The 56,488-nt window shown below is 62.1% G+C and carries 52 protein-coding genes (2 of these 52 running past the window's edge); 30 read left to right on the forward strand and 22 right to left on the reverse strand.

What is annotated here, in order from left to right; all coding sequences use genetic code 11:
- The 8 genes from thrC to BDD18_RS13135 all read left to right on the forward strand — a co-directional run.
- Window positions 1-491, forward strand: the end of a protein-coding gene (gene thrC, locus BDD18_RS13100) for a threonine synthase (protein ID WP_044397961.1). Its footprint begins 955 nt before the window's first position; the window shows 491 of its 1,446 coding nt (coding positions 956-1,446); its start codon lies beyond the left edge, outside the window; the stop codon is at window positions 489-491.
- 192 nt (window positions 492-683) lie between these two features.
- The gene (gene mobB / locus BDD18_RS13105) at window positions 684-1,241 is read left to right on the forward strand and encodes a molybdopterin-guanine dinucleotide biosynthesis protein B (RefSeq protein ID WP_066691965.1); all 558 of its coding nucleotides are present in this window, start codon (window positions 684-686) and stop codon (window positions 1,239-1,241) included.
- Window positions 1,238-2,488, forward strand: coding sequence for a molybdopterin molybdotransferase MoeA (locus BDD18_RS13110; protein ID WP_142083645.1), 1,251 nt, complete (start codon window positions 1,238-1,240; stop codon window positions 2,486-2,488). The genes mobB and BDD18_RS13110 overlap by 4 nt, the downstream gene beginning before the upstream one ends.
- Window positions 2,485-2,736, forward strand: a complete 252-nt coding sequence (gene moaD / locus BDD18_RS13115; protein WP_142083647.1) for a molybdopterin converting factor subunit 1 — start codon at window positions 2,485-2,487, stop codon at window positions 2,734-2,736. The genes BDD18_RS13110 and moaD overlap by 4 nt, the downstream gene beginning before the upstream one ends.
- A gap of 265 nt (window positions 2,737-3,001) precedes the next feature.
- Window positions 3,002-5,884, forward strand: a complete 2,883-nt coding sequence (locus BDD18_RS13120) for an SNF2-related protein (RefSeq protein WP_142083648.1) — start codon at window positions 3,002-3,004, stop codon at window positions 5,882-5,884.
- 134 nt (window positions 5,885-6,018) lie between these two features.
- On the forward strand, window positions 6,019-8,016 hold the full coding sequence (locus BDD18_RS13125) for a site-specific DNA-methyltransferase (protein WP_142083650.1): 1,998 nt from the start codon (window positions 6,019-6,021) through the stop codon (window positions 8,014-8,016).
- A 20-nt stretch (window positions 8,017-8,036) separates the two neighbouring features.
- Complete coding sequence (locus BDD18_RS13130) at window positions 8,037-9,095, forward strand: PDDEXK nuclease domain-containing protein (RefSeq protein WP_244939084.1); 1,059 nt, start codon at window positions 8,037-8,039, stop codon at window positions 9,093-9,095.
- Window positions 9,092-11,860, forward strand: coding sequence for a restriction endonuclease (locus tag BDD18_RS13135; protein WP_198846699.1), 2,769 nt, complete (start codon window positions 9,092-9,094; stop codon window positions 11,858-11,860). The genes BDD18_RS13130 and BDD18_RS13135 overlap by 4 nt, the downstream gene beginning before the upstream one ends.
- A gap of 83 nt (window positions 11,861-11,943) precedes the next feature.
- Here BDD18_RS13135 and BDD18_RS13140 read toward each other — a convergent pair whose 3' ends face one another.
- From BDD18_RS13140 to kefC, 11 genes are all read right to left on the reverse strand, one after another.
- Window positions 11,944-12,897, reverse strand: a complete 954-nt coding sequence (locus BDD18_RS13140) for a C13 family peptidase (protein WP_244939085.1) — start codon at window positions 12,895-12,897, stop codon at window positions 11,944-11,946.
- Window positions 12,898-13,085: 188 nt separating this feature from the next.
- Complete coding sequence (gene mdoH / locus BDD18_RS13145; protein WP_142083654.1) at window positions 13,086-15,095, reverse strand: glucans biosynthesis glucosyltransferase MdoH; 2,010 nt, start codon at window positions 15,093-15,095, stop codon at window positions 13,086-13,088.
- A gap of 38 nt (window positions 15,096-15,133) precedes the next feature.
- Entirely contained in the window at window positions 15,134-16,702 is a 1,569-nt protein-coding gene (locus BDD18_RS13150) for a glucan biosynthesis protein G (protein WP_211360762.1), read from the reverse strand.
- A 192-nt stretch (window positions 16,703-16,894) separates the two neighbouring features.
- A complete protein-coding gene (locus tag BDD18_RS13155; protein WP_142083655.1) occupies window positions 16,895-18,307 on the reverse strand; it encodes a sigma 54-interacting transcriptional regulator in 1,413 nt (470 codons plus the stop codon).
- A 10-nt stretch (window positions 18,308-18,317) separates the two neighbouring features.
- The gene (locus BDD18_RS13160; RefSeq protein WP_244939086.1) at window positions 18,318-19,013 is read right to left on the reverse strand and encodes a hypothetical protein; all 696 of its coding nucleotides are present in this window, start codon (window positions 19,011-19,013) and stop codon (window positions 18,318-18,320) included.
- Window positions 19,003-20,451: a sensor histidine kinase gene (locus tag BDD18_RS13165; RefSeq protein ID WP_142083657.1), complete on the reverse strand. Its 1,449-nt coding sequence runs from the start codon at window positions 20,449-20,451 to the stop codon at window positions 19,003-19,005. The genes BDD18_RS13160 and BDD18_RS13165 overlap by 11 nt, the downstream gene beginning before the upstream one ends.
- A gap of 25 nt (window positions 20,452-20,476) precedes the next feature.
- Entirely contained in the window at window positions 20,477-21,823 is a 1,347-nt protein-coding gene (miaB, locus tag BDD18_RS13170; protein WP_066694981.1) for a tRNA (N6-isopentenyl adenosine(37)-C2)-methylthiotransferase MiaB, read from the reverse strand.
- A gap of 119 nt (window positions 21,824-21,942) precedes the next feature.
- Window positions 21,943-22,410: a hypothetical protein gene (locus BDD18_RS13175; protein ID WP_338071818.1), complete on the reverse strand. Its 468-nt coding sequence runs from the start codon at window positions 22,408-22,410 to the stop codon at window positions 21,943-21,945.
- A gap of 64 nt (window positions 22,411-22,474) precedes the next feature.
- A complete protein-coding gene (locus tag BDD18_RS13180) occupies window positions 22,475-23,116 on the reverse strand; it encodes a trimeric intracellular cation channel family protein (RefSeq protein ID WP_142083659.1) in 642 nt (213 codons plus the stop codon).
- A 150-nt stretch (window positions 23,117-23,266) separates the two neighbouring features.
- A complete protein-coding gene (locus BDD18_RS13185; protein ID WP_142083661.1) occupies window positions 23,267-24,673 on the reverse strand; it encodes a Fic family protein in 1,407 nt (468 codons plus the stop codon).
- Window positions 24,674-24,882: 209 nt separating this feature from the next.
- Window positions 24,883-26,793, reverse strand: a complete 1,911-nt coding sequence (gene kefC, locus BDD18_RS13190; protein ID WP_142083663.1) for a glutathione-regulated potassium-efflux system protein KefC — start codon at window positions 26,791-26,793, stop codon at window positions 24,883-24,885.
- A gap of 186 nt (window positions 26,794-26,979) precedes the next feature.
- Here kefC and BDD18_RS13195 point away from each other — a divergent pair, with 186 nt between their 5' ends.
- The 3 genes from BDD18_RS13195 to BDD18_RS13205 all read left to right on the forward strand — a co-directional run bounded on the left by BDD18_RS13195 (window position 26,980) and on the right by BDD18_RS13205 (window position 28,936).
- On the forward strand, window positions 26,980-27,618 hold the full coding sequence (locus tag BDD18_RS13195) for a LysE family transporter (RefSeq protein WP_066694987.1): 639 nt from the start codon (window positions 26,980-26,982) through the stop codon (window positions 27,616-27,618).
- Window positions 27,619-27,749: 131 nt separating this feature from the next.
- Window positions 27,750-28,370 carry a ParA family protein gene (locus BDD18_RS13200; RefSeq protein ID WP_066694989.1) on the forward strand — a complete coding sequence of 207 codons (621 nt, stop codon included), beginning with the start codon at window positions 27,750-27,752 and terminating at the stop codon, window positions 28,368-28,370.
- A 101-nt stretch (window positions 28,371-28,471) separates the two neighbouring features.
- Complete coding sequence (locus BDD18_RS13205; RefSeq protein WP_044397993.1) at window positions 28,472-28,936, forward strand: MaoC family dehydratase; 465 nt, start codon at window positions 28,472-28,474, stop codon at window positions 28,934-28,936.
- Window positions 28,937-29,020: 84 nt separating this feature from the next.
- Here BDD18_RS13205 and BDD18_RS13210 read toward each other — a convergent pair whose 3' ends face one another.
- Entirely contained in the window at window positions 29,021-29,338 is a 318-nt protein-coding gene (locus BDD18_RS13210) for a DUF4148 domain-containing protein (RefSeq protein ID WP_066785528.1), read from the reverse strand.
- 213 nt (window positions 29,339-29,551) lie between these two features.
- Here BDD18_RS13210 and BDD18_RS13215 point away from each other — a divergent pair, with 213 nt between their 5' ends.
- A complete protein-coding gene (locus tag BDD18_RS13215) occupies window positions 29,552-30,517 on the forward strand; it encodes a LysR family transcriptional regulator (RefSeq protein WP_044397997.1) in 966 nt (321 codons plus the stop codon).
- Between the two features lie 6 nt (window positions 30,518-30,523).
- Here the strand turns inward: BDD18_RS13215 and BDD18_RS13220 are convergent, their stop codons facing one another.
- Window positions 30,524-31,018 (reverse strand): tRNA (cytidine(34)-2'-O)-methyltransferase, encoded by a 495-nt coding sequence (locus tag BDD18_RS13220; RefSeq protein WP_066785534.1) that lies wholly within the window; start codon window positions 31,016-31,018, stop codon window positions 30,524-30,526.
- A 37-nt stretch (window positions 31,019-31,055) separates the two neighbouring features.
- Window positions 31,056-32,876, reverse strand: a complete 1,821-nt coding sequence (locus BDD18_RS13225) for an ABC transporter transmembrane domain-containing protein (RefSeq protein WP_142083664.1) — start codon at window positions 32,874-32,876, stop codon at window positions 31,056-31,058.
- Between the two features lie 278 nt (window positions 32,877-33,154).
- Here BDD18_RS13225 and BDD18_RS13230 point away from each other — a divergent pair, with 278 nt between their 5' ends.
- The 5 genes from BDD18_RS13230 (at window position 33,155) to BDD18_RS13250 (ending at window position 37,856) form a co-directional block, all read left to right on the forward strand.
- The gene (locus tag BDD18_RS13230; RefSeq protein ID WP_066693352.1) at window positions 33,155-33,925 is read left to right on the forward strand and encodes an ABC transporter ATP-binding protein; all 771 of its coding nucleotides are present in this window, start codon (window positions 33,155-33,157) and stop codon (window positions 33,923-33,925) included.
- A 1-nt stretch (window position 33,926) separates the two neighbouring features.
- Complete coding sequence (locus BDD18_RS13235) at window positions 33,927-34,652, forward strand: ABC transporter ATP-binding protein (RefSeq protein WP_044398005.1); 726 nt, start codon at window positions 33,927-33,929, stop codon at window positions 34,650-34,652.
- Window positions 34,653-34,708: 56 nt separating this feature from the next.
- On the forward strand, window positions 34,709-35,905 hold the full coding sequence (locus tag BDD18_RS13240) for an ABC transporter substrate-binding protein (protein ID WP_044398007.1): 1,197 nt from the start codon (window positions 34,709-34,711) through the stop codon (window positions 35,903-35,905).
- A gap of 65 nt (window positions 35,906-35,970) precedes the next feature.
- Window positions 35,971-36,855 (forward strand): branched-chain amino acid ABC transporter permease, encoded by an 885-nt coding sequence (locus BDD18_RS13245; protein ID WP_066693355.1) that lies wholly within the window; start codon window positions 35,971-35,973, stop codon window positions 36,853-36,855.
- A gap of 11 nt (window positions 36,856-36,866) precedes the next feature.
- On the forward strand, window positions 36,867-37,856 hold the full coding sequence (locus tag BDD18_RS13250) for a branched-chain amino acid ABC transporter permease (protein ID WP_066693358.1): 990 nt from the start codon (window positions 36,867-36,869) through the stop codon (window positions 37,854-37,856).
- Window positions 37,857-37,894: 38 nt separating this feature from the next.
- Here BDD18_RS13250 and BDD18_RS13255 read toward each other — a convergent pair whose 3' ends face one another.
- Window positions 37,895-38,386: a ComF family protein gene (locus BDD18_RS13255; RefSeq protein WP_338071819.1), complete on the reverse strand. Its 492-nt coding sequence runs from the start codon at window positions 38,384-38,386 to the stop codon at window positions 37,895-37,897.
- Between the two features lie 277 nt (window positions 38,387-38,663).
- Between BDD18_RS13255 and BDD18_RS13260 the strand changes: the two genes are divergently transcribed.
- The 7 genes from BDD18_RS13260 to BDD18_RS13285 all read left to right on the forward strand — a co-directional run bounded on the left by BDD18_RS13260 (window position 38,664) and on the right by BDD18_RS13285 (window position 44,941).
- The gene (locus BDD18_RS13260; RefSeq protein WP_142083666.1) at window positions 38,664-39,560 is read left to right on the forward strand and encodes a methyltransferase domain-containing protein; all 897 of its coding nucleotides are present in this window, start codon (window positions 38,664-38,666) and stop codon (window positions 39,558-39,560) included.
- A 650-nt stretch (window positions 39,561-40,210) separates the two neighbouring features.
- Window positions 40,211-41,380 carry a cytochrome c oxidase subunit II gene (gene coxB, locus BDD18_RS13265; protein WP_142083668.1) on the forward strand — a complete coding sequence of 390 codons (1,170 nt, stop codon included), beginning with the start codon at window positions 40,211-40,213 and terminating at the stop codon, window positions 41,378-41,380.
- Window positions 41,381-41,410: 30 nt separating this feature from the next.
- Window positions 41,411-43,045, forward strand: coding sequence for a cytochrome c oxidase subunit I (gene ctaD, locus BDD18_RS13270; protein WP_044398020.1), 1,635 nt, complete (start codon window positions 41,411-41,413; stop codon window positions 43,043-43,045).
- A 10-nt stretch (window positions 43,046-43,055) separates the two neighbouring features.
- A complete protein-coding gene (locus BDD18_RS22285) occupies window positions 43,056-43,166 on the forward strand; it encodes a cytochrome oxidase small assembly protein (protein ID WP_211360764.1) in 111 nt (36 codons plus the stop codon).
- A gap of 10 nt (window positions 43,167-43,176) precedes the next feature.
- Complete coding sequence (locus BDD18_RS13275; protein ID WP_066693375.1) at window positions 43,177-43,794, forward strand: cytochrome c oxidase assembly protein; 618 nt, start codon at window positions 43,177-43,179, stop codon at window positions 43,792-43,794.
- Window positions 43,791-44,003: a DUF2970 domain-containing protein gene (locus tag BDD18_RS13280; protein ID WP_044398023.1), complete on the forward strand. Its 213-nt coding sequence runs from the start codon at window positions 43,791-43,793 to the stop codon at window positions 44,001-44,003. Before BDD18_RS13275 ends, BDD18_RS13280 begins: the two co-directional genes overlap by 4 nt.
- A 56-nt stretch (window positions 44,004-44,059) precedes the next feature.
- Window positions 44,060-44,941, forward strand: coding sequence for a cytochrome c oxidase subunit 3 (locus tag BDD18_RS13285; protein ID WP_044398025.1), 882 nt, complete (start codon window positions 44,060-44,062; stop codon window positions 44,939-44,941).
- Between the two features lie 114 nt (window positions 44,942-45,055).
- Here BDD18_RS13285 and BDD18_RS13290 read toward each other — a convergent pair whose 3' ends face one another.
- A complete protein-coding gene (locus tag BDD18_RS13290; protein ID WP_044398027.1) occupies window positions 45,056-45,277 on the reverse strand; it encodes a twin transmembrane helix small protein in 222 nt (73 codons plus the stop codon).
- A 15-nt stretch (window positions 45,278-45,292) separates the two neighbouring features.
- On the opposite strand from BDD18_RS13290, the gene BDD18_RS13295 reads away from it, so the two are divergent.
- Genes BDD18_RS13295 through BDD18_RS13315 form a run of 5 tightly spaced genes read left to right on the forward strand, consistent with a single transcriptional unit; the run spans window position 45,293 to window position 49,450 of the window.
- A complete protein-coding gene (locus tag BDD18_RS13295) occupies window positions 45,293-46,060 on the forward strand; it encodes an SURF1 family protein (protein ID WP_244939087.1) in 768 nt (255 codons plus the stop codon).
- Entirely contained in the window at window positions 46,002-46,745 is a 744-nt protein-coding gene (locus BDD18_RS13300) for a hypothetical protein (RefSeq protein WP_066693391.1), read from the forward strand. The genes BDD18_RS13295 and BDD18_RS13300 overlap by 59 nt, the downstream gene beginning before the upstream one ends.
- A 1-nt stretch (window position 46,746) precedes the next feature.
- Window positions 46,747-47,946 (forward strand): COX15/CtaA family protein, encoded by a 1,200-nt coding sequence (locus BDD18_RS13305; protein WP_142083669.1) that lies wholly within the window; start codon window positions 46,747-46,749, stop codon window positions 47,944-47,946.
- Complete coding sequence (gene cyoE / locus BDD18_RS13310) at window positions 47,943-48,836, forward strand: heme o synthase (protein WP_066785554.1); 894 nt, start codon at window positions 47,943-47,945, stop codon at window positions 48,834-48,836. The genes BDD18_RS13305 and cyoE overlap by 4 nt, the downstream gene beginning before the upstream one ends.
- A 2-nt stretch (window positions 48,837-48,838) precedes the next feature.
- Entirely contained in the window at window positions 48,839-49,450 is a 612-nt protein-coding gene (locus BDD18_RS13315) for an SCO family protein (protein ID WP_044398036.1), read from the forward strand.
- 75 nt (window positions 49,451-49,525) lie between these two features.
- Here the strand turns inward: BDD18_RS13315 and BDD18_RS13320 are convergent, their stop codons facing one another.
- The 3 genes from BDD18_RS13320 to BDD18_RS13330 all read right to left on the reverse strand — a co-directional run bounded on the left by BDD18_RS13320 (window position 49,526) and on the right by BDD18_RS13330 (window position 52,167).
- Entirely contained in the window at window positions 49,526-50,533 is a 1,008-nt protein-coding gene (locus tag BDD18_RS13320) for a Bug family tripartite tricarboxylate transporter substrate binding protein (RefSeq protein ID WP_066693397.1), read from the reverse strand.
- 187 nt (window positions 50,534-50,720) lie between these two features.
- Window positions 50,721-51,662, reverse strand: coding sequence for an RNA polymerase sigma factor RpoH (rpoH, locus tag BDD18_RS13325; protein WP_142083671.1), 942 nt, complete (start codon window positions 51,660-51,662; stop codon window positions 50,721-50,723).
- An 85-nt stretch (window positions 51,663-51,747) separates the two neighbouring features.
- Window positions 51,748-52,167, reverse strand: a complete 420-nt coding sequence (locus BDD18_RS13330) for an Lrp/AsnC family transcriptional regulator (RefSeq protein WP_066692852.1) — start codon at window positions 52,165-52,167, stop codon at window positions 51,748-51,750.
- Window positions 52,168-52,291: 124 nt separating this feature from the next.
- Here BDD18_RS13330 and BDD18_RS13335 point away from each other — a divergent pair, with 124 nt between their 5' ends.
- Window positions 52,292-53,386 (forward strand): ornithine cyclodeaminase, encoded by a 1,095-nt coding sequence (locus BDD18_RS13335; RefSeq protein ID WP_142083673.1) that lies wholly within the window; start codon window positions 52,292-52,294, stop codon window positions 53,384-53,386.
- A gap of 39 nt (window positions 53,387-53,425) precedes the next feature.
- On the opposite strand, the gene BDD18_RS22525 is transcribed toward BDD18_RS13335, so the two are convergent.
- The 3 genes from BDD18_RS22525 to ftsY all read right to left on the reverse strand — a co-directional run.
- Window positions 53,426-54,118, reverse strand: a complete 693-nt coding sequence (locus BDD18_RS22525) for a putative bifunctional diguanylate cyclase/phosphodiesterase (RefSeq protein WP_244939109.1) — start codon at window positions 54,116-54,118, stop codon at window positions 53,426-53,428.
- Entirely contained in the window at window positions 54,036-56,057 is a 2,022-nt protein-coding gene (locus BDD18_RS13340; protein WP_244939088.1) for a diguanylate cyclase domain-containing protein, read from the reverse strand. The genes BDD18_RS22525 and BDD18_RS13340 overlap by 83 nt, the downstream gene beginning before the upstream one ends.
- Before the next feature lie 140 nt (window positions 56,058-56,197).
- A protein-coding gene (gene ftsY / locus BDD18_RS13345) for a signal recognition particle-docking protein FtsY (protein WP_142083675.1) crosses the window boundary here: on the reverse strand, window positions 56,198-56,488 show its final stretch. Its footprint extends 999 nt past the window's final position; only the last 291 of its 1,290 coding nucleotides appear in the window; its start codon lies off the right edge, out of view; the stop codon is at window positions 56,198-56,200.

A 56,488-nucleotide genomic window follows, 5' to 3' on the forward strand; every position in this document is an offset into this window, starting at 1 on the left:
TCAGCAAGGCCAGCAACTTCGAGCGCTTTGTGTTCGACCTGCTCGGCCGCGACGGTGCCAAGACCAAGGCGCTGTTTGGCGATGCGCTGTCGCAATCGGGCCAGTTCGACCTGAGCCAGGACCCCCGCTTTGCCGACGCCGCCGCCAAATACGGCTTTGAAAGCGGCAAGAGCACCCATGCGGACCGCCTCGCCACCATCAAGGACAACTACCAGCGCCACGGCGTCACCATCGACACCCACACCGCCGACGGTGTGAAGGTGGCGCTGGAACACCACAGCGACGCCAGCGTGCCCATGATCGTGCTGGAGACGGCGCTGCCCATCAAGTTCGCGGCCACCATCGAGGAAGCCCTGGGCCATTCGCCCGAGCGGCCCGCGAAGTTTGAAGGCATTGAAGCCCTGCCCAAGCGCGTGCAGGTGATGCCTGCTGATGTCACCCTGATCAAGGCCTACATCGAGCGCCATTGCGCCCCGGCCGTGTTGGGCTGAAGGCGGTTTTTTGGAGCGCCCCGGCCATCAGCCCCGGCGGGCTGCTGGCATGTGTGGGCAGTGATATGAGTGAAAAATGCCCCTGGCGCTTACTGGATAAGCGCTAGCAGCTATAAATAGCATAGCGGTGTCTGTTTGCGTTGCGGTGCCACTGGTTGCCCGTACGGACAGGTGCCCACCAAGGAGCATGGGATGAAGGTTGTAGGCTTTGCCGGGTTCTCCGGCAGTGGCAAAACCACGTTGGTAGAGCAATTGATTCCCGAGCTGCGCCTGCGCGGCCTGCGGGTGTCGGTGGTCAAGCATGCCCACCACAGCTTCGATATGGACCACCCCGGCAAGGACACCTACCGCCACCGCGAGGCCGGAGCCTTTGAGGTGGTGGCGGCGTCGGACAAGCGCCTGATGCTGGTGCGCGAGTTTGAACAGCCCGCCGTGCTCAGCGTGCACCACCTGCTGGCAGAGTTGTACCAAGGGGTGGACTGGGTGCTGGTGGAAGGCTTCAAGGAAAGCGACCTGCTCAAGATCGAAGTCTGGCGCGCGCCAGAGCCCGGCAAATCTGAGCGGCCCGTGCGCTACCCGGAAGACGGCTTTGTCGTGGCCATTGCCACCGACGCTCCTGACCAATTGCCCGAGCCCACCCTGCGGCCGGTGCTGGATTTGAACGCTCCCGCCCAAGTGGTCGATTGGATGTTGCAGAACGCCGATCGCTTTGAATACGACTGGGAAATGCACGGAGAAACCCTGCGATGAACGCCCCCCAGAAACCCCGCTCGCCCCTCAAGCCCCTGGATGAAGCACTGGCCGACCTGCTGGCCCACGCGCAGCCGCTGCCGGGGCTGGAGACTGTAGACACCTTCAACGCCGACGGGCGTGTGCTGGCGCAAGACTGCGTGTCGGCCCTGCACGTGCCGCCGCAAGACAACAGCTCGATGGACGGCTACGCCGTGCGCCTTACCGATGTGGCCGCTGTTGGCGTGGTGCTGCCCGTGTCGCAACGCATTGCTGCGGGCAGCGCTGGCGAGCCGCTGGCTGCTGGCACGGCCGCCCGCATCTTCACCGGCGCGCCGGTGCCCGAGGGGGCTGACGCCATCCTGATGCAGGAAGACTGCGAAGCACTGGCCGCGGCTGAAGGCCTGGGCCAGGTGCGCATCAATGCCGTGCCGGCTGCCGGGCAGTGGATTCGCCGTGCGGGCGAAGACATCACCCAGGGCGCGGTGGTGCTGCAGGCAGGCACGCGCCTGTCGCCCGCCGAACTGGGCCTGGCCGCCAGCATTGGCATGCACCAGCTCCAGGTGGCGCGCCGCCCGCGCGTGGCCTTGTTCTCCACCGGCGATGAACTCGTCATGCCCGGTGAAGTGCCGCCCGAGCAAATGCGCCCCGGTGCCATCTACAACAGCAACCGCTTCTTCTTGCGCGCCATGCTGCTGCGCCTGGGCTGCGAGGTGACGGACTTCGGCATCGTGCCCGACCGGCGCGAGGCCACCATCGAAGCCCTGCGCCAGGCAAGTTGCGACCACGACCTGATCCTGACCAGCGGTGGCGTGAGTGTGGGCGAGGAAGACCACATCAAGCCCGCCGTGGAATCGCTGGGCCGCCTGGACTTGTGGCAAATCGCCATGAAGCCCGGCAAACCCTTCGCTTACGGCACTGTGGGCAAGGCGCATTTCATGGGCCTGCCGGGCAACCCGGTGTCCAGCTTCGTGACCTTTGCCGTGCTGGTGCGGCCCTTTGTGCTGCGGCTGCAAGGCGTGCGCGATATTGCTCCTAAAAAAATAGCTGCTACCGCCCGATTTGATTGGCCCAAGGCCGATAAACGCCGTGAATTTCTGCGGGTGCGCCAGCACCCCGATGGCGGGCTGGAGCTGTTCCACAACCAAAGCTCGGGCGTGCTCACCTCGGCGGCCTGGGGCGATGGCCTGGTGGACAACCCCGCAGGCCAGACCATTGCGGTGGGCGACACCGTGCAATACCTCGCTTTTTCGGAGCTGCTGCAATGAAGATCACCGTCCGCTACTTCGCCTCCATCCGCGAGGCCATCGGCCACGGCAGTGAGTCGGTGGACACCACGGCCACTACTCTGGGCGCGCTGCGTGATGAACTCATCGCCCGGGGCGGCGCCCACGCCAGCAGCCTGGCCCGCGGCCGCGCGGTGCGCATGGCGCTGAACCAGAACCTGAGCGACGAAGCCGCCGCGCTGGCCGACGGTGCCGAGGTAGCTTTTTTCCCGCCCGTGACGGGCGGGTGAGGGGGGGATGCGCGGGCGGGTGCCAGTGGGTATCGTCGCAGGTTGACTCAACACCCCCGGCTACAAAGGCGGCTTGGCGGATAGATTCAGGCACTCGCGCCATGTGGTGGATCAGGCACGAACCGCATTGAACCGCTCACTGAGGGTCGTCGATGCGCTGTGCAAGGCGCCGATAAGCTCAACCCGAGCGGATATTTCAAGGTCAAAGCGGCCTGCGCAGTGGCGACCCCTCCGATCTGCTTGGGCACCACCAAAGAGACGTTGCATGACATATTCCGGCGAACACGACATCCAGGTTCCGCACACCACAGCGCATCACGCCAAGTACTTTGCGTGGGAGCTGACGCGCCGTCGTGCTGCATCTGAAGAAGACCGCCTGGCCCAATCGCTTTTCGATGCCAGTGTGGACCTAAACCCCCACCAGATTGACGCAGCCCTTTTTGCCCTCAACAACCCCCTGAGCAAAGGCGTGGTGCTGGCCGACGAAGTGGGGCTGGGCAAGACCATTGAAGCCGCGCTGGTGTTGTGCCAGTTGTGGGCCGAGCGCAGGCGCCGCCTGCTGGTGATTTGCCCAGCAGCCTTGCGCAAGCAGTGGGCGCAAGAGCTGTCAGATAAATTCAACCTACCCGCAGAGGTGCTGGATGCACGCACCTGGCACCGGCTTCGTGAAGGCGGTATTTACGACCCGTTGGACCGCGACGTCATCAGCGTCATGTCCATCCACTTCGCCGCCCGCATGGAAGCCCAGTTGGCCGCCGTGCCGTGGGATGTGGTCGTCATCGACGAAGCCCACAAACTGCGCAACGCCCACCGCAAGAGCCATGAAACCGGGCAAGCGCTCAAGCGTGCATTGGGCGGCCGCAAAAAATTGCTGTTGACAGCGACACCTTTGCAAAACTCCTTGATGGAGTTGTACGGCCTTACCTCGCTCATTGACGAAGAAATCTTTGGCGACGAGCGCAGCTTTCGCTCGCAATACAGCAGTATCGATGGCGACATCCAGTCTTTGCGCCGCCGCCTGCAGCCCTTCATCAAGCGCACCCTGCGCCGCGACGTGCTGGAGTACGTGCCGTACACCCAGCGCCATGCACTCACCACGCCGTTCTCCCCCTCAGAGGAGGAAGTCCGGTTTTACGAGCTGATCTCCGCCTACCTGCAGCGCGACTTCAGCTACGGCTTCCCAACCCGACAAAAACACTTGGTCGGCCTCATCTTGCGCAAGCTGCTGGCTTCTTCCACCGAAGCCGTAGTGGCCACGCTGGATGCCATTCGCACCCGGCTGCAGCGCCTGCTCGACAAACAGACCATCGACGAAGAGTGGATTCAACAACTCATTGAAAACGAAGACCTCGACGAAGATTTGTTGGAGGAAGATGACCCGGTTGCCTCGCAAGCCGACGGCACACCGCCCGTGGACTACGCCCTGGTGCGCGAAGAGCTGGCCGAGCTGGACGAATACCTACGCCTTGCCCGCAACATCCGCGAAGACCAAAAGTCACACGCGCTGTTGTCCGCGCTGCAACAGGGCTTTGAGCGCATGGGTGCCATGGGCGCGGCCCGCAAGGCAGTCATCTTTACCGAGTCCCGCCGCACCCAAGACTACCTGGCCCGCTACTTGGAGGCCCATGGCTATGCGGGCAAAGTTACCCAGTTCAGCGGTGGCAACCAAGGCCCCGCATCCACCGGCATCTACCAGCGCTGGCTGGCCCAATACACTGGCAGTGACCGGGTGACCGGTTCCCCCGCCATTGACCGCCGCACCGCGCTCATCGACCACTTCCGCCAAGAGTCAGAAATCCTTATCGCCACCGAAGCTGCGGCCGAGGGCGTGAACCTGCAGTTCTGTTCGCTCGTCGTCAACTACGACCTGCCCTGGAACCCCCAGCGTGTGGAGCAGCGCATTGGCCGTTGCCACCGCTACGGCCAGCGGTTCGATGTAGTGGTCATCAACTTCTTGAACCAGCGCAATGCGGCTGATCAGCGCGTGCTGGAGCTGCTGCAAGACAAGTTCCACCTGTTCGACGGCGTGTTTGGCGCGTCGGACCAAGTGCTCGGCCAAATTGAGGGCGGCATCGACTTTGAAAAGCGCATTGCTGAAATTTACGACCGCTGCCGCACCCCTGCCGACATCGACGCCGCCTTTGCGCAGCTCCGCACCGAGCTGGACGCTGATATCCAAGCCCGCATGCAAGAGACCGAAAAACTCTTGCTGGAGCACTTTGACGCCGACATCCACGACCTTCTGCGCAGCCAGAAAGAGCGCGCCGAGAGCCAGCTCGACCGCGTGACCCGCTTCTTCTGGTGGCTCACGCAGTACGTGCTGGCAGGGCAGGCGCGGTTTGACACCGCAAAGCTGGGCTTCGAGCTGCAAACCCCGCCCGTAGTGCAAGCGCCCGCAGGGGTTTACCAGCTCATCCGCAAGGGCGAAACCCCGCCCGAGCACGCCCGCATCTACCGCCTGACCCACCCGCTGGGCCAATACGTGCTCGACACCGGGCGCAACCTGCCAGCGCCCCTGCAAAGCCTTACCTTCCACTACGGCAGCCACAAACCCCGCATCAGCATGGTGGAGCGCCTGGTGGGTCAAAGCGGCTGGATGCAGCTCAGCCTGCTGGAGCTGGACAGCTTTCAGCACGAAGAGCACCTGGTGTTCACCGGCATGACCGACACCGGCGAAGTGCTGGATCAGGAAAGCTGCGAAAAGCTTTTCTACCTGCTGGCCACCACCACCGACCTGCAAGCCAGCCCACCCATGGAGCTGCAGGCCAATGCCCAGCGCCAGCTTGAGGCCACCCTCAGCCGCGCGTTGGAGCTCAACGACCAGTTCTTCCAGCAAGAGCGCGACAAGCTCGAAGCCTGGGCCGACGACCGCATCGCCTCTGCCGAGCAGGCCCTGAAAGACACCAAGCTCAAGCTCAAAGGCCTGAAACGCCAGGCCCGCATGGCCCTAAGCATGGAAGACGCAGAGCGCCTCCAACGAGACATTGGTAGGACCGAATCCGAGCAGCGCCGCCAGCGGCAAGAGATATTTGCTGTGGAAGACGAAATCGAAGCCCGGCGCGACGCGCTCATTGCCGCTCTGCAAAAGCGCCTGCACCGCGCCAGCCGCAACCAAAGCCTGTTTGTGCTGCGCTGGAGCGTGGTGTGACGTGTCGCCAAAACCCGAAAATATCGACACGTTTTCGCCATATGTCGATGCCGCGTACATGTACCGCACACCCCATTAGCCACGCCAGACTTGCGCCACATCCCGAATACACCTGCCAGCACCCATAAGAAGCTATGACCAACACCGCCCACCTCACCGAACTCGGCCACAGCCCCGACGCACTGGCCCAGCGCCAGGCCGACCTGCTGGCCCTGCTGCGCCAGACTGCCCCCGAAGTGTTGAGCGACAACCAAATCAATATTGAAAAACTCAAAGAGCTGCTGGGCCAAGAGCGCATAGCGCCAGCGGAGCACTACGAGCTGAACTGGGCCGGCAAAACCGAAGCCCGCCGTGAAATACAAAAAACCAGCAGCCACACCCTGCGGCCAGACGCCAACAACCCGGCCCACGCCCAGCACATGCTCATAGAGGGTGAAAACCTGGAAGTGCTGCGCGTGCTGCAAAAAAGCTACTACGGCAAGGTCAAGATGATCTACATCGACCCACCGTACAACACCGGCAACGACAGCTTTGTGTACCCCGACGACTATTCAGAAACGCTGGACGAATACCAAAAACGCACGGGCGAGAAAAGCGCCGAAGGGTATTTGAACAAGCAAAGCCTGTGGAAGAAAAACAGCAAGGAAAGCGGCCAGTACCACAGCGCGTGGCTGAGCATGATGTACCCGCGCCTGTATTTGGCGCGGAATTTATTGCGCGATGACGGGGTTATTTTTATTTCGATTGATGACAATGAAGCGGCGAATTTGAAGTTGCTTTGCGATGAGATTTTTGGGGCGGAGAATTTTGTTGGGTGCATTATTTGGAAGAATGTTACTGACAACAATCCAACTAATGTGACGACAGAGCATGAATATGTGCTGGTCTTTTCTAAGAATAAAAGTCAGTTGGCCGGGCAGTGGAAGAGCAGCTTGTCGGACGCGAAGAGCAAATTAATTGAAGTTGGAAAAGAGCTCATTGCTAAGCATTCAAACCAGAAGGACTTGCAGACCGAATACACAACTTGGTTTAGAGAAAACAAGAGTTTTCTGGGTCAGTTGGATAGATACAAATACATTGACGTTGATGGCGTCTACACCGGAAGTCAAAGTGTCCACAACCCCGGCCGGGAGGGGTATAGATATGATGTTTTGCACCCGACTACAAAAAAGCCTTGCAAGCAACCATTGCTCGGATACAGGTTTCCACAGGAGACCATGCAAAAACTTCTCGACGAAAAAAAGATCTTGTTTGGTGATGATGAATCCAAAATCATTGAGCTAAAAGTTTACGCGCATGAATTTCAAGATAAGTTGTCAAGTCTGATTGATTTTGATGGTCGTGTTGGTGCTTACGATCTACGGGAGCTTTTTAGCGAAGCCATAAAGGTTTTCAATAATCCAAAGCCTGTTGAGTTTCTTTCGAGATTCTTTTCTTACATTACCAAAGATGACGACATCATTCTCGATTTTTTCGTCGGTAGTGGTACTACTACACAGGCAGTGATTGAGCTCAACCTCGAAGACGGCGGCAAGCGCCAAAGTATTTGCGTTCAAATGCCCGAAGTTCTGGAGGAAAGCACCGAAGCCTACAAAGCGGGCTACCGCACCATTGCCGACATTACCCGCGCCCGCATCGACAAGGTGATTGCCAAACTCAAAGCCGAGCACCCCGATAAAACCGCTGATTTGGCCTGCGCCCATTTCACGCTGGCCCCGTCCAACTTCAAGGTATGGCGTGGCGATGTGGGCAGTGCCGATGCGCTGCGCGAGCAGTTGGCCTTGTTCCAAAGCGCCGAAAAGGCCGGGCAGCCCCAAGCCACCGACGCGCAGACCGCCATGCTGACCGAGCTGTTGCTCAAGCATGGCTTGGGCGCACTGGGGGTGCATGCAGTCAGCGCACCTAAGCAGGTGGCGGGCGTGACGGTGCACCGCGTGCTGCTGCCCGACGACAAGCACTTGTGGCTGTGCTTTGAGCCCTACACCGACGCGCTGAAAGACGAGTTGGTGAAAGCCCGCCCGGCGCAGGTGGTGCTGCTCAATTCCTGCTTTGTGGGTGACAAAGCGGACGAGCAGCTGGCCAACCTGCAACTGGAGCTGGCGGGGCTGGATATTGGCCTGACGGTGATTTGAACGGGGCCATGATGAAGCCCATGCATGCATCCGGTGACGCCGCCCCTGCTTTGTTGAACGATGTGCGCCAGCTCATTGAGCAGGCGCGCGCGCATGTGGCCAGCGCGGCCAACAGTGCGCAGACCTTGCTGTATTGGCAGGTGGGTGAGCGCATCCGCCGTGAAGTGTTGGGCGAGGCCCGCGCCGACTATGGTGAACAGATTGTGTCGACGCTGTCGACACAATTGGTGCAGGCGTATGGCAGAGGGTTTTCTGAAAAAAGCCTTCGGCGCATGATTCAGTTCGCAGAGGTGTTTGCTGATGCACAAATTGTCGCGACACTGTCGCGACAATTGAGCTGGAGCCATTTCATTGAAATCCTGCCTCTTAAGCAGCCGCTTGAGCGGGAGTTTTATGCCGAGATGTGCCGACTGGAGCGCTGGAGCGTGCGCACCCTGCGCGAGCGCATTGGCAGCCAGTTGTACCTGCGCTCGGCCGTTGCCAAAAAGCCAGAGGGCGTGATTGCCAAAGAGCTAAGCCATCTGCGCGAAGGCGGGCAGATGACGCCCGACCTGGTGTTTCGCGACCCCTACATGCTGGACTTTTTGGGCCTGCCCGACGGCTACAGCGAGCGCGACCTGGAGAGCGCCATCCTGCGTGAGATGGAGCGCTTTTTGCTGGAGCTGGGGGCAGGTTTTACGTTTGTGGCGCGGCAAAAGCGCATCAGCGTGGGGGCGGACGACTTTTATCTGGACTTGCTGTTCTACCACCGGCACCTGCGCCGCTTGGTGGCGGTGGAGCTGAAGCTGGAGAAGTTTTCCCCTGCGCACAAGGGGCAGATGGAGCTGTACTTGCGCTGGCTGGACCAGAACGACCGTGCCGAGGGCGAGGCTTCGCCCATTGGTTTGATTTTGTGCGCCAGCGCCGACCGCGAGCAGGTGGAGCTGATGGATTTGGACAGCGCCAACATCCGCGTGGCGCAGTACCTGCACGCCTTGCCCGATGTGCAGGTACTGCAAGCGCAGCTGCACCGCGTGGTGCAACTGGCGCGCGAGCGGCAGGCCCGGCTGGCCCCGCCCGATAACAAGGATGAGACATGACGATGAAGTTGCAATTTGCCCACCAGGACTACCAAAAGAAGGCAGTCGATGCGGTGGTGAAAGTGTTTGATGGCCAGCCACTAGCCAAAGGCGACTTTGCTCTGGCTGTGCAGCAAGGCAGCGTGGCCTATGCGGGGGACGGCAGCATTGGCAACGCGCTGAAGCTCTCGGACGAGCAACTGCTGGCCAATGTGCAGGCGGTGCAAAAGGACAATGGCTTGGAGCCATCTGCCACTTTGGCCGAGTCTCGCTCAGACAATGGCAAAGAGGTGTTTTGCCCGCTGAATTTCACCATTGAGATGGAAACCGGCACGGGCAAGACCTACAGCTTCATCAAGACGATGTATGAGCTGAACAAGGTGTACGGGTTCAAGAAGTTTGTGGTGGTGGTGCCCAGTGTGGCCATACGCGAAGGCACCATGAAGAACCTGCAGATCACCCGCAGCCACTTTGCAGCGGACTATGCCAATGTACCCTGCGTGCCGATTTTGTACGACAGTACCAAGCTGACAGACTTGCGCCACTTTGCGCAGAGCGATGCGCTGAGCGTGCTGGTCATCAACATTGACAGCTTTACCAAAGACAACAATAAGATCAACCAGAAGGGCGAAAAGGCGTTTGCGCCCATTGAATACATCCGGGCGGTGAACCCCATCGTCATCGTGGACGAACCGCAAAACTTTGAGACCGATGTACGCCGCCGCGCGCTGTTTGACTTGAACCCGCTGTGCACGCTGCGCTACTCGGCTACGCACAAGAACCCCTACAACCTGCTGTATTCGCTCAACCCCGTGCAGGCGTATGACCTGGGGCTGGTGAAGCAGATTGAGGTGGACGGCGTGCTGGCCGATGAAGACCACAACCAGGCCTTTGTGGAGCTGGTGGGCATTGAGGCTCGCCCTGCTTCTGTCAAGGTCAAGGTCATTATTGATGTGAATGGCAAGACGGGCCCCAAGCGTTCCGAGTTGACCCTGAAGCTGGGCGATGACCTGTATGCCAAGTCTAAGCAGCGCGATGTTTATGAGGACGGTTACATCCTGAACGAAATCCGGGCAGACGACGGGGAGATTGAGTTCTCTGGTGGGCGGGTGATTCGCATCCACCAAGCCCACGGGGGGCTGGCTGACGATGTGATGCGCTTCCAGATTGAGCGCACGGTGGCGGCGCACTTTTCCAAGCTCAAGAACGTGCAGCCCATTGGTGTGAAGGTGTTGAGCCTGTTTTTTATCGACAAGGTAGCCAACTACCGGGCGTATGACGAGGATGGCAATGCCACCTTGGGCAAGTTTGGTGTGTGGTTTGAAGAGGCGTTCAACAAGTACGCCAGCATGCCCAAATACCGTGGGCTCATTGCGCACAGTGCCAGCGAGGTACACAACGGCTATTTTTCGGGCGACAAGAAGGGCAAGGGTGTGAAGGCCAAAACGGTGTGGGTGGATACATCGGGCACGGTAGCCAAGGACGACAGCACCTACCAGCTCATCATGAAAGACAAAGAGCGCCTGCTGAGCGCGGATGTGCCCTTGCAGTTCATCTTCAGCCACTCGGCGCTGCGCGAGGGCTGGGACAACCCCAATGTGTTCCAGATTTGCACGCTGAACGAGACCAAGAGCGCCATGAAGAAGCGCCAGGAAATCGGGCGTGGTCTGCGCCTGTGTGTGAACAAGGATGGTGAACGTGTGCAGGACAAGCGGGTGAACGTGTTGACGGTCATACCCAACGAGAGCTACGAAGCCTTCGCCAAGGCGCTGCAGCAGGAGATTGAGGACGAAACTGGCGTGAGCTTTAGCGGGCGGGTGAAAAATGCCCGCGCCAAGGCGCGCATCAAGCGCAAAGCCTTGTCCGCCGAGGAGGAAGCGCTGTTTCAGGCCATTTGGAAAAAGATCAACTACCAGACCTCCTATAGCGTGACGCTGGATACCCCAGCGCTGATTGCGGAGTGCGTCAAAGCCCTGGGTGACTTGAAGCAATACCCCAAAGTGCGGCCGCCCAAGATACGTGCTGACAAAGCAAAGATCATCATGCGCAGCGAAGGGGTGGAGGGGCTGCACATTGGTACCGGCGACACCGACGCCAAGGTGTATGGCACCACGGTGCCTGATGTGTACGCGTACATCCAGAACCGGGTGCACCTGTCGCGGTCCAGCATCTTTGCCATTTTGGACGGCTCAGGGCGCTTGGGTGAATTGCTGGTCAACCCACAGGCATTTCTGGATACTGCCATTGCGGCCATGACCACTTGTTTGCAGGCGCTGATGGTCAAGGGCATCAAGTACAAAACTATCAACGGGCGCCAGTATGAAATGAGCCTGTTTGACGAAGAGTTGGAAACGTACTTGAGCAGCGTGTACCCGCCCGCCAATGACGACCTGACCACGCCAGTGGATAAAACCTTGTTGCAGGCTCAGCCCGTGGATGAACAAAAAGCACCTGTGGGTGATGCATTTACCTGTGTGCTGAGCGAGAGCGACACCGAAAGCCAGTTCGCCCATGACTGCACGGTGGATGAACGTGTGAAGTTCTTCTTCAAGCTGCCCAGCCGCTTCAAGGTTGCTACCCCTTTGGGCAGCTACAACCCCGATTGGGCGGTGGTGCTGGAGAACGACGAGCGGGTGTACTTCGTGGCAGAAACCAAATCCACCACCGTGCGCGCTAACCGGCGACCGGCGGAGAATCTGAAAATCGACTGCGCGCGGGAGCACTTCGCGCTGGCAAACGACTTGCAGTTCAAGGATGTGACGAGCTTGAATGAGTTGATGGGCTGATGGGCAGGCGCGCAGGGCTATTGCGCATTGAGCAAAGCCCTGTCAGTTTGTGCGCCGACCGTTGGGGCTGTTTCGACCCCGGCTCAGCGGGCTTGCAGCCAGCTCTTGAGCGGCTGGCTGGCCCAGGCCTTGGCTTCGTCCCCCACAAACATCTTGGGCGCCGATGACGCCAGGCGCTTGCGCTTTTCCTGCGCCTGGATGGACTTCTGGGCTGCGCCCATCCAGTCCGTGATCGACAACTGCTCGGCGCCTGCCTGGTTGAACAGCGCGTCGGCAAAGAAGGTGTATTCGCCGGGGTACTGGCATTTGAAAGATGCCTTGTGCACATCGGTGGCCGTCAGCACCACGCGGTTGGGCGCGCGCAGGGGCTCCAGAAAGGCGCCGCTGTAGCAGGCAGACAGCACGACCAGCGTGGGCGTCTTGGCCAGCGGGGCCAGCGCATCGCTCAAGCCCCGGGCGGTGATGGGCGCGGCGTTTTTGCCTGCGACGTTGATGTTCAGCGTACCGGGGTTGGAGTGGGTGGAGATCAGCAGCATCACCCGGTCTTGCGGCCGGGCCACTTCGGCCATCTTGGTCATCACCAGTTCAAAGTTTTCCAGCGTGGCCTGGGGCCAGTCACTGGGCTGGTCGCGCGCGGGGTTGGCCAGCTTCAGGATGAGGGCGTTGGGGTCCATCTGTCTGGCCAGTTTTTCGGCGGCCAGCACATCGTTGCGGAAGGCCTTGGCCTGCGAGTGCAGGGCAAAGCCCGCGAAGATCAGCCGGGGTGGGGGCGCGGGGGCGGGCGCTTCGGCCACAGGCGCTGGTGGTGGGGGTGCCACGGGCTCTGGCGCAGGTTCGGGGGCGGTGGCGCAGCCCGCGGCCAGCAGGGCGGCCCACAAGGCCCCGGCAGAAAGAAGGCCCCGCCGGGAGGATGCTGTGGCAGTGGAGAACATGGTGGTGGTTTTGCGAAAAATGGTGGATGGAGGCAGGGCCTGCGGGCTGTCGGCGCCGTATCGTACGTGACGGGCACAAGGCGCAGAGCCTCCAGTCACAGGCATTTTCACAAGCCTTTTAGGTGTTTGAGGCAGGCGGGGTAAGCGCAGTAAGCTATCAAATAAATAGCAAAATGCAAAAAGCCGGTGCATGCACCGGCTTCAAGGATGTGTGGCATTTGTCACAAAACCACCAAGGGGAGGGAAGCGAGGGCGCATGGAACGGATGTTCTTCGCCTCGCTCGCGGCTTGGATCAGGCCATGGCCGCTGCGGGTACCAGGCCGTGCCCTGGCTGCGCGAGCCTTTGGGCATGGCGCCAGGCCCGGCGCAACACCGGGGGCGACCACGCCTCTTCGGGAATAAGCAAGAAGCGCTGCGCCCGCATCGACCGGCCCAGAGCGATCTGGCTGGTGATGACGGCCATGGGAATGGCCAGGGCCAGCGGCACCCCCACGGGCGCCAGCCACAGCAGGGCGCCGCTGTCGATGGCGCCAATGCCCGCCGCCAGCAAGGCAATCACGCCGGTCATGGGGGCCAGCTGAGCCATGGCGTGGCGCCATGGAACGGCTTGCGCTTCGCGGGGCGGAGACTTCCAGTCCAGCGCAATGCCCGTCAGCGCCACCAGCACAAACAGCGAATGGGCCAGCATGCGCACAGGGGCCTGCAGCAGGGCCAGCATGCTTTCGAGCAAAGCGCTTTTCAGCAGGCTCCAGCCGCCGCCATACTGCTGCTGCTCACGCCGCATGAAGACGGCCAGCACCCCCAGCACGCGGGGCAGGAACAGCATGCTCAGCGTCCAGGCCCACAGCGCCAGCAGTTCGGTGGGCAGGATGTGCCAGTCGGTCAGCACTGGCGCGCCAGACACCCACAGGGCTGTGCCCAGCGTCATGAAAGCCAGCCACAGCGGGGCCGACAGGTAGGCCATGGCGCCCGTCACGAACATGGAGCGGTGCACGGGGTGGATGCCGGGCTCGGCCATCAGGCGCGCGTTTTGCAGGTTGCCCTGGCACCAGCGGTGGTCGCGCTGCAGTTCGGCCAGCAGGTCGGGCGGTTGCTGCTCGTAGCTGCCCACCAGGTCGGCCACCAGCCACACGTGGTAGCCCGCGCGGCGCATGAGGGCGGCTTCCACAAAGTCGTGGCTCATGATGCCGCCCGCCAGGCCCCCTTTGCCGGGGATGGGCGCGAGCGCGCAATGCTGCATGAAGGGTGCCACGCGGATGATGGCGTTGTGCCCCCAGTAATGCGATTCACCCAGTTGCCAGAACTGCATGCCCAGCGTGAACAGGCGGCCGGTGACGCGCGAGGCGAACTGCTGCGCACGCGCGTGCAGCGTGACGTGGCCAATGGCTTGCGTAGCCGTCTGGATGATGCCTGCCGTAGGGTTGGCTTCCATGAGCTTGGCCATGGAAACGATGCAGTCGCCGCTCATCACGCTGTCGGCGTCCAGCACCACCATGTAGCGGTAGTCCTTGCCCCAGCGGCGGCAGAAGTCGGCCACATTGCCTGCCTTGCGGTGGGTGCGGCGCTTGCGCAGGCGGTAGTACACCTGCACCTGCGGCTGCTGCGGGTTGGCAGCCAGTGCCATGCGCAGGTCTTCCCAGGCGGCGCGTTCTGCGCGGGCAATATCGCTGTCGTAGCTGTCGGACAGCACGAACACGTCAAACGTCTGCCCGTGGCCGGTGGCCGCCACCGATTCGCAGGTGGCGCGCAGCCCGGCAAACACGGTGGCCACGTCTTCGTTGCAGATGGGCATGATGATGGCGGTGCGCGCGTCGGGCGACAGTGCGTGGCCCGCCACGCTGCGGGCCGAGAGCGAATGCTTGTCGCCGCGCAGCATGACCCAAAAACCCATCATCCCGGTCATGAAGCCGGACACCACCCAGGCCGAGAGCAGGGCAAACAGGGCGATCTGCCCCCAGCCCAGCCACGCACTTTCATACGCGGGCTGCACCTGGGCAAACAGCACGCTGGCCAGCACCGTGCTGCACAGCACCAGCAGGACAAAGGTCCAGCGGCGGCGCTGGGCGGCGGCCTGCCAGGGCTGGGCCGGGGCGGCGGGTTCTGCGCCTTCTACTCGGGGTGTGCGGCCTGTCAGCGCGCGTGCCACGCTTTTCCAGAAACCCTGCCACGGCAGCGCAGGCATCGATCCGCGGTGCACCGGGGGCGCCGTCACGCTGTTGGGGTGGCGCACTTCGCGCACGGGGCTGCGCGCAGCGGTGGCGTGCGGGTCAAGGCTGCGGGGAGCTGTGTGGGGGTGATGCATCGGCGGCTCCTGTGTCTGCAAACGGGGTGCACTCGGGCCTACTCGGGAAGAATGACGTGGGTCCATGTTTCGCTCACAGCGTGTTGGAGGTGTTGAAGAAAGGCTCGCAATTCAATGGGCTGGTCTTTGCGCAGGCGCTCCATGCGCAGCGTCATGCGCCACTGGCCGGTGGCCGGGTTGCGGTACACACCGCTTTCCAGCACGCGGCCGTTGGCGTCGCTGGTCACCACTGCTTTGACGGGTGCGTCGGCCTTCAGGTCGTGCAATGCCGGGCCGGTGAAATCGACCACGTACTGCACCTGCGTGCGCAGCGCTTCGGCGCTTTGCTGCGTGTAGCCCACGCCTTTGCGCGACTGTGTGGCCCAGGCGCTGGGGGGGCGTTGCTGCTCATCGCCTTGCCATGCCAGCTCGTAGCTGACTTCCAGCGGCGTGCCGGGGGCGGGTAACTGCTGCGGCACCCAGTAGGCAACCACGTTGTCATGGGTTTCGTCGGGCGTGGGCAGTTGCACCAGTTCCACACGGCCGGGGCCCCAGTGGTGCAGGGGGCGCACCCAGGCGCTGGGGCGGCGTTCATAGCGGGCTTCCACGTCTTCGTAGCTGCTCCACTGCCGGTCGCGCTGCATCAGCCCGAAACCCTTGGGGTTGGTGGTGGCGAACGACGTGACCAGCACCTGCCGGGGGTTTTGCAGCGGGCGCCACAGCCATTCGCCTTCGCCCGTGGCCACCATCAGGCCGTCGGAGTCATGCACCTCGGGGCGGAAGTCGTCCTTGCGCGGCTGGTTTTCACCAGACAGGAACATGCTGGTCAGCGGCGCAATGCCCAGCGTCTTGATGGGGCCTGCGCTGCCGCCGCGCACAAAGATGCGCGCGCGCACGGTGGTCACCGTCTGCGGGCCCGGCTGAATGTCGAAGCGGTAGGCCCCGGTGGCGCGGGGCGAGTCCATGAGCGCATAGACGGTGGCCTGCGTGTCGCCGGGCTGCGGGCGCACCAGCCAGAACTCGGTGAAGCGCGGAAATTCCTCGCCCTTGCCGCCCACGGTGTCAATGGCCAGACCCCGGGCCGACAAGCCGTACTGCTGGCCCGCGCCCAGCGCCCGGAAGTAGCTTGCGCCCTGGAAGACCACCAGCTCGTCCTTGTACGCGGGCGAATTCAGGTGGTAGTGCAGCCGAAAGCCTGCAAACCCCAGGTCGCCCCAGCTTTGGGGTTGCACCTTGTTTTTGCCGTAGTCAAAGTCGGCCGTGCGGTAGGGGATGTGGCGCGTGCCTTGGGGCGACACCTCGTTGATGAGCACCGGCTCGCGCTGGTACAGACCGAGGTGGAAGAACATGGCCTCAAACGGCAACTGCTCGGCACGCCACAAGGCACGGTCGGGACGCCAGCGAATGTCGCGCACCTGGTCGTAATTCAGCGCGGCGAGCGCAGGGGGTAGGCGCCCATCGGCAGCGCTGTAGGGCTGCGCCGCACGCTGCTTGGCCAGCTGGGTGATGTGGTCCAGGTCCACCGTCTGCGCGTGGACACCCGAGGCCATGAGCGCGGCACACAGTGCCACGGCACGCAGCCCCACCCGGTGCGGGCGCGAAAAAAAGGAGGAAAAAACAGCTTGCATGCCAGCACTAGGGCAAACCCTGTGCCAGCTTGAAAAAACGCTTTTAAATCAATGGCTTGAATGCACTGGAACGTGTAAACAATTGTGCGGGCACCTGCCAAGGGCCTTCAAGGCGGCTGGATGCCGCGTTTTTGTCGCCTGCTGGCGACGCTTTGCCCCGTGCGGGGAGCAAAGTCATTGCAAATCAGGCACTTACTCTTGTCGCCCATCGGCGACATCGTCGCCCATGGCGCCGTCCCCCTTGAACTGGCCGGGCGTGAGTGCGTGTTTTTGCAGCAGCCGGTAAAACTCGGTGCGGTTGCGCTGGGCCAGCCGTGCGGCGTCGGCCACGTTGCCGTCGGTCATCTTGAGCAGGCCCACCAGGTACTCGCGCTCAAACCGTTGCCGGGCTTCGGCAAAGCTCAGCACCTGCGTTGAGGGCGTGCGCAGGGCCCGCTGCACCAGCGACAGCGGCACCAGCGGCGTGGTGGACAGCGCGCACACCTGCTCGACCACGTTGTAGAGCTGGCGCACGTTGCCGGGCCAAGCCGCGGTGGTCAGGGCCTTGAGGGCTTCAGGTGCAAAGCCAGACAGGTGCTTGTCGTATTTGTGGGCCAGCTTGTCCAGAAAGTGGTTGGCCAGCAGCGCGATGTCTTCGCGCCGCTCTGCCAGGGTGGGCAGCAGCAGCGTGACGACGTTGAGCCGGTAGTACAGGTCTTCGCGGAACTGGCCTGCGGCCATGGCGGCTTCCAGATTGCGGTGCGTGGCCGAGATGACGCGCACGTTGATCTGGATGGACTGGCTGGAGCCCACGGGCCGAACGGCCCGCTCCTGCAGCACCCGCAACAGCTTCACCTGCAGCGCGGGCGGCATGTCGCCAATCTCGTCCAGCAGCAGCGTGCCGCCATCGGCCGCCTGGAACAGGCCCTTGTGGTTGCTCACGGCGTCGGTGAAAGCGCCTTTGACGTGGCCGAACAGTTCGGATTCGAGCAGCGCTTCGGGAATCGCGCCGCAGTTCACCGCCACAAAGGGCTTGGAGGCGCGAGGGCTTGCGCGGTGGATGGCCTGGGCCAGCAGTTCCTTGCCCGAGCCGCTGTCGCCCAGCAGCAGCACGCTCGCATCGGATTGCGCCACCATGAACGCTTCTGACAGCACATCGGTCATGCGGGCCGAGCGGCTCACGATATCGGCACGCCACGCCTCGTTGTCATGCGCCTGGTGCACTGCAGGGGCGCTCAGGGCCAGGGCCTCGGCCACTTTTTCCAGCAGCTCTTTGCCGTCATAGGGCTTGGTGAGGTAGGTGAACACACCGCGCGCGGTGGCCTGCACGGCATCAGGAATGGTGCCGTGCGCGGTGAGCAAAATGACGGGCAGCGAAGGGTGGCGCGCATGCACTTCGTCGAACAGCGCCAGGCCATCCTTGCCGGGCAGGCGTACGTCGCTCAGCACCAGCTGCGGCCGGGCAATGTCGAGCTGGGCCAGGGCTGCCTCGGCCGAGCCCACAGCCACCACTTCGTGCCCCGCCGCCTTCAGGCGCAGCGAGAGCAGGCGCAGCATGTCGGCATCGTCGTCCACCACCAGAATGCGGTGCTGGGCCGGGCGTGATGGGGGCGTGGAGGAAGGCATGGCGTGGGGGTCAGGGTTTGGTGCCGTTGCCAGGGCTGTTGGCGCCCGCAGCGGGTGCAGAAGGCGATGCGGCAGCAGGCGCGGGGCGTGTTTGCAGGCTGCGTTCGATGGCGCGCACGGCTTCGAGCCGTTCGCTCAGCTGGTCGTTGCGGCGCTGGGCATCGCGCAGTTGCTGGCCTTGCCGCTCCAGTTGTTCCTCCAGCCGCCGCTGGTGCGTCAGCCGCGCCTCCAGCAGCCGGGCCAGGGGGTGCAGGTCTTGCGCGTTGGCGTCGGCCAAGGTGCGCTGCACCAGGCCCAGTGCGCGGGCCGTGTCTGCGGGCTGTCGGGTCTGGGTCAGCAGCAGTGCCAGCCGCAGGTGGCGGGCGGGCTTGGTGTCGTCGGGCACCGAGAGGCGGGCCATCTCGCGCGCCAGGGTGGTGGCGCTGGCGTCAAGCGCGCGGTCGGCATAGGCCAGCGTGTCGCGCAGCAGGTCTTTGGCGGGGGATGCGGGCTCTTCCAGCTCGGGCAGGGTCGGCTCTGGGGGCGTGGGCGCTAGTGTCCGGTTTGCCTCTGCCGTGGCCGCTGGTGGTGCCACCTCGATCGCTTCGGCCGCTTGCGGCTGCGGGGCTGAGGTGGCGCAGCCGGCCAGCACCGCCACGCACAAGGCCACCCCCCACAGCAGAGGGTGGCGCGGCGTGTGGCGGGGGTGGGTGGCTTCAGGATGCATCAGGGAGTTCGATTCGGAAAAAAGAGTGGGGCGCTTCGCCCAGCAGGTGCACGCGCCCGCCGTGGGCATGGATGTATTCCTGCACGATGGACAGCCCGATCCCGGTGCCGCGCACCGCGTTTTCTGGCTGGCGTTCACCACGGAAGAAGGGCTCGAACACATGGGCCTTGTCTGCCGGGGCCACGCCGGGCCCCTGGTCGGACACGTCAATCAGCACCGCACCGGACGCGCGCGAAACGGCCAAGCGTACCGTACCCTGTTCGGGCGAAAAGCGAATGGCGTTGGACAGCAGGTTGCCCACGGCCGAGGCGATTTTTTCGGGGTCCAGCTGCAAGGTAGTGCGCTCGCCGCTCACCTCCACCCGCAGCTGGCGGGCCTGCCACTGCAGGCGCTGGCTTTCCACCAGGTCTTCCAGCAGGCCGATGAGTTCGGTTTCGCGCCGCTGCAGCTGGCGGGCTTCAAACGCCGCCGCGTTGAAACGCAGCAGCGCTTCGATCTCGCTTTGCAGCACCAGCGTGTTCTGGTGCAGGATCTGCGCCACTTCCTTCTGGCCCTCGGTCAGCTCCCCGGTCACACCGTCTTGCAGCAGGGCCACGCCTTCGCGCAGCGCGGCCAGCGGGGTTTTGAGTTCGTGCGACACATGGCGCAAAAAGCGCGCCTTGTCGGCATCCAGCTCCAGCAGCCGCAGGCGCAGCCATTCCAGCTGCTGGCCCACGCGCCGCACGTCGGCCGGGCCGGTGATGGCCACGGGCCGCTCCAGCTGGTTCTCGCCCAGGCGGCGAATGGCGCGTTCCAGCCGCTTGAAGGGCCGCGCCAGCCACACGCCCAGAGACAGTGCCAGCACCAGGGCCAGCACGATGGCGCCCAGCAGCTGGTGCGTGACGGCTTCGCGGCTGGCCTGCACCATGGCGTCGAGTTCGCTGCTCTTGCGCGCGTTGAGTTCCTGCACCGCCTGGCTGATGGCCGCGTGCAGGTTGTCCAGCGCCACAAATTCATCGGCCACGCTGCGTTCGTGCTCCAGCGACAAGCCGGGCGGCGCGCGCAGCAGCTCGTGCACCGTGTCCATATGGCTGCGCCACTGCCGGGCCTGCTCGGGCGGCAGCCCCGCGTCTTCCAGCTGCTGCACCAGGCGCCGCGCATCGGCCGCCATGTCGTCAAAGCTCTGGCGCAGTTGTGCATCGCCCAGCACCAGTGACTGGCGCGCTGCACGCTCCAGCGCCTGGCCCCGCTGGTTCAGGGTTTGCGCGGCCACGTTCAGGGCCGCTGCCTGGGCGGCGCTGGCCTGGCTTTCGGTCATCAGCGCTTCCAGCGTGAACAGCGTGCGCAGCGCACTGGTGCCCAGCAAGCCCGCGATCAGCAAGAACGCGAGCAGCAGCAGTTGCTGGAAGGACGGGCCGTAGTGCCGGGCCTTGGCGGGGCTGGTGGCTTCCTGGGCCATGGCCGTGAGGGTCAGGCGGTGAAAGTCAGGCGGTGAGGGGTGCGCCCTCGCGCACCAGCACCTCGCCGCGCAGGGTGTAGGCCTTGGCTTCGGTGATGGTCACATCCACCATCTGCCCCACCAGGCGGGGCTGGCCCGCAAAGTTGACCACGCGGTTGCATTCGGTGCGGCCCATCAGCTCGCCTGCATCGCGCTTGGAAGCGCCTTCCACCAGAATGCGCTGCACCGTGCCCACACGGCTTTCGCTGATGGACTTGATGTTGGCGTTGATGACGCTCTGCAGATGCTGCAGGCGGCGCAGCTTCACGTCGTGCGGCGTGTCGTCGTGCAGGCCGGCGGCGGGCGTGCCAGGGCGGGGGCTGAAGATGAAGCTGAAGCTGTTGTCGAAGTGAATGTCGTCGATCAGCTTCATCATCTTGTTGAAGTCGTCTTCCGTCTCGCCGGGGAAGCCCACGATGAAGTCGCTGCTCATGGCCAGGTCGGGGCGAATGGCGCGCAGCTTGCGCACCGTGCTCTTGTATTCCATGGCGGTGTAGCCGCGCTTCATGGCCATCAAAATGCGGTCGCTGCCGTGCTGCACGGGCAGGTGCAGGTGGCTGGCCAGCTTGGGCAGCTTGGCGTAGGCCTCGATCAGCCGGGGTGTGAACTCGTTGGGGTGGCTGGTGGTGTAGCGGATGCGTTCGATGCCGGGGATGTCCGACACGTATTCCAGCAGCAGCGCAAAGTCGGCAATCTCGGCCGTGCCACCCATCTTGCCCAGGTAGGCGTTCACGTTCTGGCCCAGCAGGGTGATTTCCTTCACGCCCTGGTCGGCCAGGCCCGCCACTTCCACCAGCACATCGTCAAACGGGCGGCTCACTTCTTCGCCACGGGTGTAGGGCACCACGCAGTAGCTGCAGTATTTGCTGCAGCCTTCCATGATGGACACGAAGGCTGAGGCGCCTTCGACGCGCGCGGGCGGCAGGTGGTCGAACTTTTCAATCTCGGGGAAGCTGATGTCCACCTGCGGCTTATCCAGTTGCTCGCGCTGGTTCAGCATCTCGGGCAGGCGGTGCAGGGTTTGGGGGCCAAACACCACGTCCACATAGGGGGCGCGCTTGATGATTTCGGCGCCTTCCTGGCTGGCCACGCAACCGCCCACGCCAATCTTCACGCCGCGGGCTTTCAGGTGCTTGATGCGGCCCAGGTCGCTGAAGACCTTTTCTTGGGCCTTTTCGCGCACCGAGCAGGTGTTGAAGAGGATGAGGTCGGCCTCGTCCACGTTCTGGGTGGGCTCGTAGCCTTGGGCGGCGTTGAGCACGTCGGCCATCTTGTCCGAGTCGTACTCGTTCATCTGGCAGCCGAAGGTTTTGATAAAGACTTTTTTGGCCATGGCAATTTCAAAAATAGCAAGCAAACACCGCTGCCCACGGGGCGCGGTGACTGAGGGTGGGGTGGCCCCAAGGATCCTGAGGGGCCGAAACGCCGCCGCAGATGCGGCGGCTGGACGCGTTACTTCAGAACGTTGTCCGTGGTGATGTTGGTGGGTGCAGGGCTCTTGCCCTTGAGCGGCTTGGCCGCCTCGGCTTCGCTCAGGATCCAGGCCGCGTGCAGCATGCCGGTGCTGGTTTCAAGCACGTAGTTGACCTTGTACGTCTGGCCGATCACGGTGTGGCGTTGCACCAGTGTGTTTTGCGGGCTGAACAGGCGCATGCCAGGGGCCATGCGGATGTCGCGGCTGTTGAGGCGCGCCTCTTGCACCCCCAGGATGGTCAGCGTGCCGCGCTCTGCCGCATCAGGAAAGTTGCGCACGGCGCCCAGCGGGTTGACCACTTGCGCCTGGGCGCGGGGCAGTGCCGCGATGCTTGCGGCGCCTATCAGCGCTGCGGCCGCCAGCTGGGTGCGCCAGCGGCGGCGCAGGGCCCCGCGTGCCGTGGGTTGGGCAACTGCGTGGGAGGGGGGGCAAAAGGGTGTGTTCATGGGGGGCAGCAATTCGTGGTGTACATCCAGGGGCTGGGTGCGCGATTTTACGGCCTGGCCCCGTTCATACCCGCCAGGCGGGCAGCTCCCAGTTGCGCCACAGCGCCAAACCCCGCAGCCCGGCCGTGATCAGCACGCACGCCAGCAGGGGGCTGACCACGGTGCCTTCCACCTGGCGCAGCGCCACATCGGCCCAGCCGCCGGCAAAGGCGCACAGCGCATAAGGGCGGTGGTCGCTGAAGGCCTGGGGCACCTCGTTGCACAGCACATCGCGCAGCACCCCGCCAAACACGCCAGTGGTCACGCCCATCATCACGGCAATCAGCGCGGGCATGCCCACAGCGGTGGCAATGTCCACGCCCACGGCGGCAAAAAGCCCCAGGCCGATGGCGTCGGGCAGCAGCATGGCGCGCTCGGTGGGTTGAAAGTGCCGCTGGCGCATGAACAGCATGGCCGCCACGCTCAGCCCCAGAATGCCCCACACAAACTCGGTGTGCCGCACCCAGAAGAAGGGCCGCTGGTCCAACAGCAAGTCGCGCAGCGTGCCGCCGCCGAAGGCCGACACAAACGCCACCACGCACACACCCACCGCGTCAAACCGCTTGCGCGCCGCCATCATCACGCCCGACAGGGCAAAGGCCACGGTGGCCGCCACTTCCAGGGCGATGCGCAGCAGTTCAATCCAGGGGGCGTCGATCCATTTCATGGCGCGATTGTCGTGCGTCGCTGCGGCGCATGGGCCTGCCCAGCGGGTGTGAGGGTGGTTTTGCTATTTAATTTATAGCTGTTTGCGCTTGATGGATAAGCGCTGGAGCCTGTTTTGTCTGAATTATTGGCGTTGGCAGGCCCGCTGCCTTCACCCCTTCATGTCCTGGGCACGCCGCTCCCACTCCCCAAACTCCAGCGGCCGGATCCCAAACCGCACGGCATTCCCGGCGTGCAGCGCGCCAAACTCGGCCAGCGCCAGTTGCACAAAATGCGCGTGGTCGGCCGCCGCAACGGAAGCTGGCATCCTGCTTGTCACCGCCTGCTCCGTGGGCGCATCCCCCTGCCGCACGATGGCTGCAATCACCTCCGCCAGCGCTTGTCGATGCCGCAGCCGAAAAATGTCTGGTGGCACCAGGTTCTGCTTCACCGCCACGTATTGCTGACAAGACCGCTCGTAGGCCCACACAAACACATCGCGCAGCAGGTCCACGCGGTTGAGTTCGTACACGCCCAGCATGCCGTCCACATACGCTTGCTGCGGTACGTCGATGAACGACAGCGGGCACAGGTTGTGACGGATGAAGGGGATGTTGGCGGCCAGGCGCGAGACGCGTTTATTCACATCCTCGAACGGCTGCAGGTACGGCAGGTGCACCATCAAGAAGAAGGCTTGCTCAAACGGGTCGGTGATCTCGGCGGCCATCTGCGTGACGATGCCGAAGAGTTCTTCGAGCCGTTGGGGCAAGGCAATGGGTAAGAAGACGCTGCCCCCGATCTCCACGGCGCGGCGGCGAATGCGGCCCACGGCGGTGGGGTCGGCCATCAGGCCGTCGGACAGGAAGGCGTGCAGCGCGATCAGCGTGTCTGTGTGTACGCGGGCGTTTTCGGGGTTGAGCACCAGGTATTCGATGGCCTGCTTGTGGTTCAGGATCATCTGGGTTTCTAGCGCGTTTTTGCCTTCGGCGGCCTGGCCGAACTCGATCAGGCGTTCGGTGTCGAGGTGGCTGTAGGTGTTGCCTTCGAGGTGGGAGGAGGCCCAAGACAGGTCGATGAGCAGGCGTTGGAGGATGTCTTTGGCAAAGGTGCCCGCAGGTGTTTGGTCTGCCGGTGAGCGGCCCAGGCTGTGCAGTTGTTCACGCAGGCCCGGCGGCAGGTAGGCCGTGTGGTTGGGCTCGTAGCTCGATAAAAAGTCCAGTTGGTAGCCCACCGGTTTACGCAGGTGGCGGGGCTGGGAGACAGTGGCACGGATGTCTGCGCCCTCTTTGGAGGTGGGGACGTAGTCTGCGGTGCTGGGGGGCACTGCTGTTGCCACAGCGGTGGATGTCTGCGCAGATGCGCCGGGCTGTGGCAGGCGGTGGTAGCGGGTGGCCCGGCCTTCGCCGCGCACCCCTATGCGTTTTTGCTCCACCAGCAACGCCAGGTGACGCTGCAGCGTTCGGCGGGGTATGCGGTTGCCATGCTGCTGGAGGAGACCGTCAATGCCTACCTCGTCGGTACTGGCGTTGATCCATTCGGCGAGTTGGTCCAGCGCTTGGGGCGGCGTGAGGCGGGGCATGTTCGAGGCTCCTAGTGGCGCGAATCGGCATTGCACCAAATAAAGTGGCGCGAAAATATTTTGCGCGCCAAATAAAGTGGCGCGAAAGCGTTTGCGCGCCACTATAGGATCGGCCCTCTCTGCGCATGGCCGGGGCAAAACCCGGTAGCACTGTTTCAAGTGTTAATTTGCTATCAAATAAGTAGCTTGAAGCGCTTTACGAATAAGCGCTAGAGCCTATTTTTATCTGAATCACGGGCGTTGGTAGATTTGCCGCCTTCTCCAGCATTCTCCACTCCGCCATACCCTGGGTAGACCTGCGCCCTGGCTTCGCGCTCGGTGTGTTCCTGGCGCTCCTTGGCCATTTGCTCGGCCAGCTGGGCGCGGCCTTCGCGGGCCACGGCCACCATCTTGGCGCGGTCTTTGTGGTGGGGGTACATGCGGTCGGCCAGCGCAATGTTGTGCTCGCGAAAGCGCCGGGTCATCTCCTGCGCCCGCGTGGGGCTCTGGCCCATCAGCTCCAGCACGGTGCGGGCGCTTTCAAGGCTGGACTCGAACAGCTCGCGCTGCACCAGTGTCACCCCCAGGTCGCGCAGCGCGTTCCAGTGGGTCAGGTCGCGTGCGCGGGCCACCAACTGCAATTGCGGGAAGTGCTTGCGCGCCAGGGTGACGATCTTGAGGGATTGCTCGGGGTCGTCCACCGCCACCACCAGCACGCGGGCGTGCTCGGCCCCGGCGATGCGCAGCAGGTCCAGCCGGGTGGCGTCGCCATAAAACACGCGGTACCCAAAGGCGCGGGCGATCTCGAGAATTTCCACGCTGTGATCCAGCACGGTGGTGGGTATGCCCTGGGCCAGCATCACACGCGCCACGATTTGCCCGTAGCGGCCGAAGCCGGCGATGATGACTGGGGCTTCCTGCGGCTCCGAGATCTCTTGCTCCGGCGGTGCGGCGGGCTTGAGCTGCGCGTAACGGCGCAGCAGGGCGCGGTCTACCAGCACCAGCAGCAGCGGGCTGATGAGCATGGAAAGCGCCACCGCGCCGATGAGCAGCGAGGCCGTTTCGGCCGAAAACACCTGCGCCCCGGCGGCGGCCTGGAAGACCACGAAGGCAAACTCGCCCCCTTGCGCCAGCAGCAGGGTGAACACGGGCCGCTCTTGATAAGGCACGCCTGCCACTTTGGCCAGGGTGTAGATCACCACTGCCTTGAGGGCCAGAAAGCCCAGCAGGATGCCCGCCATGAGCCAGGGCGAGCGCATGAGCACGCCAAAGTCAATGCTCATGCCCACGGCGATGAAGAACAGGCCCAGCAGAAGGCCCTTGAAGGGCTCGATGTCGGCTTCCAGCTCGCTGCGGTATTCGCTGTCGGCCAACAGCACCCCGGCCAGAAAAGCCCCGAGCGCCATCGACAGGCCCACCATCACCATCAAATACGCAATGCCCACCACCAGCAGCAGCGAGGCAGCGGTGAAGATTTCAGGCGTGCGGCTCTTGGCAATCCAGCGCAGCAGGGGGCGCAGCAGCAAGCGGCCGCCGAGCACGATGGCGCCGATCACGCCGACGATCTTCAGGGCCTCCAGCAGCACCTCGCCCGCCGAATGGTCGTCGCCAGCCCCCGCGGCCGCGCCCAACAGGGGCAGCAGCGCCAGGATGGGGATGGCCGCCACGTCCTGGAACAGCAGGATTGAAAAACCCGCCTGCCCGCTGCTGGTGCGCATGAGGTTGCGTTCGGCCAGCACCTGCAGCGCAATGGCGGTGGACGACAGCGCCAACCCCAGCGCCGCCACCAGGCTGATGCGCCAGGGCAGCCCGGCAAGCCAGCCTGCCGCAAACAGCACGGCCGCGCAGCCCAGCACCTGCGCGCTGCCGGTGCCGAAGATGGGGCGGCGCATGGCCCAAAGGCGGCTGGGTTGCAGCTCCAGCCCCACCAAGAAGAGCATGAGCACCACGCCAAACTCGGCAAAGTGCAGGATGTCTTGCACATTGCTCACCAGCCCCAGGCCCCACGGCCCAATGGCAATGCCTGCCGCCAGGTAGCCAATGATGGAGCCCAGCCCCAGCGCCTTGGCCAGGGGCACCGCCAGCACGGCGGCGCTCAGGTACATCAGTCCGTAGGTGAGCCAGGTGGGTGCGTGTTCCATGAGGACTAAAAGAGGTGAAGGCTGGAGGGGAGGGGCTGCAGGATTTTGGCACCGCCGCCCGGTGCTGAATTTTTGCTATTTATTTAATAGCATGCTGCGCTTGTCTGGCTTGCCGCAAGGCCACTTTCTTTGCAAAGAAGGCGCTATGATGCTGTCCCCCCTCGGCTCCTCATCACGGTGTTTGCTATGGATTTCCAGACCTGGTTGGCGTTTTTTGCGGCGTCTTGCCTGATTGCGGTGTCACCCGGCTCGGGCGCCGTGCTGTCGATGAGCCACGGGCTCTCGTACGGCGTGCGCAAGGCCAGCGCCACCATTTTGGGCTTGCAACTCGGGCTGCTACTCATCCTGGTGATTGCCGGGGCGGGCGTGGGATCGCTGCTGCTGGCGTCTGAAGTGGCCTTCAGCGTGGTGAAGGTGGCGGGCGCCTGCTACCTGATTTACGTGGGTTTCAGCCAGTGGCGGGCGGGCGACAACTCCCCCCTTCACGGCGACGAAGCGGCACCCGCTGGCCCGTGGACCAAGCGCTGCCTGGCCGGTTTTTTGACCAACGCCACCAACCCCAAGGGCATCATCTTCATGGTGGCGGTGCTGCCCCAGTTCATGACCGACACGCGCCCGCTGTGGACGCAGCTGCTGGTCATGGCCGCGACCACCGTGGCGGTGGACGTGGTGGTGATGCACGGCTACGCTGCCGGTGCCAGCGCCCTGCGCCGCCTCATGCGCAGCGCCCGCGCCATGCGCATGCAAAATCGCGTTTTTGGCGGGTTGCTGATGGCGGTGGGTGCGGGCCTGTTCTTCGTCAAGCGCGGCGGCCAGCACGCCTGAGGTGTTTGCCCAGCCCTGCGCTGCGTGTGTGCAAGGTGGGTGGTTTGCTATGGATTTGGTAGCTGGTAGCGCTTGCTGAATAAGCGCTAGCACCTGTTTTTGTTTGTTATTTTCTTTGCCAGGAGGTCAACATGCCAGTGGTTGTTGTTGCCAATCCCAAGGGGGGTGTGGGCAAGTCCACCCTTTCGACAAACGTGGCGGGTTACTACGCCAGCCAGGGGCATCCGGTCATCCTGGGCGATGTGGATCCCCAAAAATCTGCCCACCTGTGGCTGAGCCTGCGCCCCGCCACCGTGGCCCCCATCGGCCGGTGGGACACCGATGTGGATGCCCTGGCCAAGCCGCCCAAGGGCACCACGCACGCGGTGCTCGACACGCCCGCAGGCCTGCACGGCAGCGCCCTGAAAGACGTGCTCAAGATGGCCGACAAGGTCATCGTGCCGCTGCAGCCCAGCATCTTCGACATCTACGCCACCCAGGCGTTTCTCGACAAGCTGCGCGAACACCGCCACGCCGCTGGCGTGCAAGTGGGCATTGTGGGCATGCGCATTGACGAGCGCACCCGCTCGGCCGAGCAGCTGCACCACTTTGTGGAAGGCCTGGGCCTGCCCGTGCTGGGCTATGTGCGCGACACGCAAAACTATGTGCATCTGGCGGCCCAGGGGCTCTCGGTGTTTGACGTGGGAGCCACCACCCGCGTGGCGCGCGACCTGGAGCAGTGGCAAAGCATTTGCCAATGGCTGGACGCCTGATGGGGTGTCTGAGCGCCTGAGTTTCACCCGCGCCCCACGGGTGGCCCGTCCTGTCACGTGCCGGACAAGCCCGCCCCCTGGCGCGGCGCTACATTGGGGCGATGAAAACCTTCCGCTCTTACACCGAAGTCAGCGCTTGCGTGGGCCAGGAAGTGGCCGTGACCGACTGGATCACCATCACGCAAGAGCAAGTCAACCTGTTTGCCGACGCCACGGGCGACCACCAGTGGATCCACGTGGACCCTGAACGTGCCAAGGCCGGGCCCTTTGGCGCGCCCATCGCGCACGGCTTTCTCACGCTGTCGTTGATTCCCAAGTTCTTCGACCAAGGCATCGCCATAGAAGGCGCCCGCATGGGTGTGAACTACGGACTCAACCGCGTGCGCTTCACGGCGCCCGTGCCGGTGGGCAGCCGTCTGCGCGCCCGGCTGCTGCTGCAGGCTGCCGAGCGCATTGAGCCCGATGGCATGCAAATGACCTGGCTGGTGACGGTGGAGCGCGAAGGCAGCGACAAGCCCGTGTGCGTGGCCGAATCGCTGGCGCGCAACTATGGCGCTGCGGCCTGACTATCTCTTTTCTCTTCACACCAGCAAAAAGGCCTGCCGGGGTTGCTCCCGGCAGGCCTTTTTTGATGGTGGCGCCTGGCTTATTTATTCAGCAGCAGTGCTGCGGCCCGACTGGGAGGCGGCTACCGAATTCTTGCCTGCATCGGTGCCGGCCGTGGCTGTGACGCCTTGGATGTTCAAAGGAGCGGGCACGTTGTACCACTCACCGTCACGGGGCAGGGTGCCTGCGGCGCGTGAGGCCACCAAGTCGGCCACCACGGCTTCACGGGTCAGGGAAGAGTGGGTCTGGCTGGTCAGCGGGTAGCTGTTCCAGTCGCCATCGCGGGGCACGGCGGAGTCAGCCTGGGCGGCGAAGGCGCTGAAAGCGAGGGCGGCAACGGCGAGTGTGCGGTACGAGTTCATGAAAATTCCCTTTCAAAATTGAGCTTTTCTCAAGGCCTGCCCCGGTACACCATGTGCCGGTGGGCCCCTGCCTCGGTGAGTGTCCCTGGCGGCATCGCTCATCGATGGGGTGAACTTTATCTAGGGTTTTCCCTTTGAAAAATAGCATGCACGGCAATTAATCATTCCGAAAAAAGAAACAATCAAAAAGAATGCTGATGAATAATTGCCCAAATGGATAGACTTTTGACCATGCGGGTGTTCCAGACCGTTGTTGATGAGGGTGGTTTTGCAGCGGCCGCCCGTTTGCTGGAACTCTCGCCCCCGGTGGTGACCCGGCTGGTGGCCGACCTGGAGCAGCACCTGGGCACGCGCTTGCTACAGCGCACCACGCGCAAGCTGGCGTTGACCGAAGCGGGAGATGCCTATCTGGCCCGCGTGCGGGCCATCCTGCACGAGATCGAGGACGCTGAAGCCGCCGCTGCCGCCAGTACCCGCGACTTGCGTGGCACCGTTCGTGTGGTGGCGCCGCCCGTGGTCGCCACGAATTTTCTTGCCCCCATGCTGAGCCATTGGCACGCGCAGCAGCCGCTGCTCATGCTGGACATCGACATTGATCCCTACGCTTCAGCGCGCGTGGACGAATTCGATGTGACCTTCATGGTGGCCGCCGAGGGGTTTGATGCCAACATCGTGGCCCGGCCGTTGATGCAGGGTGAGTCGATCGTGGTGGCGTCACCCGCCTACCTGGAGCGAAAAGGCCTGCCCCTGCAACCGCAAGACCTGGAGCACCACGACTACCTGCGCGATTCCAGCGTGGCCCGCGTGCATTCTGTGGGGGGGCGCAAGCTGCGGCTGTTGAGCGACGACGGACAGCGCCCCGCGCAAGATGTGGATGTGCCGTCGGTGGTGTTGCAATCCATCAGCACCGAGGTGCTCATGCGCGCCGCGCTGGATGGCATGGGCGTGGCCGTGGTGCCCCGCTTGCTGGCGCAGGAGCACCTGGCGCGCTCTGAGCTGGTGCATTTGCTGCCAGGGTGGATCTTCGCCCGCTACACGGTGTATGCGGCGCTGCCATCGGGGCGCATGCTGCCCGCCCGCACCAAGGTGTTTCTCGACTTTCTGAGCGAACGGGTGCAGGAACTGGTGCAGCAACGCAAGCTGGCGCAGTGCTGCCCTGGCATCGACACCGTGAGCTGATGCCCGTCAGGCAGGGGTCTTTCCAGAAGAGGGATCGGGCATGGCAAAGTGGTTTTGCCGCCAGGCCTCAAACACTGTGACCGCCACGGCGTTGGAGAGGTTGAGGCTGCGCTGCCCTGGCACCATCGTCAGGCGCAGGCGTTGGCCAGGAGCGAAGCTGTCCCGCAGCTCAGGCGCCAGCCCCCGCGTTTCCGAGCCAAACACCAGCCAGTCGCCCGGCTGAAACGCCGTGTCGTGCACGCCGCGCGTGCCGCGCGTGGTCAGGGCAAACATGCGGGTGGGGTCGGGCTGGGCCTCGCTCAAAAACGCAGCCCAGTTGCGGTGTTTGATGACCTGGGCGTACTCGTGATAGTCCAGCCCCGCGCGGCGCATGAGCCGGTCTTCCATGGAGAAGCCCAGCGGTTCTACAAGATGCAGTGTGCAGCCAGTGTTGGCTGCCAGCCGGATCACGTTGCCGGTGTTGGGGGGGATTTCGGGCTCGACAAGAACAATGTGGAACATCCCGCTATTGTCGTTGCCGCAGCGCCGGTTCCCGGCTTTATGCGGTGAACTGCAGCTGCGCCAGCCGCGCGTACACGCCCTGGGCCGCCATCAGGGTGGCGTGGGTGCCTTGCTCGACGATGCGGCCATGCTCCAGCACCACGATGCGGTCGGCGTTTTGCACCGTGGCCAGCCGGTGGGCAATGACCAGGGTGGTGCGCTGCCCGGTGTGGCGCTGCATGGCGGTGTCCAGCGCGGCCTGCACCATGCGTTCGCTCTCGGCGTCCAGCGCGCTGGTGGCTTCGTCCAGCAACAGCAGCGGCGGGTTTTTCAAGATGGCGCGGGCGATGGCAATGCGCTGCTTTTGCCCGCCAGACAACCGCACGCCGCGCTCACCCAGGAAGGTGTCGTACCCCTGGGGCAGGGCCATGATGAAGTCGTGGGCAAATGCCGCCTGGGCGGCGGCGTGGACTTGCTCTGCCGTCGCGCCAGGGTTGCCATAGCGGATGTTTTCGAGCGCGGAAGCGCCAAAAATCACCGCGTCCTGGGGAACGGTGGCAATGTGGCTGCGCAGCGTGGTGAGGGCGATGTCCCGAATGTCCACCCCGTTGAAGAAGATGCCGGAGCGCTGGGCCTGCCCGGCAGGTCGCTCGATGTCATAAAAGCGTTGCAGCAGCTGGAAAACGGTGGTCTTGCCGGCGCCACTGGCACCCACCAAGGCCACGGTCTCTCCGGGGGCCAGGGTGAGTGAGAAATCCTCCAGTGCGGGCTTGTCAGGTCGCGAGGGGTAGCGAAACTGCACCGAAGCAAACTCTACCGCCAGCCCCTGGCCCGTGGCCGGCAGTGGCACGGGGGTGGCGGGTTCTGCCACCGGGGATTCACTGGCCAGCAGTTCCATCAGGCGCTCGGTCGCGCCTGCGGCGCGCAGCAGGTCGCCATATACCTCGCCCAGCACGGCCACCGCGCCAGCCAGCAGCATCACGTACACCACCGTTTGCCCCAGGTGCCCCGCGGTCATTTCGCCCGCCAGCACGGCCTGTGTGCCGCGGTACAGGCCCCACAGCAGCAGGGCGGCGTTGGCGATGATGATGAAAGCCACCAGCACGGAGCGTGCGCGGGTGCGCTGCACGGCGGTGGAAAACGCACTTTCGGCTGCCGTGGCAAAGCGCGAGGCTTCGCGCTGCTCGGCTGTGTAGCTTTGCACCACCGGAATGGCGTTGAGCACCTCGGCCGCGATGGCACTGGAGTCGGCCACGCGGTCCTGGCTGTCGCGCGAGAGCCGCCGCACGCGCCGGCCAATCCACATGGCGGGCAGCACCACCAGCAGCACAGCCAGCAACACCACCGACATCACATAGGGGTTGGTCCACACCAGCATGCCCAAGGCGCCGATGCCCATCACGGCATTGCGCAGCCCCATCGACAGCGACGAGCCCACCACGGTCTGCACTAGGGTGGTGTCGGCGGTCAGCCGTGAAAGCACCTCGCCGGTTTGCGTGCTCTCGAAGAACTGGGGACTTTGGCGCAGCACATGGCTGTAAACCGCCTGGCGCAGATCGGCCGTGACCCGCTCGCCGAGCCAGCTCACGGCATAGAAGCGGGCGGCGGAAAACACGCCCAGCGCCACCGCTACCAGGAACAGTGCACCAAAGTGCTCCCGCAGCGCCATGGCCTGGCCGGCTCGATCTGCCGAGACCAGCCCGGTGTCAATCAGATTGCGCAGTGCCAGCGGAAACGCCAGCGTGGCCAGTGCCGCCATCACCAGGCAGAGCAGAGCCCATGCAATGCGCGCTCTGTAGGGGTGAAGGAAGGGCAGCAGCCCGGTCAGTGAGCGGGGTTTGCCACGCGGGCTGGGGGTGTCGGGGCGGGATGAAGACATGGTGTGAGAGGCTTTTGAAGGCGGGGGTCACAGGCCCGCAATACGCCCATGGTAGGGCTTGGAGCGCCTGGTGCTGGCAATTGTTTGTGAGTGGACACATTGCGGCTTGGCATAGGCATTACTACATAGGCGTTACTACATAGGCGTTACTACATAGGCATTAGTACCAGTACCTGCGAAGGTCCGTCCAGACATACGATGCAGGCCAACAGACCGGTAGATCGCCTGCGTTAGTGCAGGCGAATTTTCTTCCCGCACCACGGAGTGAACCAGGCCCAATGAGTGACGTGATCCTTAAAACACAAAGCCTGACCAAAGAGTTCAAAGGCTTCACTGCTGTCAGCAACGTGGACCTGGCTGTCCGCCGGGGCTCCATTCACGCGTTGATCGGACCCAACGGAGCTGGCAAGACGACCTGCTTCAATCTGCTCACCAAATTTCTGGTGCCCACATCGGGCTCGATCCAGTTCAACGGGCACGACATCACGGCGGAGGCGCCCGCGCAGATTGCCCGCCGTGGGGTCATCCGATCCTTCCAGATTTCGGCGGTGTTCCCCCACCTCACGTTGATCGAAAACGTGCGGCTGGGCTTGCAGCGCAAGCTCGGCACCTCCTTCCACTTCTGGCGCAGCGAACGCAGCCTGCGCCAGCTGGACGACCGCGCCATGCAATTGCTCACCGAGGTGGGGCTGGACGACCTGGCGGATGAAGTCACCGTCAACCTGCCTTACGGCCGCAAGCGTGCCCTGGAGATTGCCACCACGCTGGCGATGGAGCCCGAGCTGATGCTGCTGGACGAGCCCACCCAGGGCATGGGGCACGAAGACGTGGATCGCGTCACGCAGCTGATCAAAAAAGTGTCTGCCGGACGCACCATCCTGATGGTGGAGCACAACATGAAAGTTGTCTCCACGATTGCCGACTGCATCACGGTGCTGCAGCGTGGAGCGGTACTGGCCGAAGGGCCTTATGCCGAGGTATCAAGCAACCCCCAAGTGATGGAAGCCTACATGGGTACGACTGACGGTCAATTGCAGGGAGCGCACTGAGATGGTCTCTCCCACATCGAAAACGCCAGCGCTGGAAATTCGTGGCCTGCAGGCTTGGTACGGTGAATCGCATGTGCTGCATGGCGTGGATATCGTCGTGCAACCCGGTGAAGTGGTGACCCTGCTGGGCCGCAATGGCGCTGGCCGTACCACCACCATGCGCGCTGTCATGGGGTTGACGGGCGCCCGCAAAGGCTCGGTCAAGATCAACGGCGTGGAAACCGTGGGTTTGCCCACCCACCGCATTGCCCATCTGGGCGTGGGCTACTGCCCTGAAGAGCGTGGCATTTTTTCCAGCTTGTCTTGCGAAGAAAACCTGCTGCTGCCGCCTGCGCTCAAGACGGGCACACCGGGTATGTCGGTGCAAGAGATTTATGCCATGTTCCCGAATCTGGCGGAGCGTCGCAACAGCCAGGGCACCCGGCTTTCGGGCGGTGAGCAGCAGATGCTGGCAGTGGCGCGCATTCTGCGCACCGGTGCCAACTTGCTGCTGCTCGATGAGATCTCCGAGGGCTTGGCTCCGGTCATCGTCCAGGCGCTGGCCCGAATGATCACGACGTTGCGCCAAAAGGGCTACACCGTGGTGATGGTGGAGCAGAACTTCCGTTTTGCTGCACCTTTGGCTGATCGCTTCTATGTCATGGAGCATGGCCGCATCGTTGAGCAGTTTGGCGCTGCTGAGCTGGAGCAAAAGATGCCTGTGCTCACCGAGCTGCTGGGCGTTTGATCGCTTAGCAACCCTCCGTTCGTTTTCGTTTCATCACACCCACAGGAGACAGATCCATGAAGAACAAACTCACAGTGCTGGCCCTCATGCTCGGCGCCGCGGGCCTGGCCACTTCGGCCGCACACGCTCAGGAAAAGGTCAAGATCGGTTTCATCACAGACATGTCCAGTCTGTACTCCGACGTGGAAGGCAAGAACGGCGCTCTGGCCATCCAGATGGCCATCGACGACTTTGGTGGCAAGGTGCTGGGCCAGCCCATCGAGATGATCTCGGCGGACCACCAGAACAAGGCCGACATTGCTGCCTCGAAAGCGCGTGAGTGGGTGGACACCCAAGGCGTGACGATGCTGTTTGGTGGCACCAACTCTGGCACGGCCCTGGCCATTGCCAAGGTGGCAGAAGAGAAGAAACGCGTTTACTTCAACAACGGCGCTGGCTCGTCGGCCCTGACCAACGAACAGTGCACCCCCTACACCGTGCACTATGCCTACGACACCGTGGCGCTGGCCAAAGGCACGGGCTCTGCGATTGTGGACGGGGGCGGCAAGAGCTGGTACTTCCTGACGGCTGACTATGCTTTCGGCCAGGCACTGGAAGCTGATACGACAGCGGTGGTGAAGGCCAAGGGCGGTAGTGTGGTTGGCTCTGTGCGCCATCCTCTGAACGCCTCTGACTTCTCGTCCTTCCTGCTGCAGGCACAAAACTCCAAAGCCCAAATTCTGGGACTGGCCAATGCGGGCGGCGACACCATCAACGCCATCAAGGCGGCCAAGGAATTTGGCATCACCAAAAACATGAAGCTGGCTGGTTTGCTGATTTTCATCAGCGACATCCACAGCATGGGTCTGCGCAACACCGAAGGTCTGCAGTTCACCACCAGCTGGTATTGGGACCTGAATGACGATACCCGCAAGTTTGCGGCGCGCTACTTCGAAAAGACCAAGCGCATGCCCGGCGAAATCCAGGCGGCTGATTACTCCGCCACCATGACCTACCTGAAGGCCGTGGCTGCCGCAAAGACCACCGATGCGGACAAGGTGATGGCTGAGCTCAAGAAGATGAAGATTGACGACTTCTTCGGCAAGGGCCAGATCCGTGCTGATGGCCGTTACGTGCACGACATGTACCTGATGGAAGTGAAGAAGCCATCCGAGTCGACCAAGCCTTGGGACTACTACAAGATGGTCAAGAAGCTGCCCGGCGAAGCAGTGTTCACCACCAAGGCCGAGAGTAAGTGCCAGCACTGGAAATAACCGCTCGGCTGTAACGCTTCACACGCCTTTGACCTGATCTCTACTTATCACCAGCGCAGCATCCCATGGAAATTTTCGGTGTCTCACTGCCAGGCCTGCTTAGCCAGCTCCTATTGGGGCTGGTCAACGGGTCTTTCTATGCCATCCTAAGCTTGGGCCTCGCGGTCATCTTCGGGCTGCTCAACGTGATCAACTTTGCGCACGGTGCGCTGTTCATGATGGGGGCGCTCATTACCTGGATGGCCATGACCTACCTGGGTATTGGGTACTGGTGGATGCTGCTGCTGGCGCCGCTGGTGGTCGGGATCTTTGGCATCGTGATCGAGCGCACGCTGCTGCGCTGGATCTACAAGCTGGACCATCTCTACGGCCTGCTTCTGACGCTGGGGATCACCTTGCTGATCGAAGGCGTGTTTCGTTCCATCTACGGGGTGTCTGGCCTCGGCTATGACACGCCCGAGTTGTTGGAAGGCGCTACCAATCTCGGCTTCATGATCATGCCCAACTACCGTGCTTGGGTGGTGGTGGCGTCGGTGGTGGTCTGCATTGCGACTTGGTACGTGATCGAGAAGACCAAGCTGGGTGCATACCTGCGCGCTGGTACCGAGAACCCTCGCTTGGTGGAAGCCTTTGGTGTGAATGTGCCAGTGATGGTGACTTTGACCTATGCATTCGGTGCCGCATTGGCTGCGTTTGCAGGTGTGCTGGCCGCTCCGGTTTATCAGGTGTCGCCACTCATGGGGCAAAACCTCATCATCGTGGTGTTCGCGGTGGTGGTGATTGGCGGCATGGGCTCCATCATGGGTTCGATCCTGACCGGGCTCGGCTTGGGTGTGATTGAGGGCTTTACCAAAGTGTTCTATCCCGAAGCATCGTCCACTGTGGTGTTCGTCATCATGGTGATTGTTCTGCTCATTCGCCCCGCCGGCCTGTTCGGCAAAGAGAAATAAGGGGCTACACCATGAACTCAAAAAGAATCACCAATGTGGGATACGGCCTGCTGTTGCTGGGCCTGGTTGCAGCACCTTTTGTTGGTGCGTATCCCGTGTTCGTCATGAAGCTCATGTGCTTCGCCCTGTTTGCCTGTGCATTCAACCTGCTGCTGGGCTATACCGGCCTTCTCTCTTTCGGCCACGCGGCCTTCTTCGGTGGCGCCGCGTACGTGGCTGGTCACGCGATGAAAGTCTGGGGGCTGACCCCTGAAGTCGGCCTGTTGCTGGGCACCTTTGGTGGTGCCTTGCTGGGACTGATCTTCGGCTGGCTTGCCATTCGGCGCCAGGGCATCTACTTCTCGATGATCACCCTTGCCCTGGCTCAGATGCTTTTCTTCGTCTGTCTGCAGGCGCCTTTCACCGGTGGTGAAGATGGTCTGCAGGGCGTGCCACGTGGCAAGCTGCTCGGCCTGATTGATCTCCAAAACGATGTGACCATGTATTACGTGGCCCTCGTGATCGTGGTGGCGGCTTTCTGCCTGATTGTGCGTACCATCCATTCGCCCTTCGGCCAGGTGCTCAAAGGCATCAAGGAAAACGAACCTCGTGCCATCTCGTTGGGGTACGACACCCATCGCTACAAGCTTCTGGCGTTCGTGTTGTCGGCGGCGATTGCCGGCCTGGCAGGCTCGTTGAAGACGCTGGTCTTGGGCTTTGCCACACTGTCTGATGTGCATTGGACAGCATCGGGGCAGGTGATCTTGATGAACCTGGTGGGCGGTCTGGGCACCCTGTCGGGACCTCTGGTGGGATCGGCCGTGGTCGTCCTGCTGGAGAACAAGATCGGTGAGCTGGGCAACTTGCTGGCCATGATGACCAGCGTGGAGTGGTTCAAGACCCTGGGTGAGTCGGTTACCGTGGTCACCGGTCTGATCTTCGTGGTGTGCGTGCTTGCATTCCGCCGAGGCATCATGGGCGAGATCATTGCCCTGCAGGCTCGGTGGCGCAAAGGAGCTTGAGGCAAGTGCGGCTCCCCGCGCTAGAGCGGGGGCCGTGCTCAGTCTCTTTCGGTGCGAGCAATCACCATTGCAGTGATGTGCTCGACACCCGCAGCGCGCAAGGTGGCGGCTATGGAGTTCAGCGTGGCGCCCGTGGTCATCACATCGTCCACCAGGATCACCCGCTTACCTTTCAGTTGCGAAGAGATGTTTGGTTCCACCATGAATGCGTTGCACAGGTTGTTCAAACGCTGAGATCGATTCAAGCCGCTTTGCGCGGCAGTGTCATGCAGGCGCAGCAATGCATGGGGGTTGGCTTTTTCTGGAGCCAGCGCATGCGCGATCAGCGCAGATTGGTTGAACCCCCGTTCGCGAAGCCGTTGCCGAGACAGCGGAACGCAGAGCACTTCATCGGCCTGAGCGATAGCTACTTGCGCCGCTGGGGCTCGGTGCAGCAAAGTCGCCAAGGTGGCAGCCCAACCAGGATCTTCCTGAAACTTCAGAGCCTTGATGGCTTGTGCCCAGGGGTACCCATAAGACACGGCAGCCACACAGGCATCCAGATCCGGGGGGCGAAGCAGGCAATCACCGCACACTTCCATTGGCTCGGGCACCTCCAGTGCACAGCGTTTGCAGCGATTAGTAGGTTGTGCAAACCGTGCCACACACGAACTGCACACCCTTTGCGCAGGCCATGCATGGCACACCGCGCATTGGCTAGGTATGTGCGCAACCCAGCGGGATGCGGAGCGGAAGAGACCTGACATGCGCCCGAAATGCATGCAATCAATATACTCGCCTGCCCTTTGATCAGGTCTGCGAAGCCCCATGCCTACCGAGCGTCCACCCACAATCGACCCCATCGCCGCAGCTCGCTGGCACGAGAGCGCCCCCGCCTTGTCCCCATGGCTGCATGAGGAGGTCGCGCGGCGTATGGAGGACCGGCTTCAGTGGATTCGTCAGACGCCCGTAGCCTGGTGTAACTGGGAGGCAGTTCGAGGCGGCCTTGAAGGGCACGCCCTGGTAAGCGCACGCTATCCCAAGGCCCGCTGCTTTGTGGTGGAGACCACCCGCAAGGCGCGCGAAGCTGCCTCCCAATCCCTCAGCAAACCGTGGTGGTCGCGCTGGACGGGTGAGCAGGTGCGTCTGGAGATGCCAGACGAAGGTGCGGTACAAATGTTGTGGGCCAATATGGCCTTGCATATGGTGGCTGACCCCCAGGCGTTGATGGCGCAGTGGCACCGTGCGCTCGCTGTGGATGGCTACCTCATGTTTTCCTGTCTTGGGCCCGACACTGCCAAAGAGTTGCGGGCGGTTTACGCAGACATGGGTTGGCCGCCCGCAGGGCACGCCTTTACCGATATGCACGATTGGGGTGATATGTTGGTTCAGGCGAGTTTCGCAGAGCCCGTGATGGACATGGAACGCATCACGCTCACGTTTGCCACGCCCCAACGTCTTTTGGAGGAGTTGCGTGAGCTGGGGTGCAACCTGCACCCGGACCGCTTTGCCGCATTGCGCGGGCGGGCGTGGCGCGAACAACTGTACAAGGCCCTTGAGCAGCGCCTGACAGACCGAAGTGGCTCGGGGCAGCTTTCCTTGACCTTTGAAATCATTTACGGCCACGCATTCAAGCCTGCGCCACGGGTACGCGTTAGCTCCAGCAGCGCAGTTTCCTTGAATGACATGCGCGCCATGTTGCGTAATGGCCCTGCTCGTGGATAACTCCTAGCTTTCGTGTCAATGATATAGCGCAAGGCACGCTACAATTCTGGGTGCTGTGATGTGGAATTCTGGGCGTTTCCTCGCACACCCCAAAGGGTCAAACCTCGGGTTGGTTGCGTAGTAGCGATGCGGTTGGTGGCTTGGCGTTGGTCCGGGTGTTCCGCTGGTATGCGGGCTTAAGCGCCTCTGCGTGATGGTCCGGGCAGATGCCTAAACCGTCGAAGGTGATGCAGCTCGATGTGCAAATGATTTCTTCGGCCAGCGAGCTTGACGGTAACGTTTCGCTAGTCCATCCGCATCTCAGGAAAGTGCTGTTGTCGGAATCGCGTTTGCCATGTACGGTCTTCGTCTGGCTGGCGATATGAAAATTTGCCGCAAGGTTCGTTTTTGCGGTGTAGCTGGAGACGGCGGGTGGTTGTCAGCAGGCTGGGTTTATCGGGTGGCGGTTCATTCCATCACTTGATTCGGTGCGCAGCCTCTTGTGATCTTTTCGGCACGAGGTAGTTCAGTGGGTTTGGTTGTTTTTTTCTTCCAAGCTCACGCAACGGACGGTCTCGTTGTTCGAAGCCTGCACGGCCTCGCGCGTCGCCTGACCCCATGCAGGCACTGCGGGGATTGGTTAATTTGAGGCTTAGAAGTAAATGAGAACTATGAAGAGCATTTCCAATAAGTTGGCTTCTCTGCTGCTGATGGCCGGTGCATGGCTTGGGAGCGCCGCCCATGCCGTTCAGGACTTGCCCGGAGGCCCTGCGGTCAACCAACTGAACCTGGCCCCGCCAGTCACCAAAATTGCGGAAGAGCAGCACTTTCTGCACTGGATGATGCTGATCATCTGCACGGTGATCTTCATTGCTGTGTTCTCCGTGATGTTCTATTCCATCTGGAAACATCGCAAATCCAAGGGCGCAAAGTCTGCCAACTTCCATGAATCTGTGACGGTGGAAGTCGTCTGGACCATCGTCCCCTTCATCATCGTCATCTTGATGGCATTGCCAGCTACCAAAGTGCTGGTAGCGCAAAAAGACACCACCAATGCCGATCTGACCATCAAGGCCACTGGTTACCAGTGGAAGTGGGGCTACGACTATCTCAACGGAGAGGGCGAAGGGTTAGCCTTCATTTCCACCTTGGACAGCAGCCACCGCACCATGTCGGACAGCGGCAATGTTTCCCAGGCCCCCGTCGATTACCTGCTCAAGGTAGACAACCCGATGGTTGTGCCCGTGGGTAAGAAGGTTCGCATCATCACCACTGCCAACGACGTGATTCACGCCTTCATGGTGCCTGCCTTTGGTATCAAGCAAGATGCGATTCCCGGCTTTGTTCGTGACACCTGGTTCCGTGCGGAGAAGGTGGGTGACTACTACGGCCAGTGTGCCGAGCTGTGTGGCAAGGAGCACGCCTATATGCCTATCCATGTGAAGGTGGTTTCGGCGCAAGACTATTCCGCATGGGTTGAAGACCAGAAGAAGAAGGCTGCAGCCAAGCTTGACGATCCTGCGAAGGTCTGGACTCTTGCAGACATGCTCAAGCGCGGGGAAAAGGTGTACGCAGCCAACTGCGCGGCCTGCCACCAAGCCAACGGCAAGGGCGCTGGTCCCATCAAGCCGCTGGACGGTTCCGCCATCGTGCTGGACGCAGACCATGCCAAGCAGATTCAGATTTTGCTCAATGGAGCCGCCAACGGCGCCATGCCAGCATGGAAACAACTGAGCGATACGGACATTGCAGCCGTGACCACTTACACGAAAAACACGTGGTCTAACAAGACGGGTCAACTGGTGCAGCCCGCAGAAGTCGTGGCCCAGCGCAGCAAGTAAACATCGCCCAATCGCATTGAGGAATTCACTATGAGCGCAGTACTCGACAACCACGGGCACGCTGGCGACCACGCACACGACGGCCACGACCACCACCATGCACCTACCGGCTGGCGCCGCTGGGTGTTTGCTACCAACCACAAAGACATTGGCACGCTTTATCTGCTGTTCTCGTTCACCATGCTGATGGTGGGTGGGGTGCTGGCCTTGCTAATTCGTGCCGAGCTGTTTCAGCCGGGCCTGCAGCTGGTCAACCCTGAGCTGTTCAACCAGCTCACCACCATGCACGGTCTCATCATGGTGTTCGGTGCGATCATGCCGGCGTTTGTGGGCTTTGCGAACTGGATGCTGCCACTGCAAATTGGCGCTTCCGACATGGCCTTCGCTCGCATGAACAACTTCAGCTTCTGGCTGATGATTCCTGCTGCCATCATGCTGGTTGCATCATTCTTCATGCCTGGTGGCGCTCCCGCTGCCGGCTGGACCTTGTATGCACCGCTGACGCTGCAGATGGGCCCTTCCATGGACGCCGGCATCTTTGCGATGCACATCCTGGGTGCTTCGTCCATCATGGGCTCGATCAACATCATTGTGACCATCCTCAACATGCGCGCCCCTGGCATGACGTTGATGAAGATGCCCATGTTCGCCTGGACCTGGCTCATCACTGCTTATCTGCTGATCGCTGTGATGCCCGTGCTGGCTGGCGCGATCACCATGACGCTGACCGACCGTCACTTTGGCACGAGCTTCTTCAACCCCGCTGGCGGTGGTGACCCTGTCATGTACCAGCATATTTTCTGGTTCTTCGGTCACCCCGAGGTTTACATCATGATCTTGCCGGCCTTCGGCATCATCAGCCAGATCGTTCCTGCCTTCGCTCGCAAGAAGCTGTTCGGCTACGCCTCCATGGTGTACGCCACTTCGTCAATCGCCATCCTGTCGTTCATCGTGTGGGCCCACCATATGTTCACGACTGGCATGCCTGTGACAGGCCAGTTGTTCTTCATGTACGCCACCATGTTGATTTCCGTGCCCACGGCCGTGAAGATCTTCAACTGGATTGCCACCATGTGGCGTGGTTCGATGACGTTTGAAACCCCCATGCTGTTTGCCGTGGGCTTCATCTTCGTGTTCACCATGGGTGGTTTCACGGGCCTGATCCTGGCCATGGCTCCCATCGACATCCAGCTGCAAGATACCTACTACGTGGTGGCCCACTTCCACTACGTGCTGGTGGCCGGTTCGCTGTTCTCGATGTTCGCAGCCTACTACTACTGGGCTCCCAAGTGGACCGGTGTGATGTTCAGTGAAACCCGCGGCCAGATCCATTTCTGGGGCTCGTTGATCACCTTCAACATCACCTTCTTCCCGATGCACTTCTTGGGTCTGGCCGGTATGCCTCGCCGCTATGCCGACTACCCCATGCAGTTTGCTGACTTCAATGCCATCGCATCGGTGGGTGCCCTGGGCTTTGGCCTGATGCAGGTTTACTTCTTCCTGTTTGTGGTGTTGCCCGCCATGCGCGGCAAGGGTGCCAAGGCTCCTCAAAAGCCATGGGACGGCGCCGAAGGCCTGGAATGGGAAGTGCCTTCGCCTGCTCCATTCCATACGTTTGAAAACCCACCCAAGCTTGATGCGACCGCGACTCGCGTGATTGGTTGAGGAGCCTGCCATGACCCCCGAGCAAAAGAAGAACAACCTGCGCCTGGCGTTGATCCTTGCGTCAGTGGTTGCGGTATTTTTCATCGGGTTCATGGTCAAGGTGACCTTGCTGTCACGCTGAGCAACCTGCCATGAGCCTGCGCCGCGAAAACGCCAAGATGGTCGGCAAGCTGGTCGTGATTGCGGCCGGCATGTTCGCCTTCGGCTACGCTTTGATCCCCATCTACAAGCACATTTGCGAGATGACGGGGATCAACATCCTGTCGCTGTCCGAGCGCCAGGTTCCAGGCAACGGCGTAGCCGGCAAGGATGCGAAGCTGCCTGCGAACAGTCAGGTGGACAAATCCCGCACCATCACGGTGGAGTTTGACGCCAACGCGCGTGGGCCTTGGGACTTCAAGCCTGCACAGCGCTCTGTCAAAGTGCATCCCGGCGAGTTGACGACAGTGATGTACGAATTCCAGAATGTGCAAAACCGGCGTATGGCAGCACAAGCCATTCCCAGTTACGCACCGCGTCAGGCAGCTGCACATTTCACCAAGCTGGAGTGCTTTTGCTTCAACCAGTACACGCTGGAGCCCGGTGAAAAGAAGGAATGGCCGGTGGCGTTCGTGATTGATCCGAAACTGTCGAAAGACGTGACCACCATCACGCTGTCGTACACATTTTTCGAGGTCGGTGGGAAAACTCCCGCAGCGCCACAGTCGGTTTCGGTGAAGGGTTTGCCGTCGGAAGGCCAAGGCTCATGAGCCGAGACTCCGCTTCACCGCTGCAACGTAAAGGTTCGCTGTTGCGTACGGTGCGTGCGGTTGCATGGTCCCTGATTGGATTGCGTAAAGGCAGTGAATACGCGCAAGATTTGGAAAAGATCAACCCCATCCACATCATCGTGGTCGGACTGATCGCAATTTTTTCTCTGGTGCTGGCACTCATCGTGCTGGTCAACTGGATTGTGTGACGCAGTGGATTTGCCCCCGGTACAGATAACAACGATTGAGATAGTCAGGAGCTGAAATGAGTGCATCAACACACGGCACAACACCGTACTACTACGTGCCCGCAGAGTCCCGTCACCCCGTGATGGCTGCTGCTGGGCTGTTCTTCGTGATCCTGGGCGCAGGCCAGTGGATCAACGGACACGAATGGGGCAAGTACTCGCTGGCTCTGGGCTTGGTGTGGTGGCTGTTTGTGCTGTACCAGTGGTTCCGTGATGCAGCCCGTGAGAGCGAAGCGGGCTTATACGGCCGCAAGATTGACCTCTCTTACCGCTGGAGCATGAGCTGGTTCATCTTCTCGGAAGTGATGTTTTTCGGCGCATTCTTCACCGCCCTGTGGTGGGCGCGCGAGCACTCTGTCCCCGCATTGGGCAGCCTCGAAAACTCTCTGCTCTGGCCTGACTTCAAGGCGGTATGGCCTAGTGTGGCAGCTGGTGCGACGGCCTCTCCTGCAGGCATCGTGGAGCCGTTCCAGACCGTGGGCCCCTTCTGGCTGCCCACGATCAACACCGCACTGCTGCTGACGTCGGGCGTGACACTGACGATTGCCCACCACGCATTGCGCGAGAACCAACGCGGCAAAACCATCGCCTTCATGTGGGCTACGGTATTGCTGGGCATCGTGTTCCTGTTCGTTCAGGGCTACGAGTACTACCACCTCTACACAGACTTGAACCTGAAGTTGTCGTCTGGTGTGTTCGGTTCCACCTTCTTCATGCTGACCGGCTTCCACGGTTTCCACGTGTTCATCGGCATGTTGATGCTGTTGTTCATCACGCTGCGCCTGCAAAAAGGCCACTTCACGGCAGACAAGCACTTCGGCTTTGAAGGTGCCGCTTGGTACTGGCACTTTGTGGACGTGGTCTGGCTCGGTTTGTACATCCTCGTGTATTGGATGTAAGCGCCGACAGTCAACAAAAAAAGCGCCGCAAGGCGCTTTTTTTTGTGGCTTGGCTACTTGGCCTGTCTCGATAAGCGCCAATCCGGGTGGCGCATTCTGATGAGTGTGCGGCGTTCAACGTGTGGCCGGCAGGCCGGTGGGCTGAATGTAGCCCAGCTGCCATGCGGCCAGCAGACACACAAAGAGCAAGATCGACAGCCCCACCCGCACTGCCAATGCCCTGGCCATGCGGTTACCCTTCAGGGCATCGTTGTTGCCATTGCGCATCATGAAAAAGAGCGCAGACCCCAGGCTGACCACAATGCCCACAAATGCCGCAACAACTAGATATTTCATGGAGCTGATTATCCTGTGACGCCCCGTCCTCATGCATCTGATGTTCTTTTTGTTGTCGTCACTTTGGCCGCGCTGGTGGGCGTGGCCATTACTGCATCACTGGGACGGTGGCAGTTGGGCCGTGCCGCAGAAAAGCTGGCATATGAGCAAACGTTGACTTCTCGTGCTGCGCTGCCGGCCTTGGATGGAGCGAGCTTGGCAAAGGCTGAAGCGGCGGGCGTTACGGAGGATCTGCGGCATCGCACGGTGGAACTGGAAGGCCTCTGGTTGCCTGACCACACCGTGTACCTCGACAACCGGCAAATGCAGGGGCGCCCCGGCTTTTTTGTCGTCACCCCGCTGCAATTGCGAGGCACCAGCGCCGTGGTACTAGTGCAGCGCGGCTGGGTGCCACGCAACTTTCAGGACCGAACCCGGGTGCCTGATGTCGTGACTCCGGCTGGGACCGTACAGGTCAAAGGCCGGGTCGCTGCGCCGCCCTCGCGGCTCTACGAATTCAGCGCAGGGGACAGTGCACAGGGGTCTTCCCGCATCCGGCAAAATCTCGACCTGGCTGCATTTCGCTCCGCCACGCAACTGCCGCTGCTGGATTTGTCAGTGGTTCAGTTGGGGGAGCCTGGTGAAGGCATGCAGCGCGACTGGCCTGTCGTCTCCTCGGGCGTCGATAAACACTATGGTTACGCATTTCAATGGTTCGGGCTTTGCGGCCTGATTGCACTCCTTTATGTCTGGTTCCAAATCGTCCGACGCTTCGTTCGCCCACGCCGCGAGCGTTCCTCCTGAAGTGGCGTCAGAGCACCCCCTGGGTTTGACGGTGCATACCTTGCCCGAGGCCGGAGGGGCGATGGATGCCGCCCAACGCACCCGCCATGGCCGCCTGAAGATGCTGGGGGTGCTGCTGGTCTGTGCCGCACCTGTCATCGCGTCCTACTTCACCTATTACGTGATTCGCCCAGAGGGGCGCAAGAACTACGGTGAGTTGATTGAGCCACAACGGCCCATGCCCGCCATGGCTGCTACCACGTTGGAGGGTGGTGCCGGGGCACTGGTGGATCTCAAGGGGCAGTGGCTTCTCGTGAGTGTGGCCGATAGCCAGTGCGATACCGATTGCCAGAAGCACCTGTACCTGCAGCGCCAGCTGCGTGAAAGCGTGGGGCGAGAGAAAGACCGCGTGGATTGGGTGTGGCTGGTGACGGATGACAAAGCCCCTCCGGCAGCCTTGGAGCCTGCCCTCAAACAGGCCCAGGTGCGGCGCGTGGATGAAGCGGCGCTGGCGCAGTGGCTGGCGCCTGCTGCAGGTCAGGCGCTGCGGGATCACATCTATGTGGTGGACCCCATGGGCCACTGGATGATGCGTTTCCCCGCCCGCATGGATGCTGCGGGCGCAGCCAAGGCCAAGAAGGATCTGGAACGCCTGTTGCGCGCCTCCGCATCCTGGGATGAGGCGGGCCGACCCCGGAAGCCCTGACATGGACGCGCAACCTCTGTACGACCTCGCTCCGCTCACCCGGCTCATGCTCCTGGGGTTGCTGATTGCCCTGGGCCCGCTGGCATGGGTGCGCTGGCGCAACCGTGGGGCTTCTCCGCTGCGGCGCTTGCAAGCGCTCACGGTGCTGACTCTGTTCCTTACCTTCGATCTGGTGCTGTTTGGTGCGTTCACGCGCCTGACCGATTCCGGCCTGGGTTGCCCCGACTGGCCTGGCTGCTACGGCAGTGCGAGCCCTGTGGGCGCCCGTGAAGAAATTTCTGCAGCGCAAAGTGCCATGCCTACGGGGCCTGTCACGCACGGCAAAGCCTGGGTGGAGATGATCCACCGCTATCTGGCCACCGGGGTAGGGGTGCTCATCATTGTCATGACGATCTCTGCATGGGTGCAGCACCGTGCATGGAAGCGCCAACTAGCCGCCAAGGGGCAGGGCGCTTCGGTGGGACGGCCGCCCGCTGGCAGTCCCTGGTGGCCTACATTTACCCTCGTCTGGGTCTGTCTGCAGGGCGCGTTTGGTGCGCTCACGGTCACCATGAAGCTGTTCCCCGCCATCGTGACACTGCATTTGATCGGTGGGCTGGTGCTCCTGGCGCTGCTGTGCGTTCAGGCGGTGCAGCACACCAGGGCAGCCAGTGGTCTGCCGCTTGTCGGTTTGAGCCAAGGGATGCGTTGGGCCTTGTGGGGCACGATGGCCTTGCTGGCTGTGCAAGTGGTTTTGGGCGGCTGGGTCAGTACCAACTATGCGGTGCTGGCTTGCACCACCTTCCCCAAGTGCCAGGGGAGCTGGTGGCCCGCCATGGACTTTGCGCAGGGCTTCCAGATTTGGCGTGCACTGGGCATGCTGCAAGACGGCAGTCACATCAGTTTTGCGGGTTTGACGGCCATTCACTATGTTCACCGCTTGATGGCCTATGTCGTCCTTGCAGCCATGGTGTGGCTCGCGCTTCAACTGCGTCCCTATCTGAAAGCGCAAGGGCATTGGCTGTTGGCTCTTGCTGCGCTGCAGTTGGCCACAGGCTTGTCGAACGTGATTCTGGATTGGCCCCTGCTGGCGGCAGTGCTCCACACTGGAGGGGCTGCCGCATTGGTGGTGGTGTTGACCTGGGCCTTGGCGGCCAGCCGCACCAGCGCCGCCCCGAACGAGATTTCTGCGCCAGCGCGCGCACCGAGAGTGATTGCATGAGTGTTGCTGCCGTTTCCCCTCCGTCGCGATTCGCGCAGTTCTATGCTTTGACCAAGCCGCGCGTCGTCCAATTGATTGTGTTCTGTGCCTTGATCGGCATGGTGCTGGCTGTGCCAGGCTTGCCCAGTTGGGCGCAGGTGGGCCAGATGGCGCTGGCCAGCCTGGGCATCTGGCTGGTGGCTGGGGCCGCCGCTGCCTTCAACTGCATCGTGGAGCAGGGCATTGATGCCAAGATGAAGCGCACTGCCTGGCGCCCTACCGCCAAGGGTGAGTTGTCGAACCAGGAGACCCTGGTGTTCTCTGCGGTGCTGTGCGCTGCAGGGTCTGCATTGCTGTACGTGTGGATCAACCCGCTGACCATGTGGCTGACGTTCGCCACCTTTGTGGGCTATGCGGTGATCTACACCGTCATCCTCAAGCCGCTCACGCCCCAGAACATCGTTATTGGCGGTGCCTCGGGGGCCATGCCGCCTGTGCTGGGCTGGTCTTCCATGACGGGGGATGTCGGGCCCGAAGCGCTGATTCTGTTTCTCATCATCTTCCTGTGGACCCCGCCGCACTTCTGGGCGCTGGCGCTGTACCGGGTGGAGGACTACCGCAAGTCAGGCCTGCCCATGCTGCCTGTCACCCATGGCAACGAGTTCACGCGCCTGCAGGTCTTTTTGTACACGCTGATTCTTTTTGCGGGATGCCTCATGCCCTTCGTGTACGGCATGAGTTCATGGCTGTACCTGGCCTTTGCCGTGGTGTTGAGCGTGGGATTTTGCGGCTATGGATTTGCCTTGTGGCGCAATTACTCCGACGCCCTGGCCCGCAAGACCTTCCGCTTTTCCCTGATCCACCTGAGCGTGCTGTTTGCTGCGCTGTTGGTGGACCACTACGTGATGTGAACATGAACAAACGAAATGCTATTAAATCTGTAGCTGCTTGCGCTTTGCTGGCGGGCGCTACAGTGCTTTTTTCTGCTTGCTCTGAGAAAAAGGTGGAATTTCGGGGCATTGATGTCACTGGCGCCGAATACGCCCGCGATCTGCCATTGACGGACCACAACGGCCAGCAGCGCAGCTTGAAAGACTTCGCGGGCAAGGTGGTGGTGGTGTTTTTCGGGTTCACACAGTGCCCCGATGTCTGTCCCACTTCCATGCAAGAGCTGGCCGAAGTCAAGCGTTCCCTCGGCGCAGATGGCGATCGCCTGCAAGGCATCTTTGTGACCGTGGACCCTGAGCGGGACACTGCCGAGGTGCTGAAGGCCTACATGGGCAACTTCGACCCCAGCTTCCTGGCCCTGCGTGGCAGCCCTGAGCAACTGGCCGCCGTCGCCAAGGACTTCAAGATCTATTACAAAAAGGTCGAAGGCAAAACAGACACCAGCTACACGATGGACCACTCTGCCGGCAGTTACGTCTATGACCCCGCCGGACGGTTGCGCGTGTACCACCGCTACGGCAGCGGCGCGCAGGCCTTGGCCGCCGACGTGGCCACGTTGCTCAAAGAGGCGAAATAAGTTGCAGCGCCCACTGGGGGCGCCCAACAACCTCAGGGAGTGTCTTGGCGTACCAGCCGCAGCGTCCCTATTCCCTTATTCGGCCTTGATGCCCCGCTGCGCAATGATTTGCCCCAGCGCTGCGGTATCGGCCTTGATCCGGTTGGCCAGTCCCTCGGGCGATGTGCCAGCCACCTGCCAGCCTTGTTGGAACAGCTTGGCTCGCACCTCTGGCGTGCGGGCAATGTCGGCCAACACCTTGGCCAGCCGCACTTGCAAGGCCTTGGGCATGGTCGCTGGGGCTGCAAAGGCGTTCCAGATCTCCAGTTCAAAATTCTGAATCCCGGCTTCTGCCAAGCTCGGCACATCAGGCGCCAGCGCGCTGCGGCCCGCCGATGTCACGCCAATGGCCCGCAGCTTGCCTGCCTTCACTTGCGCCTGCGCCAGCGCAGGCGGCAGCAGCGCCATCTGCAATTGGCCGCCCAGCATGGCCGTCGCTACCTGGGGATAGCCGGCATACGGCACGTGCACGGGGTTGATCCCGCTGCGTGACTTCAGCAGTTCGGTGCCAATGTGGCCCACCGTGCCCACCCCAGGGGTGCCATAGCTCCATTGGTCCCCAGCGCTGCGTGCCGTTGCCAGAAATTCGCGGGCACTCGCGGTGGCTGCCACGCCAGGCTGGCTCACCGGCGCAGTCAATACCAAAGGCGAGGTGCCCACCAGCGTCAGCGGCGCCAAATCCTTCAGCGGGTCATACGGCACCGCTGGATTGATCAGCTTGGCGATCGTCATGTTGCCGTTGATCATCAGCCCAATGGTGTGGTCGTCCCGTGCCTTGGCCACGGCATCAGCGCCAATGTTGCCGCCCGCACCCACCTTGTTTTCGACGATGACCGGTTGTCCCAGAGCTTTGGCCAGGGGCTCCGAGAAAGTGCGCGCCGTCAGGTCAGGCGACGAGCCGGGTGGGAAGCCCACGATGATCTTCAGCGGTTTCGTGGGCCAGGGGGCGGCGGCGCTGGGCGCCTTCTGGGCTGCGGCCCATGGTGCCGTCAGAGCCGTCAAGGCCAGAGCAAGGGCGGTGCGGCGCGAAAACAGGGATTGCATCGGAGTCTTTCAACAACAAGAAATACGGTATCGGCCCGGACCATGAAAAAAGCCCGCCAAGTCCGCTGAGTTATCTGCTGAAGCAAACCTTTGGGTTTACCGGGGCAGGATTCAACGGCCAATGAGCGGGCCTGGGGGGCGGCGCAGTGGCAAATGGTAACGTTTGTCCCATCTGCCACCGGGCGAATCAAGCTGCTTCTGTCAGCGCTTTCTTCATCTTCTTCATGGCGGCCGCTTCAATCTGGCGAATGCGCTCTGCGCTCACGCCATACACAGCAGCCAACTCGTGCAGCGTCATGCCACCCGAGCCATCGTCGTTCACCTTGAGCCAACGCTCTTCCACAATGCGGCGGCTGCGCTCGTCCAGTCCTGCCAAGGCGTTGGCGATGCCATCAGAAGCCAGCACGTCACGCTGGTGCGACTCAATGACGGCGGTGGGCTCGTGCGATGCGTCCGACAGGTAGGCAATTGGGCCAAAGGCCTGTTCGCTGTCGTCCGAGGGTGTGGGGTCCAGCAGCACATCGCCGCCAGACATGCGCGTTTCCATCTCAATGACTTCTTCGCGCTTCACGTTCAGCTGGGCGGCCACCACATCAATTTCGTGGTCAGACAGCGTGTCGCGGTGGGTGGCAGCATCTGCGGCGCTGGCATCCGCCTTGAAGCCCTGTTTCATCGAGCGCAGGTTGAAGAACAGCTTGCGCTGGGCTTTGGTGGTAGCCACCTTGACCATGCGCCAGTTTTTCAGGATGTATTCGTGGATCTCGGCCTTGATCCAGTGCATGGCGTAGCTCACCAGCCGCACGCCCTGGTCGGGGTCGAAGCGCTTGACCGCCTTCATCAGGCCCACGTTGCCCTCCTGAATCAGGTCGCCATGCGGCAGACCGTAGCCGAGGTACTGGCGGGAAATGGAAACCACCAGCCGCAAGTGCGACAGCACCAAGCGCCCCGCAGCGTCCACATCGTTGTGTTCCTTGAGCTGGCGGGCGTATTTCTGTTCCTCTTCCTGGGTCAGCAAAGGAAGACGGTTGACGGCAGAAATGTAGGCGTCGAGGTTGCCCAACGCAGGCACCAGCGCCCAGGGGTTGGTGGGTGTCAGAGCGGTTGCAGTGGTTCCAGATGAAAGTGTCATGCCGGGAATCCTTTCCTCAAGGGCATTATGTTAGCACTCGATTTGAGAGAGTGCTAAGTCCAAAGTTCCCGTCTGGCTTATCTTTTCATCGGTACGTTGTCAGATGGATGCTCGTTTCTGTGCTGCGAATGCCGGAGATGAGGCGGATGCGTTCCAGCACTTGCGACAGCTCACTCATGGAGCGCGCTTCAAGCTCTGCCAGAAGGTCCCAGCGGCCGTTGGTGTCGTGCAAGGCCGAGACCCCTGGTTCGCCCAGCAAGCTGGCAATGACCTGTCGCGTCTGGTTGCCTTCCACCAAGACACCCATCCATGCACGGATGCGTTCAGGTTCTGCCTCGGGTTTGAGCCGCACGGTGTAACCCACGATCACCTGAGTGTCTTCCAGCTTGCGCAGACGGTTGGTAACGGTTCCGCGGGATACGCCGAGCTTGTGGGCCAGGTCGGCGATGTTCATCCGGGCGTTGGTGCGCAAGAGGCTGATGAGGGAGTGGTCCAGTTCGTCCATGTATTCAAAATGGCATTGGTTTCTGCCATTGTGGCAAAAACCTCTGCAATACGGTACAAGATTGCCGATTCACTTTGCCATCCGTGCGCGAGACACTGGGCCATCACAACAACGGAGACTGGCCATGAACTTCACCCCCTCGACTTCGCGCACCTCAGAAACGCTGTACCTCAGCGCTCCAGCAGTCGTTGAACTGGTGCGTCGCCAGGGTCTTCGCGCCTGTTTGCAGGGTATTGCAGACAACATCCAGGCGGACTTTTTGCGTTGGGCTGACTTTGACAAAACAGCTCGGGTGGCCAGCCACTCGCGCCAAGGGGTCATTGAACTGATGCCCATTGCCGATGAGGTGACCTACTCGTTCAAGTACGTGAATGGCCACCCCGGCAACACGCGCCTGGGCTTATCTACCGTGATGGCCTTTGGTGTGCTGGCCGACGTGGCCACGGGCATGCCCCTGCTGCTGTCGGAACTCACCCTCACCACCGCATTGCGAACTGCTGCCATGTCTGCCGTGGCGGCGCGCGCACTGGCACGGCCCGGCAGCCGCAGCATGGCGCTGATCGGCAACGGCGCGCAAAGCGAATTCCAGGCCATGGCTTTCCACCACCTGCTGGGCATCACCGAACTGCGTCTTTTCGACACGGACCGGGAGGCCACCCGCAAATTGCTTGCCAACCTGAGCGACCTGCCCGTGACGGTGCGTGTATGCACCAGCGTGGCAGAGGCCGTGCGTGGTGCCGATATCGTGACCACCGTCACGGCCGACAAGGCCAAGGCCACCATCATTACGCCCAACATGGTGGAGCCCGGCATGCACATCAACGCAGTGGGTGGTGACTGCCCCGGCAAGACCGAGCTGCACCCAGATGTGCTGCGTGGCGCGGCCGTGTTTGTGGAATATGCCCCGCAGACACGTGTGGAGGGCGATATCCAGCAAATGCCTTCCGACTTTGCGGTGACGGAGTTGTGGGAGGTTCTCTCCCAGCGCCACGCGGGCCGCGCCAGCGCCGCCCAGGTCACTGTATTCGACTCGGTCGGTTTTGCTTTGGAAGATTTTTCTGCGCTGCGCTACATGCGCGACACGGCCCTGGCGTTGGGAATGGGCGAGCGCATGGCGCTGATTCCGGCGCTGGACGATCCGAAGGACTTGTTTTCACTCCTGCGGCAACCCACACTGGCCAGTCGCTTGCAGCACTTGCCCGAGATGGCAGAGGCTTGAGGAGAGCCCGCGGAGCGTGCAGGCGCTGATGCCGGCGGTCTAGCGGTTCAGCACGGCCCGCTCGAAATCTGTGTGAGGCACCGAGCGGCCAAAGAAGTAACCCTGGAAGGCCCGGCAGCCGTGCTGGAGCAGGAAGTGGTGGTGCTCTTCGGTCTCCACCCCTTCGGCAATCACGTCAAGCCCCAGGCTGTGGGCCAGAGCAATGATGGAGCGCGCAATGGCAGCATCGTTGGGGTCAACCAGTGCATCGCGCACAAAACCCTGGTCGATTTTGATCTGGTCCAGCGGCAACCGCTTGAGGTAGCTCAGCGATGAGTACCCGGTACCAAAGTCGTCCAGCGAGAAGCCCAGACCCAGCTCGCGCAGCGCCAGCATGGTGGTGATCACGCCTTCCACATTTTTCAGCAGCAGGCTCTCGGTCAGCTCCAGCTTGATGTGTGTAGGGTCGGCGCCCGTGAGCTGAAGCAGGCGGACCACCTGGCTCACGAAGTCATCCTGGTGAAACTGGCGCGCACTGACGTTGATCGACAGCGTGAGGTGGGCGAGTTGGGAGTGCTGGCGCCACTGCGCTTGCTGGCGCAGGGCGGTTTCCATCACCCAATGCCCCAGCGGCACGATCAGGCCGGTGTCTTCCGCCAAGGCAATGAATTCACCCGGGGACACCATGCCGTGCTCCGGGTGCTGCCAGCGCACAAGGGCTTCTGCCCCTGCGATACGGCCGGTTTCGTCCACCTGGGCCTGGTAGAGCAGCAGAAACTGGTTTTGCCGCAGACCGTTGTGCAGTTCTGCTTCCAGCGTGGCGCGGCGGTTCACGGCCTGCTGCATGTCGGGGTCTGTTGCGCCCCGCGTCTTTCGCGCGGTACATCGCCATATCGGCCTGTTTGAGGATTTCGTTCACGCTGGTGCGCTGCCCGTGCAACAGCGTGATGCCGATGCTGGCCGAGCAATGGTGTTCGTGCCCCGCCAAGTCGTAGGGCTGCGCCAGGTGCGTGCGCAGCATTTCGCCCAACATGCGGGTCTGACCTGCGGCCTCGGTGGGGTCGCTGCCCAGGTTTTGTAGCACCACCACGAACTCGTCTTCAGCCAGGCGCGCCACGGTGTCGAGTTCGCGCACATGGCTCTTGAGGCGGCGCGCCACTTCCGTGAGCAGCATATCGCCCACCTCGTGCCCGCGCGTGTCGTTCAGGGTCTTGAAGTTGTCCAGGTCTACAAACAGCACGGCAGACGCCATTCCCGTGCGGCTGCTGCTGGCCAGCACCTGCTGCAGGCGGTCTACCAGCAGGCGGCGGTTGGGCAACTCGGTCAGGGCATCGTAAAAAGCCAGGTAGCGGGCTTCTTCCTCGGCCGCCTTGCGGCCCGAGATGTCGATGTCGATGCAGAACATCTCTGGCGGCTGGCCCGGTACGTGGATGTAGGCGTGGCTGGAAAAAACATCGACCAGGCTGCCGTCCTTGCGCTGCAGTTGCAGTTCGCCTGCCGGAATCGCCTCGCCGGTGGCAAACATGTGCTCTACGTTGCTGCGCACGGTGTCGCGCATCACGGGCGGGATGATCAGCTCGAACAGATTGCTGCCCATGGCTTCATCGGCGGTGTAGCCATACAGTGCTTCAGACGCCTTGTTCCAGTAACTGGTGGTGCCGTCTTCCAGATAGCCCTGCACCGAGATGGACGGTATGTTCAGCAACAGGGAGCGAAAGCGCAGCTCCGACTCGCGCAGGGCCGCTTCGGCACGCTTGCGGTCGGTGATGTCGCGTGCCAGCAGCACCACGGCCTCCTGGCCCTGCACGGGCACGCCCAGCGGCTGGGTGCGCCCCTCGAATTGACGCACTCCATCCAGGGTACAGATTTCGTATTCAAGGGTTTGGGTAAGGCCGGTGCGCAGGGTTTCGTGGATGAGTTCCAGGTAGCGCTGTGCCTGGTCGGCAGGCAGCACATCGCTCAGGTGCTTGCCCAGCAGGTCATTGGCGTTGGCGACCAGGGCGGCCTTGTCGCTAGAGAGCACTTCCTGGTAGCGCCCGTTGCGGTCCAGCACCAGCAGCACGTCAGGAATGGCTTGCGTGATGGCGCTCAGCCGGGCTGAGCTGTCGCTCAGCGCACGGTCGGTTGCCAGCCGCTCCTCCAGGTCTTTCAGCGCGGTGCCCAGCAGCAAGGTGGCCACCGTGAAAATGGCGATGAAGGGCAGGGCCACCATCTCATTGATGTGCTGCACAACCGGCGCAGGCAAAAGCTGAAACGCCCCCACCACCGCCACATGCACCACCAGTCCGAAAAGCAGCAAGGTGCGGGGCCCCACGTCCACCTTGCCGCGCTGGCGCGCATAGCGGTACAGCAGCCCTAGCGACACGCAAATCACCACCACCAGCAAGCCGACCCCCATGCCAGCGCCGCCCAGCCACAGGCGCCATGCCATGGTCAGGGTGCCGGCAATGATGGCCACCACCGGCCCGCCGAACAGACCTGCCATGCAAAGCACAACCGAGCGGGCGTCAAAAATCACGCCAGGCATCAAGACCAGGGGCATCAACATGCCCACCACGCAGATGCCGCCGAACAGCACGCCCGAAACGATTTGCCCGACCAGGGGCTTTTGCCGCCAGAGCCGGATGTTGACGCCGTGCAAAAAGCACAGCGCCAGCAACAGTGCAACGCCTTTGATCAGTTCAAGGAACATGGGCTTCGGGCTGGGTGGGATATAAGCCCATCATCCGGGGGAAGCAACATTTTGTAAACGGAATTCGTGTGCGCGCCGTAGCGTTGTGGCGGCGCGCACCCGTGGCGCCAGCCGGGGCGCCACGGTAGCTGCTCAAAAGATCAGGACAGCAGGGCCTGCGCGAACTCGCGCGCGTTGAAGGTTTCCAGGTCTTCCAGTTTCTCGCCCACGCCGATGAAATACACGGGAATGGGGCGCTCCTGCGCAATGGCGGCCAGCACGCCACCCTTGGCGGTGCCATCCAGCTTGGTAACCACCAGGCCGGTGAGCTGCAGTGCATCGTCAAAAGCGCGCACCTGTGCCAGCGCGTTCTGGCCGGTGTTGCCGTCAATCACCAGCAGCACCTCGTGCGGGGCGGTGGCGTCGGCCTTGGTCACCACGCGGCGGATCTT

It is taken from the genome of Acidovorax temperans, assembly GCF_006716905.1.
Lineage (GTDB): Bacteria > Pseudomonadota > Gammaproteobacteria > Burkholderiales > Burkholderiaceae_C > Acidovorax > Acidovorax temperans.

Bases quoted from the DNA above. Each gene is read 5' to 3' on its own strand.
- BDD18_RS13225 (WP_142083664.1), bottom strand. From the start codon at position 32,876: ATGTCTTCATCCCGCCCCGACACCCCCAGCCCGCGTGGCAAACCCCGC.
- BDD18_RS13275 (WP_066693375.1), top strand. From the start codon at position 43,177: ATGAGCCTGCGCCGCGAAAACGCCAAGATGGTCGGCAAGCTGGTCGTG.
- BDD18_RS13220 (WP_066785534.1), bottom strand. From the start codon at position 31,018: ATGTTCCACATTGTTCTTGTCGAGCCCGAAATCCCCCCCAACACCGGC.
- BDD18_RS13205 (WP_044397993.1), top strand. From the start codon at position 28,472: ATGAAAACCTTCCGCTCTTACACCGAAGTCAGCGCTTGCGTGGGCCAG.
- BDD18_RS13340 (WP_244939088.1), bottom strand. From the start codon at position 56,057: ATGTTCCTTGAACTGATCAAAGGCGTTGCACTGTTGCTGGCGCTGTGC.
- BDD18_RS13320 (WP_066693397.1), bottom strand. From the start codon at position 50,533: ATGCAATCCCTGTTTTCGCGCCGCACCGCCCTTGCTCTGGCCTTGACG.
- coxB (WP_142083668.1), top strand. From the start codon at position 40,211: ATGAAGAGCATTTCCAATAAGTTGGCTTCTCTGCTGCTGATGGCCGGT.
- BDD18_RS13230 (WP_066693352.1), top strand. From the start codon at position 33,155: ATGAGTGACGTGATCCTTAAAACACAAAGCCTGACCAAAGAGTTCAAA.
- BDD18_RS13260 (WP_142083666.1), top strand. From the start codon at position 38,664: ATGCCTACCGAGCGTCCACCCACAATCGACCCCATCGCCGCAGCTCGC.
- BDD18_RS13175 (WP_338071818.1), bottom strand. From the start codon at position 22,410: ATGAACACACCCTTTTGCCCCCCCTCCCACGCAGTTGCCCAACCCACG.
- ctaD (WP_044398020.1), top strand. From the start codon at position 41,411: ATGAGCGCAGTACTCGACAACCACGGGCACGCTGGCGACCACGCACAC.
- BDD18_RS13300 (WP_066693391.1), top strand. From the start codon at position 46,002: ATGTCTGGTTCCAAATCGTCCGACGCTTCGTTCGCCCACGCCGCGAGC.
- BDD18_RS13110 (WP_142083645.1), top strand. From the start codon at position 1,238: ATGAACGCCCCCCAGAAACCCCGCTCGCCCCTCAAGCCCCTGGATGAA.
- BDD18_RS13285 (WP_044398025.1), top strand. From the start codon at position 44,060: ATGAGTGCATCAACACACGGCACAACACCGTACTACTACGTGCCCGCA.
- BDD18_RS13330 (WP_066692852.1), bottom strand. From the start codon at position 52,167: ATGGACGAACTGGACCACTCCCTCATCAGCCTCTTGCGCACCAACGCC.
- BDD18_RS13125 (WP_142083650.1), top strand. From the start codon at position 6,019: ATGACCAACACCGCCCACCTCACCGAACTCGGCCACAGCCCCGACGCA.
- BDD18_RS13150 (WP_211360762.1), bottom strand. From the start codon at position 16,702: ATGCAAGCTGTTTTTTCCTCCTTTTTTTCGCGCCCGCACCGGGTGGGG.
- BDD18_RS13130 (WP_244939084.1), top strand. From the start codon at position 8,037: ATGCATGCATCCGGTGACGCCGCCCCTGCTTTGTTGAACGATGTGCGC.
- BDD18_RS13160 (WP_244939086.1), bottom strand. From the start codon at position 19,013: ATGCATCCTGAAGCCACCCACCCCCGCCACACGCCGCGCCACCCTCTG.
- BDD18_RS13240 (WP_044398007.1), top strand. From the start codon at position 34,709: ATGAAGAACAAACTCACAGTGCTGGCCCTCATGCTCGGCGCCGCGGGC.
- BDD18_RS13280 (WP_044398023.1), top strand. From the start codon at position 43,791: ATGAGCCGAGACTCCGCTTCACCGCTGCAACGTAAAGGTTCGCTGTTG.
- BDD18_RS13180 (WP_142083659.1), bottom strand. From the start codon at position 23,116: ATGAAATGGATCGACGCCCCCTGGATTGAACTGCTGCGCATCGCCCTG.
- mobB (WP_066691965.1), top strand. From the start codon at position 684: ATGAAGGTTGTAGGCTTTGCCGGGTTCTCCGGCAGTGGCAAAACCACG.
- kefC (WP_142083663.1), bottom strand. From the start codon at position 26,793: ATGGAACACGCACCCACCTGGCTCACCTACGGACTGATGTACCTGAGC.
- BDD18_RS13185 (WP_142083661.1), bottom strand. From the start codon at position 24,673: ATGCCCCGCCTCACGCCGCCCCAAGCGCTGGACCAACTCGCCGAATGG.
- miaB (WP_066694981.1), bottom strand. From the start codon at position 21,823: ATGGCCAAAAAAGTCTTTATCAAAACCTTCGGCTGCCAGATGAACGAG.
- BDD18_RS13120 (WP_142083648.1), top strand. From the start codon at position 3,002: ATGACATATTCCGGCGAACACGACATCCAGGTTCCGCACACCACAGCG.
- BDD18_RS13195 (WP_066694987.1), top strand. From the start codon at position 26,980: ATGGATTTCCAGACCTGGTTGGCGTTTTTTGCGGCGTCTTGCCTGATT.
- BDD18_RS13210 (WP_066785528.1), bottom strand. From the start codon at position 29,338: ATGAACTCGTACCGCACACTCGCCGTTGCCGCCCTCGCTTTCAGCGCC.
- BDD18_RS22285 (WP_211360764.1), top strand. From the start codon at position 43,056: ATGACCCCCGAGCAAAAGAAGAACAACCTGCGCCTGGCGTTGATCCTT.
- cyoE (WP_066785554.1), top strand. From the start codon at position 47,943: ATGAGTGTTGCTGCCGTTTCCCCTCCGTCGCGATTCGCGCAGTTCTAT.
- BDD18_RS13305 (WP_142083669.1), top strand. From the start codon at position 46,747: ATGGACGCGCAACCTCTGTACGACCTCGCTCCGCTCACCCGGCTCATG.
- BDD18_RS13135 (WP_198846699.1), top strand. From the start codon at position 9,092: ATGACGATGAAGTTGCAATTTGCCCACCAGGACTACCAAAAGAAGGCA.
- BDD18_RS13140 (WP_244939085.1), bottom strand. From the start codon at position 12,897: ATGCCTGTGACTGGAGGCTCTGCGCCTTGTGCCCGTCACGTACGATAC.
- BDD18_RS13245 (WP_066693355.1), top strand. From the start codon at position 35,971: ATGGAAATTTTCGGTGTCTCACTGCCAGGCCTGCTTAGCCAGCTCCTA.
- rpoH (WP_142083671.1), bottom strand. From the start codon at position 51,662: ATGACACTTTCATCTGGAACCACTGCAACCGCTCTGACACCCACCAAC.
- BDD18_RS13250 (WP_066693358.1), top strand. From the start codon at position 36,867: ATGAACTCAAAAAGAATCACCAATGTGGGATACGGCCTGCTGTTGCTG.
- BDD18_RS13290 (WP_044398027.1), bottom strand. From the start codon at position 45,277: ATGAAATATCTAGTTGTTGCGGCATTTGTGGGCATTGTGGTCAGCCTG.
- BDD18_RS13235 (WP_044398005.1), top strand. From the start codon at position 33,927: ATGGTCTCTCCCACATCGAAAACGCCAGCGCTGGAAATTCGTGGCCTG.
- BDD18_RS13200 (WP_066694989.1), top strand. From the start codon at position 27,750: ATGCCAGTGGTTGTTGTTGCCAATCCCAAGGGGGGTGTGGGCAAGTCC.
- moaD (WP_142083647.1), top strand. From the start codon at position 2,485: ATGAAGATCACCGTCCGCTACTTCGCCTCCATCCGCGAGGCCATCGGC.
- BDD18_RS13155 (WP_142083655.1), bottom strand. From the start codon at position 18,307: ATGCCTTCCTCCACGCCCCCATCACGCCCGGCCCAGCACCGCATTCTG.
- BDD18_RS13215 (WP_044397997.1), top strand. From the start codon at position 29,552: ATGGATAGACTTTTGACCATGCGGGTGTTCCAGACCGTTGTTGATGAG.
- BDD18_RS13165 (WP_142083657.1), bottom strand. From the start codon at position 20,451: ATGGCCCAGGAAGCCACCAGCCCCGCCAAGGCCCGGCACTACGGCCCG.
- BDD18_RS13315 (WP_044398036.1), top strand. From the start codon at position 48,839: ATGAACAAACGAAATGCTATTAAATCTGTAGCTGCTTGCGCTTTGCTG.
- BDD18_RS13335 (WP_142083673.1), top strand. From the start codon at position 52,292: ATGAACTTCACCCCCTCGACTTCGCGCACCTCAGAAACGCTGTACCTC.
- mdoH (WP_142083654.1), bottom strand. From the start codon at position 15,095: ATGCATCACCCCCACACAGCTCCCCGCAGCCTTGACCCGCACGCCACC.